This is a genomic window from Duganella sp. CF458, assembly GCF_900113115.1.
Taxonomy (GTDB): domain Bacteria; phylum Pseudomonadota; class Gammaproteobacteria; order Burkholderiales; family Burkholderiaceae_D; genus Rugamonas.
This window is the reverse complement of record NZ_FOOF01000005.1, coordinates 277,036-332,684: the sequence shown is the minus strand read 5'-3', so window position 1 is coordinate 332,684 and position 55,649 is coordinate 277,036. Positions and strand designations below refer to the sequence as shown.

Below are 55,649 nucleotides of genomic sequence, written 5' to 3'. Positions count from 1 at the left end.
CCGTAAAGCGCAGTTGGGGCGCCTGCGGGTTGTCGGTCAGCGCGGACTCGGGGCAGGCGCCAACGCAGGCCATGCACAGTGTGCATTTGCCGGTATCGATTTCGATCGCCCCGAACGGTGCGCCTTTTGGAAGGGCGATGCAGTCCTGCGGCGTTGGAGCATGACGGGCCAGATGCGTGATGGCGAAATCGAGTGTTTCGCGCTTTGCCGCCGCGACGTGGAACGTGGCGGCCGGCAGCACAGGCACTGCGTGAATGGAAACGGAGGCGGCGAAGCGTTGCAGCTCGCGGTCCAGCTCCGCAGCGTCTCGCGCGCGCAGCAAATGCAGCTTGACGCCGGCATAGCCCAGGCCATCGATGATCGCCTGCGCAAACGTCATCTGCTCTGCGAGCGCATCAAGGTATTGCGGCGCCTCACAGCCCGTCGCCAGCACGGCCACGTCAACCGCGCCATACGCAACCGCGGCAAGCCACAAATCCATCCCCACCGACGCCACGTGATGAACCGGCAGCGGCAGCACCCGCGCCGGGAGGCCACGCGCCGCGCCCGCCGCCGCAAGCTGCCCGAGTTCACGCACCAGCGCACTACCCTCCTCGTCGCTATGCATCAGCAGCGTAGGCCGCGCACCACCGGCACGTGCATAGGTCGCCAGGACGGTACGAAGGCGCTCTCCGAAATCGGGAGCGCGCGGCCACGCATATGTCAGCGCGCCGGACGGGCACACGGTCGTGCAAGCGCCGCACCCCGCACAAAGCTGCGGCGACACCTTGATATGGTCGCCAACACTGGAAATCGCCTCCGCCGAACAGATGTCGATACAGGCATTGCAGCCCGGCTGCATGCTGCGGCTATGCGCGCAAATGCTCTCCTTATACTGGAAGAAGCGCGGCTTGCTGAACGTGCCGACCAGCTCCAGCATCTGCATCGCGGCCAAGGCAGCCGAAGCCTCGTCGGTGCCGGGCCCGAAATACCCTTGCGGCAGTTGGTGCATGCGCAGCAGCGGCGCGTCGCCGAAGTCGAACACCAGGTCAAATTCAGCGCTGCGATCCCTTTCCACACGATCGAAATCGATCGCCGCCACCGCACCGCAAGCCGCGACGCAATCGCGATGCGAACGGCAAGCATCCAGGTCAACCTGATAGGCCAGGCTGATCGCACCTTCCGGGCACGCCTTCACGCAGGCGTTGCAGCGCGTGCATAACTCGAGATCGACAGGATTGGATTGCTGCCAGCTGACCTTGAACGCGCCGAGCCAGCCTTGCACGCGCGGCGCGCTGCCGCTGAAGGTCGGCCAGGAATGGCCGGCAATTGCCGCATCGTCGCCATCGGTGAGCAACACGCTCACCTGCAGTTGCCGCTCAAGCTTGCGCGCCCAAGACAGTACGCGCCGCGCCGGCCCAAGCAGCAGGACCCGGCCTTCCGATTGATATTCGACTTCCGGCACCGGCTCCGGATCGGGCAAGCTTGCAGCAGCCAGCAGGGCCGCCATCTTGGGCGTCGTTTGACGGGACTCCTCGCTCCAGCCACTTGTCTCGCGCAGGTTCACGAAACGCAGCGGAGACACGGCGGACTTCATCTCCGCCAGTTCACGGAACAGCGGCTCCTCCTGCGTGCAAGCGATAACGACGCGATCGGCGCCGTCCAACGTTTGCAGGTACTGGTTGACTTCTCGGCGGCATAGCTGGCTGGCAACCGGCAGGGGCCCCTCGCCCAAGGCCTTGCCGATCGCGATACCGTCCATTGGCATGGTGTTGTTGCAGTTACAGATCCTCGTCTTTTGGCTCATCGTTTTCTTCCGCCGCGAATTCGCGCGCGATCAGGTCCTTGGCGTGGTTGAGGGCTGCCACCATCAGGGGCGTCAGGGGTTCGAATTTGTTGTAGTCGTCGATGTAGGTGTCAAGGCCGTCCATCACGTTGAAGTGTGGATCTGAGAACAGCTTCTTCAGCGCGGCGCGGCGCACGGTTTCATCGACGCCTCGCGCGACGAAGGGAGTGAAGTCGGAATCGGGTGTCAGGCTTTCCACCTGCTCAAGCGTTGGAGCCGGTACCTCAGGGTCGACCGGCGCATCGGTGACGCCAGGTGTCCCGGCCACGGCCGGCGCCTGCTGCGCGTCCGCTTTGACGCGCGACCAGCGGGCGAAAAAAGTCTCAGCGGCCATGTCGCCCCTCCCTTTCCTCGCGCGCCATTTGCTGGACAGCCGCACCGCCTTCGAACGAAGGCCGGCGGCGCTTGCCCTTCGGCTCGGGACGATAATACTCCGCCACGAAAGCGCCAAGGCGCTCCACGATCGCCGGCGGCAACGGCAAGGTATCCACCTGCTCACCCCCATCCATCAGCCGCGCCGCCTCGTTATAAGACAAGGTCACAAACTGCGGCACAGCATGCTCGCCTTCCATCCGCCACATGATGAACCAGCACGGCGCCCCGGAATCGAGGTTGAGGAAATAGCCCTCCGCCTCATCGGAATACAAACGCATCGACAGGCCGGGATAAAGCCACAAGGCCTCGGAAGCATCATCCCGCAAACAGCGCGGCGCACCCGCAGGCAAAGGCGACAACACAACTTCCGCCGGCACCCACTGGAATGGCTGCCAAGTACTCTTCAATGGTTTGCGCCGCATGACGACAGCCAGGCTTAATTCGTCTGTTTCCATTGGCATTGTCCTTGCTTAGGAAGTACAGCCATACTGCACCAAATCTAGTAACATGCGCAACATTCTTAAAACTAACCATCGGAGAACTTATGCAACGCAACACAGCCAAGCACTTCCTTTTCGCCCTGTTTGCATTCTTGATTGCCTTCAGCGTTCATGCGGAGAAGCTGCCGAACATTATGATCCTTGCCACGGGCGGCACCATTGCCGGCTCGGGCGCTACTTCCACCACAACTGTCGGTTACACTGCCGCGACGGTCGGCGTCCAACAATTGATAAACGCAGTGCCGGAACTGGCCAAGATTTCGAACGTCACTGGCGAGCAAGTGTTCCAGATTGCTTCCGAAAGCATGACCAACGAGCACTGGCTGACTTTGGGCAAGCGCGTCAACGTCCTGCTGGCCCAGCCGAACGTGGACGGTATCGTGATCACTCACGGTACCGACACTCTGGAAGAGACTGCTTACTTCCTGAACCTGGTGGTCAAGTCGCGCAAGCCGGTCGTACTGGTTGGCGCCATGCGTCCCGGCACCGCCCTGTCGGCCGACGGACCGATCAACCTGTATAACGCAGTATTAATTGCCGGCAGCCAGGAGGCGATTGGCAAAGGCGTGCTGGTAGCCCTGGGCGATCAGATCCATGGCGCCCGCGACGTGACCAAGACCAATACCTCGACTCCGGATTCGTTCAAAACCCCGGAATTGGGCATGCTGGGTTATGTGCAGGGTCCGAAAGCTTTCTTCTACCACAGCACCACCCGCAAACATACCGTCGACAGCGAATTCGATATTTCGAACCTGAGCGCCTTGCCGCAAGTTGATATTGTTTATGGCTACGCGAATATGAATTCGGTGGCGCTGAATGCCTTTATCGCCGCTGGCGCCAAAGGCATTATTCACGCCGGCACCGGTGACGGCAGCGTAGCGGCAAAAGTAAAACCCGATCTGGCCGCAGCCCGTAAAAATGGCACCGTGATTGTTCGCGCCAGCCGCGTTGGCAATGGCATCCTGGCCCGCAATGGCGAAGCAAATGACGACGAATTGGATTTCGTTGTCGCGGATACCCTGAGCCCGCAAAAGGCCCGTATCCTGCTGATGCTGGGTATGACCAAGACCTCCAATACCAAAGAACTTCAGCGCATGTTCTACACGTATTAATCCCAGGCCCGCCGCGTGCGGGCTTTTTCATGCGCACAGCGCGCCAACTATTGGCGCGTTTGCGCCAAGTTCCAGTCTAGCGATCCAGCGCCCGCCCAGCGGCGGCAAGCACCTGCTCGGTGAGCATTTCCAGCTTCGGCGACTGGATGCGCCATGAGTGCCAATACAGCTGAATATCGAGATATTTGCCTGGAACTAAATCCACCAGTTCCCCGGCCTCCAGCAGCGATTTATATTGCTGGCGCGGCAGCATGCCATAACCCATTCCAAGCCGGATCGATTCAACAAATGGATCGCTGGAGGGAACGTAATGCACTGGATAAGCACCCGGCGGCAGGCCCAGTTCACGCTCGATAAATATCGATTGCAGCGAATCTTTGCGGTCGAAAAACATGACTGGCGCCTTGCGCGCCGCTTCGCGGGTAAATCCATCCGGGAACCAGCGCTTTACGAAATCCGGCTGGGCCAATAAGCGATAGCGCATAAAACCCAAATGCTGCGAACGACAGCCGCGCATCGGCTCCGGCTCGCTGGAAACGCCGGCCAGCACCAGCCCCTTTTCAAATAATGAATAAGTGTGATCCTGGTCGTCCAGGATGATCTCCAGCAGGATATTTTCGCGGTTCAGGAAGGAACTCAGCTCCGGCAAAAACCAGGTTCCCAGGGTGTCGTTATTTACCGCAACCGGAATGCGCGGCGGCATCGCCTCATCGGCTTTTAATTCGGCCAGAAATTCCTGCTCCATCAAGCGGCTGCGGCGTAAATATTGCACCAGGCGCTGCCCTGCGCTGGTCAGGCGAATCGGCCGGCTACGAATCAACAGCGGCGCGCCGACAGCCGATTCCAGCCCGCTGACCCGCTGCGATACGGCCGACGGCGTCAAATGCAGGGCCGCAGCGGCCTGCTCGAAACTGCCGGCATCGATCACGGCCAGCAAAGCCTCGCCCTGTCGCGCATCTGGAATCATCACTCCACTCCTTTAGCAAAATTAATGAATACTGAAACATCTTAATTCAGCTTCATTTTACGGGCTAGCAGCGGCAGAATTTCAGCTCCACAACAGGAGAATCGAAATGCAGAGTTATGTGAACGGTTTGGGGCTCGGCGCGAGCCTGATCATGGCCATCGGCGCCCAGAATGCGCACGTGCTACGGATGGGCATCAAACGCCAGCATGTGGCGCTGACGGTGGCCGCGTGCATCGTGATCGACGTGGTACTGATCGCGCTGGGCGTCGCCGGCGCCGGAGCGATGATCCAGGAATCGCCACTCTTGCTGGCCGCCGCGCGCTGGGGTGGCGCCGCCTTCCTGCTGTGGTACGGCCTGCGCAGTTGGCGCTCGATGCTGACGCCGAAATCGCTGGCGGTCGACGCTGCAGCTCCCGCGCCGGATGCCAGGCAGGCGCTGGCAAGCGTCGTCGCCCTTTCGTTGCTGAATCCCCACGTTTATCTCGACACAGTGGTGCTGCTCGGCTCGGTTGGCGGCAGTTATCCGGACGGCCAGCGCATCGGCTTTTCCGCAGGCGCCATGACCGCCTCCCTCCTATGGTTCACCGCGCTGGGCTTCGGCGCCACACGCCTGGCCGGTGTGTTTGGCCGCCCACTGGCCTGGAAATGCATCGAAGGATTGACCGGCGCCGTGATGCTGGCACTCGCTGCGGGACTCGTCATGGGTTAATATTTCTCATGCTCATCCTCTACGCCGGAACGATCGTCCTCAGCGCTTTCCTGCTATTCCAGGTGCAGCCCATTATCGGCAAAATGGTCCTGCCATGGTTCGGTGGCTCCGCGGCTGCGTGGACGATTTGCATGCTGTTCTTCCAGGTCACCCTTCTGCTGGGTTACCTTTACTCGCACCTCAGCAGCCGCTACCTGGCGCCGCGCCGCCAAGCCTGGCTGCATGCCGGCTTGTTGCTGATTGCGGCGCTGACGCTGCCAATCATCCCCAGTACTAGCTGGAAGCCTTCGGTCGGCGACGACCCGGCTTTCCTGCTGCTAGGCTTGCTGGCTGCAACCATCGGCCTGCCTTACTTCCTGCTTTCCACGACCGGTCCGTTGGTCCAGCACTGGTTCGCCCAGGAGCGTCCAGGCAGCGTGCCCTACCGCCTGTTTGCGCTGTCCAACTTCGCCTCCCTGCTCGGCTTGCTGAGCTATCCCCTGTTATTCGAGCCACGCTTTACGGTGAAGGAGATGTCCACCTTCTGGTCCGTGGGCTTTGCCTTGTTCGCCCTGTTTTGCGGCGCTCTCGCACTCAGTGGGCGCGGCCGCAGCACGGCGCCCCATACCTTGCGGGAGGATGCAATGGCCGGCCGGCCGACCTTGCACGACAGCCTGATGTGGTGTGCCCTCGCCGCCGTGCCAACCGTGGTCCTGATGGCGGCCACCAGCCACCTGACCGCCAACATCGCGCCGGTGCCAATGCTGTGGGTGCTGCCGCTGGTGATTTACCTGCTGACCTTCATTCTCTGCTTCGAAAGCGCGCGCTGGTATAAGCGCTGGATTTTCCTGCCGCTGATGGCGGTACTGACGCCGTTGCTGATTGCCTGCACCAGCTTCCCGAGCCTGATGCCGCGCGGGATAGTGTGGCCCACCCTGCTCTTCAGCGTCTGCATCTTCACCTATTGCATGGCATGCCACGGCGAGCTGGCGCGCCTCAAGCCGCCACCTGCCCAGTTAACCGCCTACTACCTGATGATTGCAACTGGTGGAGCAATTGGCGGCATATTCACCGGCTTGCTGGCACCGCGCGTCTTCAACGATGACTACGAACTGACACTATCGTGCATAGCAGCCGTATGCGTTGTTGGAGCGGCATTCCATCATCGCCCGTCAGCGCCCTTGCAGCGCGGGGGACGGGTCAAGGCAGCGGTGTTCTTCACAACGCTGGTCGGCGTGTTATGGGGCGCGAATGCGATCTGGCCGACGACACCCTCGATCAAGGCCCGCAATTTCTATGGAACGGTCAAGATCAAGGACTCCGAACCCGGCGCCGGCCAGGTGCGCCAGCTTACGCATGGCACGATCATGCACGGCCGCCAATTCCTCGAACCGCAAAAACGGCGCTGGCCAACAACCTATTACGGCAGCAATAGCGGCGCGGGCATTGCCATCGCGGCCAGCCGCAGCGGTTCGTCGCAGCACGTCGGCGTGATCGGCCTGGGCGCCGGCACCATGGCGGCCTATTGCAGGCCAGGCGATGTGTACCGTTTCTATGAAATCAATCCATTGGTGCTCGATTTCGCGGACCGTCATTTCAGCTTCCTACGCGATTGCCCCGCAACGAAGGAAGTTGCGCTGGGCGATGCGCGCCTGGTACTGGATACCGAGGCACCGCAACAGTTCGACGTGTTGGCTGTGGATGCCTTCTCAGGCGACTCGGTGCCGGTGCACCTGCTGACCACGGAAGCCTTCAACATCTACTTCCGCCACCTGAAGCCCGATGGCGTGCTGGCCATCCACATCTCCAACCGCTATCTCGATATGGCACCAGTCGTCAGGCGGGCTGCCGATAGCTTCCATCGCACCGCCTTCCTGTCGCAGAACATGTCCGACCCACAGCGCGGAACAAACGCGTCAACCTGGGTGCTGATAGGCCAGCGCGACCGGCTGGTACCCTATGCCGGCGTGCAGGAACTGCAGCCGGCGCCGGATGTACGGCCATGGACGGACGATTACAGCAGCCTTCTTGGAATCATGAAATAATCGTCTGGCAAAAAACCGACCGAAAGGAATTGAAGATGGACGCTGTGAAGATTGATATCGGCCTGTCCGACGACAGCCGTGCGCGCATTGCCGATGGGCTGTCCCGCCTGCTGGCCGACAGCTACTCGCTCTACCTGATGACCCACAACTTCCACTGGAACGTGAAGGGTCCCATGTTCAATTCCCTGCACCAGATGTTCATGACGCAGTACACCGAACAGTGGACCGCGCTGGACCTGATCGCGGAACGCATCCGCGCACTGGGCTATCCCGCGCCCGGCACCTACGCCGAATTCGGCAAGCTAAGCACGGTCAAGGAAGTGGCCGGCGTGCCGAAGGCCATGGAAATGGTGCGCCACCTGGTTTCCGCGCAGGAAACCACCGCTCGCACCGCCCGCTCGCTGCTGCCGGTGGTCGATGAAGCCAACGACCAGCCGACCGCGGACCTGCTGACCCAGCGCCTGGACGTGCACGAAAAGACCGCGTGGATGCTGCGCAGCCTGCTGGAAGAATAAGCCTCAGGCCATCCTGTCCGAAGTAATGATGTGCTCACCCGGTTGCGGGTGCATGGCCGCGTCAAACATGGCGCGCGCAATGCGCTCGGCCGGGTTGATGCGCCACGCACGTGGCAGCACCGGGCCAAGCACAGACAGGATCGGCACCAGGATTTTTTCGCCAAGGCGGAATTCCTCACGCGCACCGCCTATCAAACCGGGCCGCGCAATCACCAGCGTTTCAAACCCAAGCGAGCGCACGCCATGTTCCACTTCGCCCTTCACGCGGTTATAGAAAACGCTCGATCCCGCATCCGCACCCAGCGCTGAATTCAACACGAACGTTTGCGTGCCTTGCTGGCGCGCCAGCCGCGCTACGGCCATCGGATAGCTATAGTCCACTTTACGAAAGGCTTCCTGCGAACCCGCAACCTTGATGGTCGTACCCAAGGTACAGATCACGGCATCGGCCTGCCACCATGGCTCCAGCTCCGGCAAGCGCTCGAAGTCAACCAGCGGCGCCACCAGTTTCGCATGCGGCTCCAACCGCCGCCGCGTAGGCGCGACGACTTGAGCGACCTCCGGCGAGGCCAGCGCCAGCTTCAACACTTCGCGGCCGACCAGGCCGGTTGATCCCACCAAGAGTAAATTCTTCATGCACGGATGATATCAGTCCGCATTTCGGATCGCATTGGCGCGCCGCCGCAATTCCCTCTGCGAGGCAAACAGGCGATCCTCTTCCAGGCAGGGTTCACCTTTGAGCTCCTCGCGAAACGTCCAATGCAGATGGCTGGCACGCACCAGTAGCCCGCGCAGGCGCTTGACTTCCCACAGCACGGCCAGCATGTCGGCATTCTGGTTTCGAAGCCAGATTTCGCGTAGCTGTGCTGCTGTCAGCGGCTTTCGTGTAACTGTATGCATATACAGTAGTTTAGCAAGCTCAATCGGGTTAGCATAGCCCCCATGTGCACCAATTACCGCCCCACTTCACGCGACCTGCTGCAGCAAATGATGGACATCGACCTGTCCAATATCGCCGGCATGGAATGGCCCGACGAGACCTGGAAGGACTACGACGCCCCCATCATCCGCCTCGGACTCGATGGCCAGCCGGAATGCGTGGTCGCCTCCTTCGGCTTCGTCCCGCGCCGCCATGCGCCTGCCGCGATGCCATCGCTGACCACCATGAATGCCCGCAGCGAAACCATCGGCCAGTTGCGTTCCTACAGCAAGCACTGGCGCGCCAGCCAGCTTTGCCTGGTTCCAATGACCGGCTTTTATGAGCCGAATTACGAGTCCGGCAAGGCCGTGCGATGGCAGATCAGCATGGCCGACAAGAGTCCCTTCGCCGTGGCCGGCATGTGGCGCAGTTGGGAAGAGACCGACGGAAGCCTCCGTCACTCCTTCACCCAGCTGACCATCAACGCCGACGAACACCCTTTACTGAAGCGCTTCCACAAGCCGGACGAAGAAAAACGTACCCTGGTCGTGGTACCGCCGGACGCCTACCGCGACTGGCTGTCCTGCCGCGATCCCGAGTTTGCGCGTTCCTTCCTCACCCCCTATCCCCACCAACTGATGCATGCTTGGGTAGATCCACGCCCGCCAGCCAAGAAAAATCCGGCGTTGGAAAAGCAGCAATCTTTATTAGATTTTTGATGTCGAGAAACTTTACACCTGGCTTGCCTCGCAAATGCCGGGTTTCCGCATCTTCTTTATAAATCAATGATTTATAAATGCATGGCCTAGATATTGCTTGTAGTAATTTTTAATTACTATCAGCACATCCAAGATGCCAAATATGAAATTAAAAACCTTCGCCGCCGCAGCCATTCTTGCGGCCCCGATTTTCGCCAACGCCGCACCATTCACTCTTTTCGCAGGCGGCAACGTCAACCTGGAACAAGGCACTAAAGTGACCGGCGACGTTGGCGCCAAGGGAAATATCCACTCCAAGTACGATTCCCAAGTAAGCGGCAATGTCTCGGCTGGCGGCAACGTCACCCTCGAGCAGAAATCCCAGATCAGTGGAAACGCCACCGCAGGCAACAAGGTAGAAGTGAAATATCAAGCGAACGTCGCCGGCAACGTCGCCAACAAGACGAACTCGCCATCGCTGAGTACCTTGCCGGCCGCAACGGATTTCAAGTCCGGTGGTAAAGCATTTGGTCTCGGCGCCTATAAAACGGGCGAATTGGCGGAAGGCAGTTACGGCAAGATCAACCTCGGCTACGACTCCACGCTGAAATTGACCGCTGGCGACTACTACTTCGATTCCCTGACTGTCGGCTCCGAGAGCAAGCTCATCTTCGACCTGTCCGGCGGCGCGATCAACCTGTTCATCACCGGCAACGTGAACATTGACTCGAAATTCGATTTCGAAATGCTCAACGGCACGGCCAACGACATCTATACGGAAACCAAAGGCAACTGGACGCAAGGTGCATGGGGCGAATGGTTCGGCACCCTGTTCGCCTCCGGCGCCAATAGCAATATGCACTTCAACCAGGATTCCAAACTGGGCGGCACCTTCATCGCACGCAAGAATATCCAGCTGGATCTTGGAAGCAGCGTGACCGCCATGCCTGAGGAAACGGCTAAAATTCCTGCTCCTGGCTCTATGCCGCTGCTGGCAATCGGCTTGCTGTCATTGGCCTTGTTCCGTCGTCGCAAGGCCTGATGTGTCGATGCCGTGCGTAGGCACGGCATCATTCGATGTCGGCGCAAGTATCGCGCTATCGGTCTGAACGGAAAATTGGTGGTGGCCTGCCCTGCAGGAATCGAACCTGCGACCCTCGGCTTAGAAGGCCGATGCTCTATCCAACTGAGCTAAGGGCAGAGTCGCGGGCAATGCGATGAAAAGCCATGCCGCAAATGAAAAGCGGGTTGTCCGAAGACAACCCGCTCGAGAATTTCCTGGTCGGAGTACAAGGATTCGAACCTTGGACCCCCTGCTCCCAAAGCAGGTGCGCTACCGGGCTGCGCTACACTCCGATGAACGAATAATACCCCGGCGAGGCATAGTCCGTCAATGTCACGCGGGCAACTTTATGCAGCCAGCGCCGTTTCAACTTTATCGGCGATGCGGCGCGCCATGCTCTGGGCCTTGTCGGCATCGCGCGCTTCAACCATCACGCGGATCAGCGGCTCGGTGCCGGAGGCGCGGATCAGCACGCGGCCAGTGTCGCCCAGCTCGGCTTCCACCTTTTCTTTTTCCGCAACCATGGCGGGATTCTTCTGCCAGTCGAAACCGGCCGGAACGCGCACATTGATCAGGGTTTGCGGGAACAGCGTGACTTCGCCGGCGATCTGGGCCAGGGTCTTGCCATTGCGTTTGAGCGCGGACAGTACCTGCAGCGCGGAGATGATGCCGTCGCCGGTGCTGTGCTTGTCCAGCGCCAGCAGGTGGCCACTGCCCTCGCCGCCCAGGATCCAGCCTTTTTCCTGCATCACTTCCAGCACGTAGCGGTCGCCGACCTTGGCGCGTGCGAAGCCGATGCCCTTTTCTTTGAGCGCCACCTCGACCGCCATATTGGTCATCAAGGTGCCGACGGCGCCAGCCACGCCGCCGTTGGCGACGCGGTCCATCACCATCACGTACAGCAGTTCGTCGCCGTTATACAGGCGGCCGGTGGCGTCGCACATGATCAGGCGGTCGGCATCGCCGTCCAGCGCGATGCCGAGATCGGCTTTGTGCTCGAGCACAGCGGCAGCCATGGCTTTCGGTGCGGTGGCGCCAACGCCGTCATTGATATTCAGGCCATCCGGCTTGTTGCCGATCGCGACCACTTCCGCGCCCAGCTCGTGGAACACATGCGGGGCGATGTTGTAGGCGGCGCCGTGGGCACAGTCGACGACGACTTTCAGGCCGCGCAGGTCCAGCTCGTACGGGAAGGTGCTCTTGCAGAATTCGATGTAGCGGCCTTGGGCGTCATCCAGGCGGCGCGCGCGGCCCAGTTTTTCCGGCGACACGCATTCCATCGGCTGCTCCAGCATGGCTTCGATGTCCAGCTCGACCGAATCCGGCAGCTTGGTGCCCTGGTCGGAGAAGAACTTGATGCCGTTGTCCTGGAACGGGTTGTGCGAAGCCGAGATCACGACGCCGGCTTGGAGGCGCAGCGCGCGGGTCAGGTAGGCAATCGCCGGGGTCGGCATCGGGCCGGCCAGCTTGACGTCGACACCGGCCGCGGAGAAACCGGCTTCCAGCGCGGCTTCCAGCATATAGCCGGAGATGCGGGTGTCTTTGCCGATCAGGACAGCCGGGCGGGAAGTTCCCGTCGCGGCGCTCTTTGCCAGCACTTTGCCTGCGGCATAGCCGAGACGCATCACGAAGTCGGGGGTGATTGGAGCCTGGCCGACCAGTCCACGTACACCATCAGTACCGAAATATTTACGTGCCATATTGTGTTCTCTTCCTTTTCTTAATGCGCCGCCTGCCACACACGGAGTGCGTCGACGGTCTCCGCTACATCATGCACCCTGACGATCTGGGCACCGTGCGCGACTGCTGCCAGCGCGCCGCCGATACTGCCCGCCAGGCGCTGCTCAACAGGTTTGCCGGTGATGGCGCCGATCATCGACTTGCGCGACAGGCCCGCCAATAACGGCACACCCAGCTCGGCAACCATCTGCTTGCCTGCCTTCAGCAGTGCGTAATTGTGTTCTACCGTTTTGCCAAAACCAAAACCCGGGTCGATCCACAGGCGTTCCTTGTCGATGCCTGCCGCTGTCAGGACGGCAATGCGCTCAGCCAGGAAATCCGTCACTTCACGCACAACATTATTGTACTCGGGGTTGGCCTGCATTGTTGTCGGATTGTTAAGCATGTGCATTACGCACAACGCACAATCGCTATCTTTCACGGCTTCGATGGCGCCGGGGGCGCGGAAACCGTTTATATCGTTGATCATATCCACGCCGGCCAGTACCGCTTCGCGCATGACTTCCGGTTTATAGGTGTCGACGCTGACCGCCTTGCCGCAATCGCGCAGGGCAAAAATCAGGGGCATTACGCGGCGCAATTCTTCGTCCAGCGTCACGGCGGGGGCACCGGGACGGCTGCTCTCGCCGCCAATGTCGATGATGTCGACGCCGTCGCGGATCATCTGCTCGGCGTGCGTGATTGCGTAGTCGAGGCTGGCGAACTGGCCGCCATCGCTGAAGGAATCAGGCGTGGCGTTGAGGATGCCCATCACCAGCGCGCGGCTGGCGGGGAAATTGAAGCGGCCGAACTTGTGTTGGGGCATAGTAGCGGAAAAAGGGGACGTAACACATTTAAATGTGTTACGTCCCCTTTTTTAAAGGCGATTAAGCTGGGGCAGTGGCGTTCGGGTTCGGGCTGGAACCTGGGCCGTCGCTACCCGGCTGTTTGCGGATGGTGGTGCCGGCCTTCGGTGGGCGTGGCTCCTGGCCTGCCATGATGTCGTTCACCTGGTCTGCATCGATGGTCTCCCATTCCAGCAGGGCCTTGGTCATCACTTCGACCTTCTCGCGGTTCTCTTCCAGCAGCTTGCGCGCCAGGGCGTACTGGGTGTCGAGGATGGTGCGGATTTCCGCATCCACCTTCTGCTGCGTCGCTTCCGAGATGGTCTTGTTGGCGCCGCCCAGCCAGCCGTCGTTCTGGCTGTCTTCGTACACCATTACGCCCAATGCATCGGACATGCCGTACTTGGTAACCATGGCACGGGCCAGCTTGGTGGCGCGGGAGAAGTCATTGGACGCGCCGGTCGACATCTGTCCGACAAAGATCTCTTCCGCGATACGGCCGCCGAACAGGATGGAAATCTCTTCCAGCATCTTGTCCTTGTAGCCCGAAATATTATCGTGCTCAGGCAGCTGCCAGGTCAGGCCCAGGGCCCAGCCGCGCGGCATGATCGTCACTTTGTGGACCGGATCGGCCTTCGGCAGCAGCTTGGCCACCACGGCGTGGCCGGACTCGTGGTAAGCGGTATTGCGGCGCTCTTCTTCGCGGATCACCATGGACTTGCGTTCCGGGCCCATGTAGATCTTGTCTTTCGCATCTTCAAAGTCGCTCATGTCGACCAGGCGCTTGTTGCGGCGCGCGGCAAACAAGGCAGCTTCGTTGACCAGGTTGGCCAGGTCGGCGCCGGAGAAGCCCGGGGTACCGCGCGCCAGGATGTCGGCCTTCACGTCGGTGCTGATCGGCACCTTGCGCATGTGGACGTTCAGGATCTGTTCGCGGCCGCGGATATCCGGCAGGCCCACGGAAACCTGGCGGTCGAAACGGCCCGGACGCAGCAGCGCCTTGTCCAGCACGTCGGCACGGTTGGTCGCGGCAATCACGATCACGCCGGACGAGGCTTCAAAGCCGTCCATCTCAACCAGCAGCTGGTTCAGGGTCTGTTCGCGTTCATCGTTACCGCCGCCCATGCCGGCGCCACGATGACGGCCCACGGCGTCGATCTCGTCGATGAAGATGATGCAAGGCGAATGCTTCTTGGCGTTCTCGAACATGTCGCGCACGCGGGAGGCACCCACGCCGACGAACATTTCAACGAAGTCCGAACCGGAAATCGAGAAGAACGGCACCTTGGCTTCGCCCGCAATGGCACGTGCCAGCAGGGTTTTACCGGTACCTGGAGGACCAACCATCAGCACGCCGCGTGGAATACGGCCGCCCAGTTTCTGGAACTTGGTCGGGTCTTTCAGGAAGTCGACGATCTCGGTCACTTCCTCTTTGGCTTCATCGCAACCTGCCACGTCGGCGAAGGTCACGGTGTTATTGGTTTCGTCCAGCATGCGCGCCTTCGACTTGCCGAAGGAGAACGCGCCGCCCTTGCCGCCGCCCTGCATCTGGCGCATGAAGAACACCCACACGCCGATCAGCAGCAGCATCGGGAACCAGGACACGAAGACCTGTTGCAGGATGCCTGGCTCTTCCGGCGGTTTCACATCGAAGCGCACGCCATTGTCGCGCAGGTCGCCGATCAGGCCACGGTCGAGGAAGGTGGAGGTGGTGCGGACTTTGGAATCGTCAACGCGGGTGGCAGTAATAGTCTGCCCTTCAATCAGGACATCTTTGACGCGCTTCGCTTTGACCTCATCCAACAGATCGGAATAAGCGATAGGCTTTGCGCCGCCGGCGATGCTGTGGCTGTCGAATTGCTTAAACAGCATAAATAGCAGCAAGGCTACAACGACCCAGATAGCCGATTTAGAAAACATGTTATTCACGAAAACTCCTTGGATGCGCAAGGCGCACCAGTTACCTGTAGCAGAAATCCGATTTTACTCGTTAAACCCGGGCCGTGCTACAAACCGGCCCTATGGTGCACACTCCTGCGCCGGATATGTGGGTTTTTCCAGCTAAATCAAGGGGCAAAATGGCATTATTCCACTGGATTTTTGAGTCCGCGGCCCAATAAGAAGATTTCCGACGATTTATCGCGGCTGGCCTTCGGTTTTTTCTGCACCACGGTCTTGAATTCGCGCCGGAATTTTTCGACGATCTGGCTGAATCCCAGGTCCTTGAAACACTTTACCAATAAAGCGCCGCCTGGTTTCATATGGTGCTGGCTGAACTCGATGGCGATATCGATAAGGTCTTCCATACGGGCAGCATCGGCCACCGCGATACCGGATAAATTGGGCGCCATATCGGACAACACAAGGTCCGCTTTACGGCCTTGCAGCACTTCGGCCAATTGGTCGAGGATTTCCTGTTCGCGGAAGTCGCCCTGGATGAAGTGCATGTCGGCGATCGGCTCCATCGGCAGGATGTCCAGGCCGATCATGGTGCCGTTGATGCCGCCGCCCTCCTTGCCCGCCAGCTTGCGGCGCACGTATTGCCCCCATGAGCCGGGAGTGCAGCCCAGGTCGACGATCACCTGGCCGGGCTTGACCAGCTTGGCATCTTCGTCAATCTCTTTCAGCTTATAGGCTGCCCGGGCACGGTAGCCGTCGCGCTGGGCGGCCTTCACATACGGATCGTTAATATGGTCGTGCAACCAGTTTTTGTTTAATTTGTTCTTAGCCATTAGCGTAGAATACTGCCTTTAAGAGAACTATCCAAAAATAACTATGCTGAACCTTACCCCTGCCGAACGCAGTGTCCTGCGCGCCGAAGCCCATGGCCTGAAGCCTATCGTCCTGGTCGGCGAATCCGGCCTGACCCCATCCGTGATGAAGGAGATCGAGCTGGGCCTGGATTCCCACGGCTTGATCAAGGTGCGCGTTTTCGGTGATGACCGCGAAGCCCGCATCGAAATGTACGAAACCATCTGCGAGAAGACCGGCGCGGCGCCGGTGCAGCACATCGGCAAGCTGCTGGTGCTGTACCGCCCGAAAGTCGACGCCGAGAAGAGCTCTTCCGGCAAGGCCGGCAAAGGCATGCGCATGGTGACCATCGTCAAGCCAAGCGCCTCCGGCACCAAGAAGCCATCCGTGAGCAAGGTCCTGCTGAAAGGGAACGAACGCGTCACCGCCGGCGGCACCATCAAGCGCGTCAAGAAGAAAGTCGGCACCAAGAAAACCGTTGCTTAAAAAATGGGGACGTACCCCATTTATTGAGCAATTAGTTTCCTAAAAAATGGGGTACGTCCCCATTTTTTTTACGTCTGGCGCACCAGCAGCCAGGCGGCCAGCAGGCTTTGCACCAGGTAGATGGTGCTGGAAATGCCGTGCAGCTTGCCAAAGCTGCCGTCGCCTGAGGCTTTTGCCGCCGCCATCATCGGCTGGATGCCGAAATGGCTGGCCACCGTGCACATCACCATTGCCACCACGATCAGCAGCACCGAGCGGCGGCGCTTTGGCGTCCAGTCGCGGGTGCCGAAGAACAGCAGCACGCCCATGGCGGCGCCGCAGCCCAATGACAGCATCGCTTCGGCATGGAACATCAGGCCGGCAATCGAGCCGGCCAGCACCCGGTCCAGGGAGGCAAACAGCGTCGGCGCTACCAGGTAGCCGACCGTCCACAGGCTGCCGGCCCATATGGCGGCTACCAGCAGGCGTACTTTCGCCAGCAGCATCAAACGTAGCGTACGTCGATGATTTCGTATTCGCGCGGACCGGACGGGGCCTGCACTTCCACCACGTCGCCGGCGTATTTGCCGATCAGGGCGCGGGCGATCGGCGAGGTCACCGATACCTTGCTCATCTTCAGGTCGGCTTCGTCGGTGCCGACGATCTGGTAGCTCACCTTCTGACCCGATTCCAGGTCTTCCAGGTCGACGGTGGAGGCGAACACCACGCGGCCTTCGGCATCCAGGGTGGACGGGTCGATGACCTGGGCCGAGCTCAGCTTGCCTTCCAGTTCCGCGATACGGCCTTCGACGAAGGCTTGGCGCTCCTTGGCGGCATCGTATTCGGCGTTTTCGGACAGGTCGCCGTGCGAACGCGCTTCGGCGATGGCATCGATGACAATGCGGCGTTCCTTGGTCTTGAGCTGGTGCAGCTCTTCTTTCAGGAGTTCGGCGCCGAATTTAGTCAGTGGAACGGTATTCATGTCAGTCTCTGGTCAAATTGCTAAAAAGCACAGAGCCCGCGCCATGCTTCAGCGCGGGCTCTGTGGTTATATTGTCAAGCGTACTACTTACTTAGCCTTAGTTTAAAGACTTATGCAGGCCTTGTAAATCGTACACACGCAATTCGTCCAGGTGGCGGATACCGGCTACGGCCGCCTCGGCACCGGCGATGGTGGTGTAGGTGGTCACGCGCGCCGCCAGCGACGAGGTACGGATGTTGCGCGAGTCGTTGATCGCGGTCCGCTTCTCTTCCACGGTGTTGATCACCAGGACGATCTCGTGGTTCTTGATCATGTCGACCACGTGCGGGCGGCCTTCCGACATCTTGTTCACCGCAGTGACAGGAATGCCGGCGGCGGAGATCACGGCGGCGGTGCCCTTGGTGGCGCACAGGGTGAAGCCGGCGTCGACCAGGTCTTTCGCCACTTTCACGGCGCGCGGCTTGTCCGACGCTTTCACCGACAGGAACACCTTGCCCGACTTCGGCAGCTTGACGCCGGCGCCCAGCTGCGACTTGACGAAGGCTTCGGCGAAGGTGACGCCAACACCCATCACTTCACCGGTCGATTTCATTTCCGGGCCGAGGATGGTGTCCACGCCTGGGAATTTCACGAACGGGAACACGGCTTCCTTGACGCTGTAGTAAGGCGGCACGACTTCCTTGGTGATGCCCTGCTGCGCCAGCTTCTGGCCGACCATGCAGCGCGCGGCGATCTTGGCCAGCTGCAGGCCGGTCGCCTTGGACACGTAAGGCACGGTACGCGATGCGCGCGGGTTCACTTCCAGCACGAAGACGACGTCCCGCAGTTGTCCATCATCCTGTTCCTGCTTCTGAATCGCGAACTGCACGTTCATCAGGCCGACCACGTTCAGGCCCTTGGCCATCAGCGAGGTCTGGCGCTTCAGTTCATCGATGGTTTCCTGCGACAGCGAGTAAGGCGGCAGCGAGCAGGCGGAGTCGCCCGAGTGCACGCCGGCTTGTTCGATGTGTTCCATCACGCCGCCGATGAAGGTGGTGTCGCCGTCGGAGATGCAGTCGACGTCGCACTCGATGGCGTCGTTCAGGAAGCGGTCCAGCAGCACCGGGGAGTCGTTCGACACCTTGACCGCTTCGCGCATGTAGCGCTCCAGGTCGCGCTGCTCGTGCACGATTTCCATCGCACGGCCGCCCAGCACGTAGGAAGGACGCACCACCAGCGGGTAGCCGATTTCCTGTGCCAGCGCCAGCGCTTCTTCTTCAGTACGCGCGGTGCGGTTCGGCGGCTGGCGCAGGCCCAGGTCCTGCAGCAGCTTCTGGAAGCGCTCGCGGTCTTCCGCGGCGTCGATCATGTCTGGGCTGGTGCCGATGATCGGCACGCCGTTGGCTTCCAGGTCCAGCGCCAGCTTCAGCGGGGTCTGGCCGCCGTACTGCACGATCACGCCGACCGGTTTTTCCAGGTCGACGATCTCCAGCACGTCTTCCAGGGTCAGCGACTCGAAGTACAGGCGGTCGGAGGTGTCGTAGTCGGTCGAGACGGTTTCCGGGTTGCAGTTGACCATGATGGTCTCGTAGCCGTCTTCGCGCATGGCCAGCGCGGCGTGCACGCAGCAGTAGTCGAATTCGATGCCCTGGCCAATGCGGTTCGGGCCACCGCCCAGCACCATGATCTTCTTCTTGTCGGTCGGGTTGGACTCGCACTCTTCATCGTAGGTCGAGTACATGTACGCGGTATCGGTCGAGAACTCGGCGGCGCAGGTGTCGACGCGCTTGTACACCGGACGGATGCCCAGTTCGCGGCGCTTGTTGCGCACGGCGGTGTCGCCGCATTGCAGCAGGTAGCCCAGGCGACGGTCCGAGAAGCCCTTCTGTTTCAGCTTGTACAGGGTGTTCTTGTCCAGGTTTTCCAGCTTCTGGGTGTCGAGCCACAGTTCCAAGTCGATGATTTCCTTGATCTGGACCAGGAACCACATGTCGATCTTGGTCAGCTGGTACACCTCTTCCAGGGTGAAGCCCTGGGCGAAAGCGTCGCCCACGTACCAGATGCGGTCCGGCCCCGGCTCGCCCAGCTCCTCTTCCAGCTTCTCGCGGTCGGTGGTCTTCTGGTTCATGCCGTCCACGCCCACTTCCAGGCCGCGCAGGGCTTTCTGGAACGATTCCTGGAAGGTGCGGCCGATCGCCATCACTTCGCCCACCGATTTCATCTGGGTGGTCAGGTGGTGGTCGGCGGTCGGGAATTTTTCGAAGGTGAAGCGCGGTACCTTGGTCACAACGTAGTCGATCGAAGGCTCGAACGAGGCCGGGGTCGCGCCGCCGGTGATCTCGTTGCGCAGTTCATCCAGGGTGAAGCCCACGGCCAGTTTCGCCGCCACCTTGGCGATCGGGAAGCCGGTGGCTTTCGATGCCAGTGCCGAGGAACGGGACACGCGCGGGTTCATCTCGATGACGATCATGCGGCCGTCTTTCGGGTTGATCGAGAACTGCACGTTGGAGCCGCCGGTGTCCACGCCGATCTCGCGCAGCACTGCCAGCGAGGCATTGCGCATGATCTGGTATTCCTTGTCGGTCAGGGTCTGCGCCGGTGCGACGGTGATCGAGTCGCCGGTATGCACGCCCATCGGGTCCAGGTTTTCGATCGAGCACACGATGATGCAGTTGTCCGCCTTGTCGCGCACCACTTCCATCTCGTACTCTTTCCAGCCCAGCAGCGATTCTTCGATCAGCAGCTCATTGGTCGGCGAAGCTTCCAGGCCGCGCTTGCAGATCGCCTCGAATTCCTCTTCGTTGTAAGCGATGCCGCCGCCGCTGCCGCCCATGGTGAACGATGGACGGATGATGGTCGGGAAGCCAACCGTCTTCTGTACCGCCCACGACTCTTCCATCGAGTGCGCCACGCCGGAACGGGCCGAACCCAGGCCGATCTTGGTCATCGCGTCCTTGAACTTGGAACGGTCTTCGGCCTTGTCGATGGCTTCCGGGGTGGCACCGATCAGTTCGACCTTGTACTTGTCCAGCACGCCGTTGCGGTGCAGGTCCAGCGCGCAGTTCAGTGCGGTCTGGCCGCCCATGGTCGGCAGGATCGCGTCCGGGCGCTCCTTGTCGATGATGCGCTCCACGACTTGCCAGGTAATCGGCTCGATGTAGGTCACGTCGGCCATTTCCGGGTCGGTCATGATGGTCGCCGGGTTGGAGTTCACCAGGATGACCTTGTAGCCCTCTTCGCGCAGGGCCTTGCAGGCTTGCGCGCCGGAGTAGTCGAATTCGCAGGCCTGGCCGATGATGATCGGGCCGGCGCCAATAATCAGGATGCTTTTAATGTCAGAACGTTTTGGCATTTATTTCTTCTCCGCGGCATTCATCATGTTGATGAAGCGGTCAAACAGGTAGGCGACGTCGGTCGGGCCAGGCGATGCTTCAGGGTGGCCCTGGAAGCAGAATGCCGGCACGTCGGTGCGGGCGAAGCCTTGCAGCGAATTGTCGAACAGCGACACGTGGGTCACGCGGCAGTTGGCCGGCAGCGTGTCCGCATCGACGGCGAAACCGTGGTTCTGCGAGGTGATCATCACCTTCTTGCTGTCCAGGTCCTGCACCGGGTGGTTGGCGCCGTGGTGGCCGAACTTCATCTTCAGGGTCTTGGCGCCGGAGGCCAGCGCCATGATCTGGTGGCCCAGGCAGATGCCGAACACCGGGATCTTCTTCTCCATGAAGACCTTGGTCGCTTCGATCGCGTAGTCGCATGGCTCAGGATCGCCGGGACCGTTGGACAGGAACACGCCGTCCGGGTTCAGCGACAGCACGTAGGCGGCGGAAGTCTGCGCCGGCACCACGGTGACCTTGCAGCCGCGCGAAGCGAACATGCGCAGGATGTTGCGCTTGACGCCGAAGTCGTAAGCGACCACGTGGAACTTTGGATCGGCTACCTTGCCATAGCCTGTGCCCAGTTCCCACTCGGTCTCGGTCCACTCGTACACTTCCGGCACGGTCACGACTTTTGCCAGGTCCATGCCCGCCAGGCCAGGGAAGCTGCGCGCCAGTTCCAGTGCCTGCTGCACGGACGGCTCGTTGCCCTGCACGCCGGTCACGATGGCGCCGGCCTGGGCGCCCTTCTCGCGCAGCACGCGGGTCAGCTTGCGGGTGTCGATACCGGCGATGGCGACGATGTTCTCGGCCTTCAGGTAGTCGGTCAGCGATTGGCTGGAGCGGAAATTCGAGTGGATCAGCGGCAGGTCGCGGATGATCAGGCCTGCGGCGTGGACTTTGGATGCTTCGACGTCTTCGGTATTGATACCGTAGTTGCCGATATGCGGGTAAGTCAGGGTGACGATCTGGCGGGAATACGATGGATCGGTCAGGATTTCCTGATAACCCGTCATGGAGGTATTGAAAACGACTTCGCCCGTCGTGTGACCGGCAGCGCCAATGGAAATACCTTTAAAGATGGTTCCGTCGGCTAGTGCCAGGATGGCTGGAACGGCTGGGCCAGAAAAAAATGGCGGCAAGGGCAACTCCTGATTAAGTTACCGTAGCGACGCCACTCAGACAACCCACGGGTGTACGGGCGCAATGCCGGGCTCGCGGGTCAGATGATGATGGATGTGTGAGGTAGGCGCTACGGTCGAATGGTAATTGGCTAAACCTTTGAATTATAACCCAAAGTTCCATCGGCGGCAAGCCCGCCCTATTCTCGTTTCAGCTGTTTCAGGGCTTCGGCCAGGCGCGGCACCAGGGCCGCATGGCGCCGGTGCAGGAACAGGTAAAGCGGCACTTCTTCCAATGGCGGCAGCAATTGCAGCAAGTCCGGATCATGTTCGCGCAGCGCCATCACCTCCTTGTTGCTGCGGCCCATGACGGCGACATCGCAGCCGCCCGCCTTCAGCATGCGCAGCAGGGACGCGTCGTTATCCAGGCGCTGGCGCGGCACGCCGGCCGTGCGTTCTTCGGTAACGTTATAGCCGCGCCGAATGCATAGCGTATGGCCGCGCAGGGATTTCCAGCCGCGCGACACATCGATATTCTTGTAGGAATAGGCAGTCGGCGCGTACAGATAGACAGGTTCCGGCACCGCCACCAGTTGTCCATAGCCGCTCGCAGCCAGCATGGTGCGGCCGATGGCGCCGTCCAGCTTGCCCTCATTGGTCAGCACCATGCCGCGCTCGGCGGACAAGGCCTGCACCTGGACGCCAACGCCGGCGCGCCGCGCCGCTGCCGCCACGGTTTTCCAGGCTTCCATATGGGCCGGCGTATCCGGAATGACGAAGAGCTGCAAGTCCTGGCCCCGCAGCGGCGCCGAGACCAGCGCGCACAACAAGGCAGCCCGGACTTTCATGCCTACTCCCCTTCGCCGAGCAGCTTATGCATGGTGCCGTCGGCCCGCATCTGTTTCAGCGCCGCGCTGACCTTGGGTACCAGCGCCGCGTGGCTCTTGTGCAGGTAGATATACAACGGCATCACTTCCATCGGCGGCAGCAGGCGTTGTAGCGGCGGTTCCGCCGTCATCGCGGCGCGTGCCAAGGCGTTATTGCGCTCCATGACAGCGACGTCGCAGCCGCCGGCCGCCAGCATGCGCAGCATGGTCGCTTCATCAGCCAGCACCTGGCGCGTCAAGTCCTTGGTGCGCTGCTCGGTCTGGCGCAGGCCGCGCCGGATGCAGACCGTGTGCGAACGCAGCGACTCCCAGCCGCCCGTCACGTCGAAGCGCTTGTACGCGAAGGCCGTTGGCGCGTATTGGTAGATCGGTTCAGGTACCTGGACCAGGTTGGGAAAGGTTTTCTCGAGGCCGGAAGAGCGCCCCACGTCGCCATCCGTGCTGCCCTGGTTGGCCAGCACGGCGGAGCGCTCGGGCGATACTTCGCGCACCACCGCGGTGACGCCGGCGCGCTGGAAAGCGATTTCCGCCGCTTTCCACAGGTCGGCATGGGTGGTGCTGCGTGAAATGACGGACAGCTGCAGCTCTTCAGCATGCAGCGGCACCGACAGGATAACTGGGCAAAGCAGCAAGGCAACCGGCAGTCTCATAACTCCCCCCTGCTTGTATTCTAGGAAGTCATTGCCTCAATTGCAAGACTTACGCCAATGCGGCAATACCCGCCTTGGCGATTTGTGCATCTTCGCTGGACTTCACGCCCGACACGCCCACCGCGCCGATGGTATGGCCATCGACCACAATATTGACGCCGCCTTCCAGCGGGGCTTCCACCATCGGCACGCCGACGAAGGAAGTACGGCCGCCATTGATCATTTCTTCGTAAATCTTGGTTTCGCGGCGACCCAGGGCCGACAGGCGCGCCTTGGCCGGCGCGATGTGCGAGGACAGCGGCGCCGCGCCGTCCAGGCGCTGCAGCCACAGCAGGTGGCCGCCGTCATCGACGATGGCGATGGTGACGGCCCAGTTGTTCTTGATGGCTTCCGCTTCGGCGGCAGCGGCGATTTTCTTGATGTCGTCCAGGGACAGCACTTGCTTGGTGATCATTCTCTCGTTTCCTGATAATTATGGGGCCGGCGTCTCGCGGCGCGCCTTCAGCTTCTGCTTCAATTGCGCCATGACGGCCAAGGTTGCCCGCTCGCCCGCCTGCATGGCGCCCGAACGGTTGGTGAATTCGGCGGAACCCATCTTGCCCAGCGGCGGCTGGATCACGATATCGGCATCGCGCAGTTCGAGCTGGTTGATGCGCTGGCCCATGATGGAGAAGGTCTGCATGATGACCTCCAGCGAAGAATTGGTGGCCTGCGCTTCCGCCTGGGTCGAAATATTCACCGCGATGACGAATTCCGCGCCCATTTCTTTCGCAAAGCGCACCGGCACCGGCGCCACCAGGCCGCCGTCGACGTAGGTATGGTCGCCGATCTTCACCGGCTGGAACACGCCCGGCACGGCCGAACTGGCGCGCACCGCCATGCCGGTATTCCCGCGCTGGAACAAGATAGGTTCGCCGGTCTTCAGGTCCGACGCCACCGCGCCGAACGGCATTTTCAGTTTTTCGATGACCCGGTTGCCGACCGCCTTGTTGACGAAGGACTGCAGCGCCTCGCCTTTCAGCACGCCGGAAGACTTGCCGAACAGCGGCAGCGCCCAGTCGGAAATGGCCGACTCGTCCAGGTCGATCGCCATCTTCTGCAAGGTCTTGGCGTCATTGCCGGCGGCATACAGCGCCCCCACCACCGAACCGGCACTGGTGCCGACCACGATATCGGGCACGATGCCTTGCGCCTCCAGCGCCTTGATCACGCCGATGTGCGCGAAGCCGCGCGCCGCGCCGCCACCGAGGGCCAGACCGATCTTCACCTTGCGCAGGACAGGCGCAACCGGCTGTACCGGCGGTTGCGGCAGCGGTGGCTCAACGGAAACCAGCGGCACGTCGGTCGATTTGATCGGCGGCGGCAAGTCGGTGCTAACGGTAGTCGAAGGAGTCTGGCAGCCGGCCAGCGCAGCGGCGGCCAGGATGGCAAAAGCGAAACGTTTCAGTTGCATGTAGTGGTTAATCTGCTCGTTTTTTTAGGCGAGCAGATTTTACCTAATAAATGGGGACGTACCCCATTTATTCATAAAAATGGGGTACGTCCCCATTTTCTACGTCCCCATTTTCTAACTTTCTAATTTAAGCGGCTTGGGCGGGCTCGACGGTGGTGGAGACCAGCGATTTCGGCAGGCTGACCGTGAAGGTGCTGCCCTGCCCCGCTTCGGAGCTGATGTTCAGCTTGCCGCTGTGGCGCAGCAGCACGTGCTTGACGATGGCCAGGCCCAGGCCCGTGCCCTGGGTTTCGCGCGAGCGGCTCTTGTCGACGCGGTAGAAACGCTCGGTCAGGCGGGAGATGTGCTCGGGGTTGATGCCGATGCCGGTATCCTGTACCTGGAATTGCACGCCGGTCGGCGTGTCTTCCCAGCGCAGGCGGATGGCGCCGCCGGCCGGCGTGTAGCGCACCGCGTTCGAGGCCAGGTTGCCGAAGGCGCTATGCAATTCGTCCATATTGCCCATGACGTCGCCGCCGTGCACTTCCAGCGAGATCTCGTGCTTGCCGCCGGACAGCGCACGCGCTTCATGCAGCACCTGCTCCAGCAAGGCGCCGATGTGCACGTGCTCGGGGCGCATCGGGTGGTCGACCGATTCCAGCCGCGACAAGGTCAGCATGTCTTCGATCAGGTGCTGCATGCGGTGGCTTTGCTCGGTCATCAGCTTGAGATGGGCGGCACGGGTCTCGGGGTCCAGTTCCATCGAGGCGGCGATCTCGAGGAAGCCGGCAATCACGGTCAGCGGCGTGCGCAGCTCGTGCGAGGCGTTGGCGATGAAGTCGCGGCGCATCATCTCGGCGCGCTGGGTCTCGGTAATATCGTGCGTGACCAGGATCTGGCGGCGGTTTTCAAACGGGATGATGTGCACCACCAGCTTGCGGCCGCGGAAATTCAGCGTCAGCGGCTGGTCGTAGCGCCCCAGGATCAGGTAATCCATGAAGTCCGGGCTGCGTACCAGGTTGGTCACCCGCATGCCTTTGTCGCGGGCTTGCTGCAGTCCCAGGTGTTCTTCGGCCGCCGGGTTGCACCATTCGAGGAACAAGACGTCGTCCATGATCACCACGCCGTCCGGCAGCAGGTGCATGGCCTGGCGGAAGCGCGCCAGCCATTCGGTCAGCTCGGCCTGGTTTTTTTCGTCGTCGCGGCGCAGGCGGTACAGGCGCGAAAAGATATTGGTCCACTCGCCCCAGCCGTCCGGCAGGCGGCCCGATTCCGGCTTGTCCAGCCATTCGCTGAGCTGGTAAAGGTATTTGAGCTGGATGAACACCGCGGCCAGCACGCCGGCAAACGCCGTGACGATGCCGGCCGCCAGGCCGAACCACCACCACACGAGGCCTGCCCCGGCAAGCAGGAAGCCCAGCCTGATCGCGACCGGTACCCAGAACACGACTTTTGGATTCATGGCTTTTCAGTCAGCATATATCCCACGCTGCGCACCGTCTTGATCAGGTGCTCAGCATCTTTCAGCGCCTTGCGCAGGCGCAGTACATGGACGTCCACCGTGCGCTCCTCGATCACCACATGGTCGCCCCACACCTTGTCCAGCAACTGGCTGCGCGAGAACACGCGCTCCGGGTGGGCCATGAAGAACTTGAGCAGCTTGTATTCGGCGTGCCCGATGTCGATCTTATTATCGTGCATCGACACCGTGCAGCTGACCGGATCCAGCACCACCGGCCCGGCCTTGAGCTGGGTTTCGGCCAGCTCAGGGCTCTTGCGGCGCAACAGCGCGCGGGCGCGGGCCAGCAGTTCGCGCGGCGAAAACGGCTTGGTGATGTAGTCGTCGGCGCCGCCGTTCAAGCCGGCCAGCTTGTCCTCTTCCATGCTCTTGGCAGTCAGCATGATCACCGGCACGGCGGCGAAGTGGCGGTCGCCGCGGATGCGGGCCAGCAGGCGCAGGCCGCTCTGGTCCGGCAGCATCCAGTCCAGCAGCACCAGCTGCGGGGTGCGGGTCTGCATGACTTCCCATGCCTCTTGCGTCGATTGCGCCACCACGCAGTTCCAGCCCGCTTCCCGCAGCGAGAACCTCACCAGCTCAACGATGGCCGGCTCATCTTCAACAATCAGTACAGTCGTTTTGTCGGATGCCATTTATTTGCTTGCTTCTTGGGTCGCTCCGTGGGTATGGCGGATATCCCTGCCTTCCACCACGTAGATCACGTATTCGGCGATATTCTTGGCGTGGTCGCCGATGCGCTCGATGGCCTTGGCCACCCACATCGTGTCCAGCGCTGCCGAGATTGTACGCGGATCTTCCATCATGAAGGTAATCAGGTTGCGCATGATCGAACGGTATTCGTGGTCGATCACCGCGTCCTGGGCGATCAGTTCGAGCGCCTGCTTCTGGTCGCCGCGCGCGAAAGCGTCCAGCGCATCGTGCAGCAGGTCGCTGGTGGCGGTGGCGATGGTGCGCACCATTTCGTAGTGATTCAGGGTGACGGCGCCGCGCGCGTGCAGGGCCTTGGTAATGCGCGCGATCTTGGCCGCTTCGTCGCCGATGCGTTCCAGGTCGGTGATCACCTTCAGGGTGGCCATCACGGTGCGCAGGTCGTTGGCGGTCGGCTGGCGCTTGACGATCAGGTGGCTGCACTGGTCGTCCAGCTGCACTTCCAGCTGGTTGACGTTGGCGTCTTCGGCAATCACGCGTTCGGCGCGTTCCAGGTTGCCGATGCGGAAGCAGGTCATCGCATCGAGGAACATGGTCTCGACCATGCCGCCCATCAGCAGCACTTTGGAGCGGATGCCTTCGAGTTCGGTGTCGTAAGCCTTGGAGGAATGTTCGCCCATCATAATGTCTGTTCTCTCTTTTTCTGATTAGCCGGGATTAACCAAAACGGCCGGTGATGTAGTCCTGAGTCTCTTTGCGCACAGGATTCATGAAAATCTGGTCGGTTTCGCCGAATTCCACCAGTTCGCCCAGGTACATATAGGCGGTGTAGTCGGAGCAGCGTGCCGCCTGCTGCATATTGTGGGTCACGATGGCGATCGTGTAGTCCTCTTTCAGCTCGGAGATCAGCTCTTCGATCTTGGAGGTGGAAATCGGGTCCAGCGCGGAAGTCGGCTCGTCCAGCAGCAGCACGTCAGGCTTGACCGCCACGCCGCGCGCGATGCACAGGCGCTGCTGCTGGCCGCCGGACAGCGACAGGCCGCTCTTGGCCAGCTTGTCCTTCACCTCGCCCCACAGCGCGGCTTTTTTCAGCGCCCATTCGACGCGCTCGTCCATCTCGCCTTTCGACAGGTCTTCGTACAGGCGCACGCCGAAGGCGATATTGTCGTAGATCGACATCGGGAACGGGGTCGGCTTCTGGAACACCATGCCGACTTTGGCGCGCAGCATGTTCACGTCCAGGCCCGCGTCCAGGATATTGTGGCCGCGGTAGCGGATGGCGCCTTCCGCGCGCTGGCCCGGGTACAGGTCGTACATGCGGTTCAGGGTGCGCAGCAGGGTCGATTTTCCGCAGCCGGACGGGCCGATGAAGGCGGTCACCTTCTTCTCGTGGATGTCCAGGTTGACGTTGTGCAGGCTGCGCGTCTTGCCGTAGTAGAAGTTCAGGCCGGAGATTTCGATAATTTTGCTAGCTTGGGTCATGATCTGTACTCGTTATTTTGGTGCTTTTTGCGCAAACACAGTGCGCGACAGGATGTTCAGTGCCAGGACGCTGAAGGTCACGATCAGCGCGCCGCCCCATGCCAGCTCGCGCCAGTTGTCGTATGGGCTCATGGCGAACTGGTAGATCACGACCGGCAGGTTGGCCAGCGGCTGGTTCATGTCGGCGCTGAAGAACTGGTTGTTCAGTGCGGTGAACAGCAGCGGCGCGGTCTCGCCTGCCACGCGGGCCACGGCCAGCAGCACGCCGGTCATCACGCCGGCCTTGACGGCGCGCAGGCGCACCATCACCGACACCTTCCAGCGCGGCGCGCCGAGGGCGTAGGCCGCTTCCAGCAGCGAATTCGGCACCAGTTTCAGCATATTGTCGGTGGTGCGCACCACCACCGGCACCGCGATCAGCGACAGCGCGATGGAGCCGGCGTACCCGGAGAAGTGCTGTACCTTGGCCACGTACATGGCGTACACGAACAGGCCGATCACGATCGACGGCGCGGACAGCATGATGTCGGTCACGAAGCGGGTCAATTGCGCCACCTTGTTCTCTTCACCGTATTCGGCCAGGTAGATGCCGGCCAGGATGCCGATCGGGGTCGACACCGCCGTCGACAGGCCGACCATCATCAGCGAGCCGACGATGGCGTTGCGCAGGCCGCCGCCATCGCTGCCCGGCGCCGGGGTATCGGCGGTGAACATCTGCACGCTCAGGGCGGAGAAACCGTTGACCAGCAGGGTTGCCAGGATCCACAGCAGCGCGACCAGGCCGAGCGACATGGCGCCCACGGACAGGGCCATGCCGACGCGGTGGTAGAACAGGCGCTTACGGTAGACAGGATTCTTGGTCTGGATCATTTCACGCCCTCCTTGCGCGACAGGCCCATCAGCATCAGCTTGGCGCCGGACAGGACAATAAAGGTAATCATGAACAGGAGCAGGCCCAGCGCGAACAGCGAGGACACGTGCAGCGTGCTCGACGCTTCGGCAAATTCGTTGGCCAGGGTCGAGGCGATCGAGCTGCCCGGCGAGAACAGCGAGGTCGGCAGCTTGGCTGCGTTACCGATCACGAAGGTCACCGCCATGGTTTCACCCAATGCGCGGCCGAGGCCCAGCATGACGCCGCCCACCACACCGGTCTTGGTGTAAGGCAGCACCACCTTGCGCACCACTTCCCAGCGCGTGCAGCCCAGGCCATAGGCCGATTCCTTCAGCACGGCCGGCACGATCTCGAACACGTCGCGCATCACCGAAGCGATGAAAGGGATGATCATCACAGCCAGGATCAGGCCGGCGGTCAGGATGCCGATGCCCATGGTCGGGCCCTTGAACAGCGCACCGATCAACGGCACGGCGCCGAGGGTGGATTTCAGCAGCGGCTGCACATATTCGCTGAACATCGGCGCGAACACGAACAAGCCCCACATGCCGTAAATAATCGAGGGCACGCCGGCCAGCAGTTCGATCGCGGTACCCAGCGGGCGGCGCAGCCAGACCGGGCAGACCTCGGTCAGGAACAGCGCGATGCCGAAACTGACCGGGAAGGCGATCAGCAGGGCGATACCGGCGCTGGCCAGGGTGCCGACGATGGCAATTGCCGCGCCGAACTGGTCATTGACAGGATCCCATTCGACGGTGGTGACAAAGCCAGGCCCGAATTCTTTCAGGGCAGGCATGGCGCCGTTGATGAGGGAAATGATAATGCCGACCAGTACAAACAATACGGTCAGCGCGAATACCATCGTGATTTTGTGGAAGAACCAGTCCTGGATGCGCTGCTTGCGCACCACGGACTGCATGGCAGCTACGGAGACACTCATGGTGGCGGGTTCCGCTAACTGGAGGGGGGCTGGTGAGGTGATGTCTGCACTCATGATTTAGTTTTTTGGTTTAGCTAACCGGGGCGGCCTTTTGTTCAAGCTGCCCCGCTTAGCTTCCTCGTTCCACCGGTAACCCGGTGTCAGACCCTGCGGGTCTGACACCGAAGTGCCGGTTTTAGGAAGAATCAGTTCAGCGGCTTGCCCGAAGCATCTTTCAGGTTGGCTTTCCACGAACCCTGCACCAGCTTCACCACGGTGTCAGGCAGCGGCACGTAGTCCAGTTCGGTAGCTGCGGCGTCGCCGTTCTTGAACGCCCAGTCGAAGAACTTGATGACTTCCTTGCCCTTGTTCGCATCAGCCTGCTGCTTGTGCATCAGGATGTAGGACACGCCGGTGATCGGCCAGGAGGTTTTGCCGGCCTGGTCGGTCAGCACCACGCCAAAGCCTGGGGTCTTGGTCCATTCCGCGTTGGCGGCGGCGGCCTTGAAGTTGTCGTCGTCAGGCTGGATGTAGTTGCCATCCTTGTTCTTCAGCTGGGTGTGAGCGATCTTGTTCTTCTTGGCGTAAGCCCATTCCACGTAGCCGATGGCGCCCTTGATACGCTGCACGTTGGCGGCGACGCCGTCGTTGCCCTTGCCGCCTACGCCGGTTACCCACTTGACCGCGGTGCCGGCACCGATCTTGGTCTTGAATTCCGGGTTCACTTTCGACAGGTAGTCGGTGAACAGGAAGGAAGTGCCGGAGCCGTCGGCGCGGTGCACCACGGTGATTTCAGCGGCCGGCAGCTTCACGCCCGGGTTCAGGGCGGCGATGGCCGCATCGTTCCACTGGGTGATCTTGCCCAGGTAGATGTCCGCCACGACCTGGCCGGTCAGTTTCAGTTGGCCAGGGGCGATACCGTCCAGGTTCACCACGGTGACCACACCACCCATGATGGCCGGGAACTGCATCAGGCCGTCAGCGTCCAGCTCTTCAGCTTTCAGCGGCATGTCGGACGCGCCGAAATCGACGGTCTTGGCTTTGATTTGCTTGATACCTGCGCCGGAACCGACCGACTGGTAGTTCAGGCCGTTGCCGGTGGACGCTTTGTAGGCTTCAGCCCACTTGGCGTAGATCGGATAAGGGAAAGTTGCGCCTGCGCCGGTCATGTCCGCTGCAAAGGCGGTCGAGAACGTCATTGCCGCGGAAGCGCCAACAACGAAGGAGGTCAACAACTGTTTCATGCGCATATCAAAGGTCCTTTTCAGGGGTTGGGTTGAATGCTGCGCAGTGTATGACGTCAATATGACAGCTTTATGACACGTAAAAATTAGTTGTAGGACACTGTCACATACTTGTCATATTTCCAAAATACACTAATAGCTATGAAAACAGCATTCCTAGATCGGGAGCTGTCACAGCTGGCGTTCAACCGCCGCGTGATGGCCCAGGCGGAAGACGCCACCATCCCTGTGCTCGAGCGTTTGCGCTACTTGTGCATTGTCAGCAGCAACCTGGACGAGTTCTTTGAAGTCAGGGTGGCCAGCCTGCTGGCCGCCGCCAGCGTCGACGGCGACCTGGCCGCCCACCCTGCCCTGGCGGCCACGCTGGAACGGGTCGGCCATGAATGTCATGAACTGGTCAAGCGCCAGTACGAAATATTTAATACGGCAGTGCTGCCGGAAATGAAGGCCCAAGGCATCCACATCGTGCGCCACAGCCAGCGCAACGAAGCCCAGCGGGCCTGGGTCAAGGATTACTTCGACCGTGAAGTGCGTCCCTTGCTGACCCCGATCGGCCTCGACCCGGCCCACCCTTTCCCGCAAGTTGTTAACAAGAGCCTCAATTTCATCGTTGCGCTGAGCGGCAAGGATGCCTTCGGGCGCGGCACCGCCATCGCCATCGTCAAGGCGCCGCGCGTACTGCCGCGCGTGATCCGCTTGCCGGACCACCTGTCCAAAGAAGGCGGCGTGTCGTTCTGCCTGCTGTCCTCGGTCATCCACGCCCATATTTCCGAGCTGTTTGCCGGGCGCGACGTGATGGCCTATTCCCAGTTCCGGGTGACCCGCGACTCCGACCTGTGGGTCGATGAAGATGAAGTGAAAAACCTGCGCCAGGCGCTGAAGGGCGAGTTGCAAGGCCGCGCCTATGGCCGCTCGGTGCGCATCGAGGTGGCCAAGAACTGCCCGCCCGAGCTGTCGCAATTCCTGCTGGACCAGTTCAGCCTGGACCAGAGCCGCCTGTACCGCGTCGACGGCCCGGTAAACATGGTGCGCCTGAACGAGATCGTGGAACAGGCACGCCGCCCCGAGCTGCGCTTCCCGCCCTTCATCGCCGGCGTGCAGGCCAAGACCGTCAACAATGACATCTTCGCCACCATCCGCAAGCATGACATCCTGCTGCACCATCCGTATCAAAGCTTCCAGACGGTGATCGACTTCATCCGCAGCGCGGCGCTCGACCCGGCGGTGGTAGCGATCAAGCAGACCGTCTACCGCACCGGCATGAACTCCGACCTGATGGAAGCGCTGATTGCAGCGGCGCGCAGCGGCAAGGAAGTCACGGTGGTGGTGGAACTGATGGCGCGCTTCGACGAGGAAGCGAATATCAATTGGGCCGACAAGCTGGAGCAGGCCGGCGCCCAGGTGGTGTATGGCGTGGTGGGCCTGAAAACCCACGCCAAGATCGCCCTGGTGATCCGCCGCGACGAAGGCGGACTGGGCTACTACGCCCACCTCGGCACCGGCAACTACCACCCGACCACGACCAAGTTCTATACCGACTTCGGCATCCTGACCTGCGAGCCGCAACTGGGGCGCGACGTCAACGAAGTCTTCATGCACCTGACCAGCCTGACCAGGCCGCAGCGCATGAACCATATCTGGCTGGCGCCGTTCGCGTTGCAGGACCAGATCATCAAGGCGATCAGGAACGAGGCAAAAATAGCGAAAACCGGGCGACCGGGCCGGATTATCGCTAAAATCAATGCATTAACCGATGAACCGGTAATCCGGGCGTTGTATGCCGCCTCGAAGGACGGGGTCAAGATCGACCTGATCGTGCGCGGCGCCTGCACCCTGATGCCGGGCGTGCCGGGGCTGTCCGAGAATATCCGGGTGCGCTCCATCATCGGCCGCTTCCTTGAACATAGCCGCATCTATTATTTCCGCAACGACCTGGCCCACGACGTCATGCTGGCCAGCGCGGACTGGATGAACCGCAACCTGCTGCGCCGCATTGAAGTGGCGTTCCCGGTGCTGGACCGGGGCCTGAAACGGCGGGTGATTGCGGAAGGTTTGACGCCTTACCTGAAGGACAACTCCAACGCATGGGAGCTGGATTCGCACGGCCACTATCAGCGCCGCAAAGCACGCGGCAAGCAAAAGGCCTACAGCGCCCAACAGCACCTGATGGCGTTACTCGGTACGCCGGCCGATGCGCCGGCGGATTGAAGCCCAGTCACGGGAGGAAGCATGGACCTGATCTTGTGGCGCCACGCCGAAGCCGAACCAGCCCAGCCGGGGCTGGACGACCTGGAACGCACGCTGACGCCCAAAGGGCATAAACAGGCGCGCCGCATGGGCCAGTGGCTCGATTCCGTGCTGCCGGAAAATTGCCGCATCCTGGTCAGCCCGGCCACGCGGACGGTGCAAACCGTCGCCGGGCTGGGCCGCAAATACAAGATCCATCCCGACCTGGCGCCGGGCGCCGACGCCGGCGACATCCTGAAAGCGGCCAACTGGCCGTCGTCCAAGGAAGCGGTGCTGGTGGTTGGCCACCAGCCCACGCTGGGCCAGGCCGCCGCCTTGCTGATGACAGGCGACGATAGCGATTGGGAGATGAAAAAAGGCGCTGTCTGGTGGTTCGTACAGCGCGAGGCGGACGATCCATCGGGTTTCTATCTCAAGGCGGTAATGCAACCCGACCTGGTCACGAAATAGAACTTTCTGCTGGGCTTGTAATTGCCACATTGGATGCTAGAGTTTAGTTGTATCAACTCTAGGGAGCAGCCCCCGGAAACGTCGGCTGATTTGTTATGTGGGTATTGTTCACCATGGGCATATTCGGCGCCATGATCGCGTTAATCGCGTTCGAAGTGGTCTCTGAATATCGCGGCGGACATCATCGCTTGGTCGACCGCTACCACGAGTAGCATTGCGCTTCTGCAGAAGCGAGGCTCCGCAGCAGATCCTTACGGATTCTGGTGACGGGGCCTTCAGTTTTATTGGGGTCAGGCCAGGATGTCGAACAGCGACGAAGCGCCGCCCAGTTGCTCATCCTGCGAATAGAGCCGCGCCAGTGCCTGCGCCTGCACCGTCAGCATTTGCGCCATGGAGGACTTGCGGCTTTGCAGGGTGTCCACTTCGCGGTCGGCCTGGCTCAAGGCGCGCGACACGACGCTGCGTTCGCCGCCCAGGCTTTCCAGGCGCGAACCCAGGGCATCGGCAAGGCCCCTGCCCTCATTGGTGAATACTTTGGCCACCGCTTCCGGATTGGCGGTGATCGCGGCGTTCAATACGCCACTATCGAGCTTGAGACGGCCATTGCTATCGATCGACAGGCCGGCATTGGCAAGCGCCTCGCTGCTGCCGCCGGCCGAACGCACCAGCTGGTCCAGCTGGTTGCGCACCTGGCCCAGCGCGGGATTGCCGCGCAGCGCGCCTTTGCCCAAGGTATCCAGGCGGTCCTGCAGCGCATTGAAGCCTTTGACGAAAGCGTCCACATTTTTCGCGATCTGGCTGTTGTCGCGCGCAATCGTGACGGTCGCATCGCCTTTGTCGGTCAGGTTGAGCGTGACGCCCGCGATGGCCGACTCCACATTGTTATCGGCGCTCTTGATGGCCTTGCCGTCCACGGTCAGGATGGCGTCCTGCGCCGCCTGGGTCTGGGTCGCCTGGCTGAACAGGTTGCGGATCGTGGTGTCGCCGGCAACGGTAATATTCAGTTTGTTCGCCTCGCCGCTGGCACTGCGCAGTTGCAGCGCGGTGCCCGTGCTGGAGCGCACCAGGCTGGCGTCGAAGCCCGCCTCCTTGAGTGCATCGGCGATGCCCTGCAGGCTGTTGTTGCGGCTATCGATGGTGATGCTCTTGCTGCTGTCGCCCGTGCCGATCCGGATCACGGTCGGCGCACCGGTACCGAGCCGCGTATCGGCGGTCTGGACTTCGGGGCTGACGAGGATTTGCTGCTGGGCCAGCTGGCTGACCTTGACTTCGTGCGCGCCGATCGCTGCCGAGGCGTTGGTGGTCACGCCCAGCACGCTGCCGGCCGAACTGCTGCCACGCGTGCTGAGCCCGCTGCCTGCCAGGCTCTCTGCAATATCCTGGAACACCGACAGTGCGGATTGCAACTGTCCCAGGCCCGAGAAACGCGCCTGGGTGAGATTGATACTGGCATTCAGCTTGGCAGCGGCACTGCGCTGCGGCGCCAGCGTCTGCTCGACGCGGGCCAGTACGGCTTCCGATGGGGCGCCGACGACGCTGGCATTCCCCAAGCCCAGCGAAGTCCCGTACATTGTGCTTAGCAAGCTGCTCACATAGTCCATATGGCCAGTTTAGCGCATGAACTTGGTTATTGCACCGGCCGCTTCGTTATCGAGCGGCGCGAAGGTGAAACCGATCTTGAATTCGTCGCCGCTGAAGATGCAATTGTTGACTTTGCCACGCGTGTTGACGATTTGCGGCTTGCCATCGACCAGCATCTCGAACACGACCTGGCCATTGGCACCGACCTGTACCTTGTTGTCGGAGGTCAGGGAAATGCCTGCCAGGCCGAGGTCGAAGGTACGCGCGGCCATTGGCGCGCCGCCATCCATCACAATCATCGCCCGCACGCGCAGGATCTTGCGGGCGCCTTGCCTTGAGTCTAATAACAATTTCTTGTCCGGTTTCTGTTTGGAATCGAGCTTGTTATTGTAGCCAATATTTCGTAAAAATCTATATTACTGGAGCTCGCGCAAGCGGTTAAATGCGTCGTCGATGCGCTCGACCGCGATGATGGTCATTCCTTCAATGGGCTGCTTGGGTGCGTTGGCCTTGGGGATCATGGCAATCGAGAAACCGAGCTTGGCCGCTTCACGCAGGCGTTCCTGGCCGCGCGGCGCCGGGCGGATTTCACCGGCCAGGCCCACTTCGCCAAAGACCACGAATCCGTTCGGCAGCGCCTTGTTGCGCATCGAGGAGTTAATCGCCATCAGCACGGCCAGGTCGGCTGCCGGTTCGGTGATCTTCACGCCGCCCACCGCGTTGATGAACACGTCCTGGTCGAAGGCAGCGATGCCGGCGTGCCGGTGCAGCACCGCCAGCAGCATCGCCAGGCGGTTCTGCTCCAGGCCGACCGAGAGGCGGCGCGCGTTGGGCAGATGGCTGGTATCGACCAGGGCCTGTACTTCGACCAGCAGCGGGCGGGTGCCCTCCTGCGTCACCATGACGCAGGAACCGGGCACCTGGTTTTCATGCGAGGACAGGAACAGCGCCGAAGGATTCGAGACGCCTTTCAGGCCCTTCTCGGTCATCGCGAACACGCCCAGCTCATTGACTGCGCCAAAACGGTTCTTGATCGCGCGCACCAGGCGGAAGCTGGAGTGGTTGTCGCCTTCGAAATACAGCACGCAGTCCACGATGTGCTCCAGCACGCGCGGGCCGGCCAGCGCGCCCTCTTTCGTGACGTGGCCGACCAGGATAATGGTGGTGCCGCTGGTCTTGGCGACCCGGGTCAGCTGGGCCGCGCATTCGCGCACCTGCGCCACCGAGCCGGGGGCCGAAGCCAGCGCATCCGAATACAGGGTCTGGATCGAATCGATCACCGCCACCTGCGGCTTCAGGTCGGCCAGCGTGCCGAGGATTTTCTCGAGCTGGATTTCGGCCTGTAGCTTGAGGTCCTTGGCATCGACCGCCAGGCGCTTGGCGCGCAGCGCGATCTGGGCGCCGGATTCCTCGCCGCTGACATACAGCACGCTCTTGACCTTCGACATATTGGCCAGCGCCTGCAGCAGCAGGGTCGATTTGCCGATGCCGGGGTCGCCGCCGATCAGCACCACGCCGCCCGCCACCAGGCCGCCACCCAGCACGCGGTCGAATTCCTCAATGCCGGTGCCGAAGCGCGGCACGTCCAGCGCTTCGATGTCCTCGAGCGACAGCACGGGCGCGGTCTGCGCCAGCGACTGGTGCTGCGCCTGCGAGAAGCGGTTGCCGCCGGCGGCTTCGATCACGGTTTCCACCATGGTGTTCCACTGCTGGCAGGACGAACACTGGCCGGTCCACTTGCTGCTGATGCCGCCGCATTCGCTGCAGGTGTAATTGGTCTTTGCCTTGGCCATGTTAAGCCTCGACCACGTGCACGCGCGGCGCCAGGGCGCACATCAATTCATAGCCGATGGTGCCGGCGGCGGTTGCCACTTCGTCGATCGGCATGCCCTCGCCCCACAACACGACTTTGCTGCCGACGCGGGCGTCCGGCACATTGCCCAGGTCGACCGTCAGCATGTCCATCGACACGCGGCCGACCAGGCGGGTGCGCACGCCGTCCACCAGGATCGGGGTGTCGACCGGCGCGTGGCGCGGATAGCCATCGGCATAGCCGCAGGCCACCACGCCGATGCGCATGGTTTGCTCGGCCTTGAAGCGGCTGCCGTAGCCGACGTAGTCGCCGGGGCCGATCTCCTGTACGCCGATCAATTCGCTGGACAGGTTCATGGTCGGCTGCAGGCCGAACTCTTCCGCAGTCTTGCCGCCCGGGGTGCCGCCGTACAGCATGATGCCGGGGCGGATCCAGTCCGTCGCCAGGCCGGCGCCCAGTTCCGGCATATGCAGGATACCGGCCGAATTGCACAAGCTGCGCGGTCCAGGCAGGCCGGCCGTGCCCTGGTTAAAGCGGCGCACCTGCTCCGCCAGCGGCATGCATGGGTGGTGCAGTTCGTCGGCGTTGGCGAAGTGGGTCATCAGGGTGATGGTGCCGACGTGCGGGATGGCGCGCAGGCGGGCGTGGGCGGCAGCGTATTCGGCCGGCTTGAAACCGAGGCGGTTCATGCCGGTGTTCATTTTCAGGTGCACATTGACCGGGCGCGCCAGCGGCGTGCGCTCCAGCATTTCAAGCTGCTCGACGCAATGGACGGCGCCCTCGATACTATGTTCTGCCATCGACAGCAAGTCGGCGCAGTCGAACCATCCCTCTAAAAGCAGGATCGGCTTGGTCCAACCCAGTTCGCGCAGGCGCAGCGCATTGTCCGGCTCGATCAGCGCCAGGCCGTCTGCTGCGGCAAAACCGCGCATGCCGCGCTCCAGCCCATGCCCGTAAGCATTGGCCTTGACTACTCCCCAGGCCTTGGCGCCCGGCGCGCAGGCTTTCGCGCGCTGCAGGTTATGCTGCATTGCAGCGAGATGAATGTGCGCGACGATTGGCCTTGGCATGACGAAAACCGGTGAAAAAGAATGGCGCATTTTACCGTTTGTGCCAGCGGAATGCAGGGTGAAATCTTTGGAAACCAACCTTTCCATGGTATAAAGCATCCCGAGATAATTATCGGGCGTCCTGAATGAATCGTGGTTTTTATACCATCATGGCCGCGCAGTTCTTTTCGTCGCTGGCAGACAATGCTCTGCTCATCGTAGCGATTGACCTGCTGGTGTCCATGCAAGCTCCGGCCTGGGTAACTCCCCTGCTGAAGCTGACTTTTGTGCTGTTTTACGTGCTGTTGGCAGCATTTGTAGGTGCCTTCGCTGATGCCCTGCCTAAAGGCCGGGTCATGTTCATTTCCAACCTGATCAAGATCTTCGGCTGCGCGCTGATCTTCTATAACGTGCACCCGCTGGCCGCCTACGCGGTAGTCGGCTTTGGCGCGGCGGTCTACTCGCCAGCCAAGTACGGCATCCTGACCGAGCTGCTGCCGCCGGAAAAACTGGTGGTGGCCAATGGCTGGATCGAGGGCTTGACCGTCAGCTCCGTCATCCTCGGCTTCGCCCTCGGCGGCGCCCTGGTGGGCGGTCCGGTTTCGGCGGCCCTGAACAACTTCGATATGCCAGGCATTGCAACCGGTATCGACACGGTCAGCGAGACCGCGCTGGTGGTTGTCATGATCTGCTACCTGCTGGCGACCTTGTTCAACTGGCGCATTCCCGATACCGGTGCGCGCTACGCGCACCAGGAGCATTCGCCACTGCGCCTGATCAGCGAATTCGCCAACTGCTGCGGCATCCTCTGGCGCGACAAGCTGGGCCAGATCTCGCTGGCAGTGACCACGCTGTTCTGGGGCGCCGGCGCCACCCTGCAATTCATCGTCCTCGAGTGGGCCAAGCAATCGCTGGGCATGCCGCTGGATAAGGCAACCAGCACGATCGCCGTCTTTGCTGTCGGCGTTGCGCTTGGCGCAGGCCTCTCGGCACGCTTTATTACGCTGCGCAACTCGCTGCGGGTAATTCCGCTGGGGATTGCCATGGGCATCGTCGTCATGCTCATGGTCTTCGTCCATGATGTTCGGCTGGCGTATCCGCTGCTGGTCCTGGTCGGGCTGCTGGCGGGCTTTTTCGTGGTGCCGATGAATGCGCTGCTGCAGCACCGCGGCCACGTCCTGATGAGCGCAGGGCATTCGATTGCAGTGCAGAACTTCAACGAAAACCTGTCGATCCTGACCATGCTGGCCATGTATTCGCTGATGGTGAAAATGCATTTGGGCATTAACGCCATCATCGTGCTGTTCGGCCTGTTCGTGGCGGGTTCGATGTTTGCGATCCAGCAATTGCATCGCGCCAACCAGCGGCAGCACGATTCGCTCAGCCTGATCGGCGAGCAGAAACACTGATCTAGGCGGGCAACGCCCCGTCACTGCGGCGCGCCTGGGCACGGGCGCGCCAGCCATCCGGCACCACAAAGCCGCGCTCCACTTCTTCCAGCCAGCCTGTCTCGTCCCGCACCGTAGCGACCAGCACCGGGTTGGCGTCGGCGATGAATTTCTCCGCCAGCACATCCAGCAGTTCGGCCCGCGCCAGTGGCGCTGGGGTCGGTGCGTTTTCGCTGCGCGCCAGCGGCGTGCGCAGCGGCGCCAGCCATTGCAGGCGCGGCATCACGATGAATAGCTCGCCCGGTGCGGCGGCTTGCTCGCTGAGCGTGCGCCAATGGCCGCGGCAATGGTCGGGCGAGATGCCTTCGATCTGCGGCGCGGGTTCGGTGGCGTGGTAGAACAGCCAGCCCTTGACCAGGGCCTGTGCCTTGGTGACTGGCGCGGGGGCGATCGTTTGCGCGATGGGGTGCTGCGAGAGCTGCAACTGCGCATTGAAGATTTTGCGCATCTTCAGGCCGAGCGTGTCGGCCAGGTTGGGGCCGACCAGGCGGTTGTAGTTTCCACTATCCGGATCACCGTCCAGCAGGTAGAACTTGGTGGCGAACTCGATGTGGAGCAGGTTTTCGCTGCCCTCTTCGCGCAGCAGGAAGTCGAATTCGCCAATGGTACCGTTTTTGCCGTCGCGCACTTGCAGGCCATGGGCGGCCAGCGCGCCATGCTGGGCGAAATAGAAGGCCATCAGCTTTTCGGCGTACAGGCCAAGGCGCGAGTAGAAACGGGCACCGAGGGCCGCGTCCAGCGGCGAAGGGTCGGCATCGAGGTCGTCCAGCCAGTTGGCCACGGCGGGCGAGATCGGGCCCAGCGTGGCGATCCTGCCCTGCCAGTGCGGGCTGTTCGGGTCAAGCAGGTCGGGCGAATCGAGCAGCCAGGCCAGCGCGCGGACGTGGGGCCGCGCAAGGTGGCCCCATTTGCGATGGAATGTCCTAGCGTCGGCCGGCATGGGCGGCTTTGGCAAGGCACAAGTCCTGCCATGCCTTGGCCTTTTCTTCCGGCTTGTTGAGCAGGTCGGCCGGGTGATAGGTGGCGACCACCGGCACACTGCCGTGCAGCATGATGCGGCCGCGCGCGGCGCCACCCAGCAGGCCTTTGCCGGTGGTGTGGCCGAAGGCGACGATGACTTTCGCCTGCGTCAGTTCCAGCTCGCGCTGGAGGTATGGGCGGCAGGCCTGCAGTTCTTCGGCGCTTGGCGCGCCTGGGGCGTGGCATTTCACCAGGCTGGTGAGGTAGGCGCCCTGTTCCGTGGTCTGGCCGACGGCTTTCAGCATATTGTCGAGCAGGTAGCCGGGGTCGCCGGCGAACTGGTAGCCTGCCGCGTCTTCAGCCTGGCCCGGTGCGGTGTCGAGGGCGATCCAGGACGCCTGTTCATCGCCGCGCCCTGGGACCGCTTGCCGGCGGGTTTCGCAACGGCCGCAGCGCGTGCAGGCACTGATTGCCGCTTGCAGCGCGGGCCAGTCCATTTGCGCGATCTGTTCTTCGGTGGCCTGGCCTGGTTGCGGCACGCGGGCGACAGTGGCCGGCGCCATGCCCGCTGCGGCGGGTTGCTCATCGTCGAACCACGATGGCGGTTCGCCCATCGGGATATCGTCATTGGCCGGCATATCGTCAGCCCTGGCTGCGGGCGCAGGGCTGGCGGTGCGCGGCGGTGGCGCGGGCCGTGCCGCTGGGGCTGGGCGCTGTGCCGGCGCTTCGACGGGCTGTTCGGGGGCGGCCACTTTCTTGCGTTGCGGTTTGTATTCCGGCGTTGGGGCGTCGTCAAACCAGGACATGTCCTCGCCGGTCGAGGCGATGCTTGGCGCACCGGGCGTGCGCGCTGGTGCAGTCGGAGCTTCTGGCGCGGATGGCGGGGCTTGGCGCGCCTCTACTGGCGCTGATGGCGGCTGGGTGTTGCCGGGGGCACGTTGCGGCGCGGCGGGCGCGGATTGCTGGGCAACGGCTGCCGCGTGCGGAGCGGATGGCGCGGCGGACTGGACGGGTGGCAGCGGCGCCTGCGCAGGTTCAGCGCTGGCGGAGGCGGAGAGGGCCGCAGTATCGGCGGCAGCGGCAGCATCGGCCACATCGGCAGCAGCAGCCGTAGCCGCGCGAGAACGCAGGCGCCACTGCGGCCCCACGCCCATCTCTTCCAGGAACACTGCGGATCGACGATCACTCATAGCCCAAAACGCATCACGATAGCGTCCTCACGGGTTGAATCGGCAGCAGGATAATAGCCTTTGCGGCGCCCGATCTCGGCGAAGCCGTAACGCTGGTAGATCTCCAGTGCGCGTATATTGGACGGACGCACTTCCAGCAGAACCGACTCCATGCCCAGCCCGCGCGACAATGCGACCGCCTGGTTCACCAGCAAGCGGCCGACGCCGCGCCCCTGCCAGTTGCGCGACACCGCGACATTCAGCAGGTGCGCCTCGTCGACAATTCCCATCACCAGGAAGTACCCCATCAACTGCCGGTCCTGGGCGCGCAGCACCCAGGCGTGATAACCCTGCGACAGGGAATCGGAAAAATTGGCACGGCTCCACGGATAAGGATAAACCTCCTGCTCCAGCGCCACCACCTCTTCGAGGTCGCTTTCCTGCATCGGCTCGTAAATGAGCCGGGCCAGATCCCATAACTGATGCATCATGCCTGCGACGCCTTCATCTCTTCACGTTCTGCCTTGGTATAGGCGACCTTGTTGCGCAGGTAAAGCGGCTGCGCCTGCGCGGCGGGCACGGCGTGGCCGGCCGCGAAAGCGGCGCGTCCCAGCTGCGCAAGCTGCACCGCATGCGGCATGACCGCGCCGTCGGCGCCGTCGGCGAAAGCCTGGCCGGCGAACGCCTCGGCATAGGCGGCAAAGCCGTTGCCGCAAGCGCGGGCCGGGCCGGCCGGTGCCACTGCGCCTGGCGCCGACAAGGCCGGCGGCACGACCGCGACCGGCAGGCCGCCTTCAAAACGGTACTGGGCCCAATAGACTTCGTTCATGCGCGCGTCGAGCACCGCCAGGACTTCATCGGAACCATGGCGTTCGCGGCAAGCCAGGGCCATGGCGTCCAGTGTCACGATCGGCAGCAACGGCAAGCCGGCGCCAAATCCCAGGCCCTGGGCAATGCCGCAAGCGGTGCGCACGCCGGTAAAGGAGCCGGGACCGGCGCCGTAGGCGATGGCATCGCAATCACGCAGGACAATGCCTGCCTCGGCGAGCAGTTCCTGGATCATGGGCAGCACTGCCTGGGAATGGGTGCGCACGCCGGACGATTCGCGGAAAGTCACGCGCTCCCCGCGCAGCAAGGCGCAGGAAGCCATTTCAGAGGATGTTTCGATTGCAAGAATGGTAGCCATGGCCGGTATTTTACCCTGTGGGCATGTACAATAGCACCCCATGCACAGCACTACCCTACATGCCGACAACCGCGCCGAAGTAGCCTCCGCGCTGGCGCAGGACCGACTGGTCGTGGCCTGCCTGTGCGCCGCCTGGTGCGGCACCTGCGCTTCCTACCGCGCGGTTTTCGATGAACTGGCAAGCCGCCACCCGGACAAATACTTCCTCTGGGTCGATATCGAAGACCACGCCGACCTGGTCGGCGACCTGGATGTCGAGAACTTCCCTACCCTGCTGATCCAGCGTCACGAGCACGTGGCCTTCTTCGGCACCATGCTGCCCGATCCGAACGTGGCGCATCGCCTGATCGAAACCCAGGCTGAACTCTCCGACGAAGAACTGGCGCGCCAGGCGGCGTCCACTGCGGAACGCCGCCAGTGGCAGCAGGAATGCAACCTGCGCGCCTTGTTAGGCCAGCGCGATTAGGCCACCCTCAAGGGCAGGCTGCGCAAGCGCTGCCCCGTCAGCGCGAACACTGCGTTGGCCACGGCCGGCGCAACAGGCGGCGTGGCCGGCTCACCAACGCCTTCCGGCGGTTCGGCGCTCAGCACGATCACCGTCTCCACCAGCGGCACCTCATTCATGCGCAGCACCGGATAGTCGGCGAAATTGCTTTGCACGACCTTGCCGTCCTTGATGGTGATTTCGCCGCCCAGTGCCGCCGACAGGCCGTAGACCACACCCGATTCCACCTGCTGCGCGATGATGTTCGGATTGACGGCAATGCCGCAGTCGATCGCGCACACCACGCGGTGCACGCGGATCTGCTTGTCCTGCACCGATACCTCCGCCACCTGCGCGACGATGGCGCCGAACGACTGGTGCAGCGCCACGCCATGTGCGCGCCCCTCCGGCGCCTTGCCCGCCTTGGAGATGGCGGCATTCAGCACCGCCAGGTGGCGCGGATGGTTCAGCAGCATGGTGCGGCGGAATTCCACCGGGTCCTTGCCGGCCGCACTGGCCATTTCATCGACAAAGCTCTCCTTGAAGAAGGCGTTTTGCGAGTGTCCCACCGAGCGCCAGTTGCCCAGCGGGACCGGGCTGTCGACCACAACGTGGTTGATCTGCTGGTTGGCGATCTCGTACTGCATGTCGTACACGCCTTCGGCGGTCGAGCGGTCCGGCCCGGCGCCGGGCAAGCGCAGGTTGCGCTTGGTAAACTGGTGGGTCAGCGCCCCGCCGGCCGTCTTGGCTTCCCAGGCGATGATGTTGCCGGCCGCATCCAGGCCCGCCGTCATGCGCGCCACGGCTGCCGGACGGTAGACGTCGTGCGTGGTGTCGTCCTCGCGGCTCCAGATCACCTGCACCGGCAAGCCCTTGGCTTCGCGTGCAATGGCGACCGCCTGCGCCACCATGTCCATCTCCAGGCGGCGGCCAAAACCGCCCCCCAGCAGGTATTCATGCAGGATCACATTGGCTTCGCTGACACCGCCGACGCGGGCGGCAGCGGCGCGCGCAAAGGTTGGCGCCTGGGTGCCGACCCATACCGTGACCTTGCCGTCCTTGACCTGGGCCGTGCAGTTGATCGGCTCCATGCAGGCATGCGCCAGGTAAGGCACACGGTACACCGACTTGATGGTGCGCAGTGCGCTTGCTGCCTGCGCCATGTCGCCGCGCTGGTGATAATTGTCGCCATCCTCGGCTTCGAGGGCATTGGTCAACGAAGCGTAAATATCTTCACTCGAGAGCTTGGCGTTGGCGCCATCATCCCAGCGGATCGGCAGCGCGGCGGCGGCCTGCCTGGCCTGCCAGTAGCTGCCCGCGAGGACCGCAACGCCGGCACCGGCGCCGTAATTCTCTTCGATGGCATTGGAGAAATCGATCACGGACAGCACGCCCGGCATCTTCACCACTTCACCCGGCGTAACGCCCGCGACCTTGCCGCCCACCACCGGCGACATGCGCACCGCCGCATACACCATGCCTTCCGGGCGCACGTCGATGCCATACACCGCCGCGCCCTCTGACTTGATGCGCGAATCGCGGCGCGGCACGCTGGTGCCGATCAGGCGGAAGCTGTGCGGGTCTTTCAAGACGACCTTGCCCGGCTGGCCAAGCGCAGCGCGCGCAGCGACCACGCCATAGCCAACCGATTTCTTGCTGATGTCGTGATACAGCACGCCATTTTCGGCACGCACCTGCTCCGGCGGCACTTTCCATTGCTGCGCGACTTCGGCAACCAGCATGGCGCGCGCCGTGGCGCCGGCTTCCCGCATCGAGGTCCAGGCATCCTTCACGCTGGAGGATCCGCCGGTAATCACAATCCCCATCTCGCGCGCCACCTTGCCCAGCATCCAGCTCGACAGCTCCCGCGAGCGGCCGGTGTCGTCCGGATGGAATGGCAAGGTTTCGCGCATCACGGCCAGGTTGGCGTAGATCTTGTCGGCCGGCGCCTGGATCAACTTGATCGCGTCCAGGCTCACATCCAGCTCCTCGGCTACCAGCATGGACAGCGCCGTGTGGATACCCTGCCCCATTTCCGCGCGCGGCATGGCCAGCTGCACGCTGCCGTCCGGCGCGATAGCGATCCAGCCGTTCAAGGCCACAGCGCCGTTTTCCAGCGGCAGCGGCGCTTGGCCGCGCACGCGCTGGCGCGGCGGCATCACGCCCCAGCCGACCACCATGGCCCCGGCGACGGCGACGCCGCTCAGCAGGAAACGGCGGCGGGAAATTTTCTTTGGTGTGAGCATGGCCCCCTCTTTATGGCAGCCAGCGCTGCAGCAAATCGTCCGGCAGCACCGGACGGCTGTAATAGAAACCCTGCGCCTGGTTGCAACCGTGGCGCAGCAGGAAGGCCGCCTGCTGTTCCGTCTCCACGCCTTCGGCGATCACGGACAGGTTCATGCTGCGGCCCAACTGGATGATGGCAATGGCAATCGCTTCATCATTGACGTCGGTCGAGATGTCTTTGATGAAGGAGCGGTCGATCTTGAGCGTCTGCACCGGCATCTGCTTCAGGTAAGCCAGGGACGAATAGCCGGTGCCGAAATCGTCGATCGCCAGCGATACGCCAACTGCATGCAGGTCGTTGATGAAGCCCAGCGCGTCGCCGGTATTCATGATCACGGACTCGGTCACTTCGAGCTGCAGGCGATGCGGCTCCAGGCCCGTTTCGCGCAGGATGTCGGCCACCATGGTCACCATGCTGCCGCGCTCGAACTGCTTGGCGGACAGGTTGACCGCAATCTTCGGCACGTGCAGCCCGGCTTCCTGCCAGCGCACCATCTGGCGGCAGGCTTCGACCAGCACCCACTGGCCCAGCTGGCTGATAAAGCCCGTATCCTCGGCCAGGGGGATGAAGCGATTCGGCGGCACCAGGCCCAGTTCCGGGTGGTTCCAGCGCACCAGCGCTTCCACGCCCAGCAGCTTGCCGGAATCGATTTCAACCTGCGGCTGGAAGTTCAGGAACACTTCCTCTTTTTCGATGGCGCGGCGCAAATAGGTTTCCAGGCGCAGCCGCTCGACGCCCTCGCCCGACATGGACGCCTGGTAGAAGCGATAGCCGTTACGGCCGCGCGCCTTGGCCTGGTACATGGCCACGTCGGCGTTGCGGATCAGCATATTCAGGTCGCTGGCATCGCTCGGGAACACCGAGACGCCGATCGAGCAGGTCACGAACAATTCGTGACCCGCCACCATGAACGGATGCTCGAACATGGTCACAAGCTTTTCGGCGACCTGGCCGGCGCCATACTGGCCTTCCACATCCTCCAGCAGCACGATGAACTCGTCGCCGCCCAGGCGCGCCAGGGTGTCGCCCTCGCGCAGCTTTTCCGACAGCGCGTGCGCCACCTGCTTCAGCAGTTCGTCGCCGATATGGTGGCCCAGGGTGTCGTTGACGTTCTTGAAGCGGTCCAGGTCGATGAACAGCAGCGCCAACTGCTCGTTGCCGCGCGTGGCGCGCTGAATGGCGTGCTGCAGGCGGTCGTGGAACAGCAGGCGGTTCGGCAACTGGGTCAAGGCGTCGTGGTGGGCCAGGTGATCCAGCTTTTCCTGCGACTGCTTGACCAGGGTGATGTCGCTGAACACGCCGACATAGTGGGTCGTCACGCCGCGCGTATCGCGCACGGCGGTCAATGTCAGCCACTCCAGGAACAACTCGCCGCTCTTGCGCATGCTCCAGATTTCGCCGCGCCAGTAGCCGTGCTCAACCAACTCCTTCCACAAGCCGGCATGGAAGCCCTCGTCGTGGCGGCCGGAACGCGTCAGGCCGACGTCGTGGCCCAGCGCCTCGGATTCGGTGTAGCCGGTAATTTGCGTGAAGGCCGGGTTGACGGCGACGATGGTGCCTTTGTCGTCGATCACCATCACGCCGTCGGCAATATGTTCCAGCACGGTGGCCGACAGGCGCAGTTTTTCTTCCGCTTCCTTGCGGGCGCTGATGTCGGCATAAACCCAGATCGAGCCTTCGTTCGGGCGGTTCTGGTCGATGGCGCAACCGGACACCATGCACCAGAACAGCGAGCCGTCCTGGCGCCGGTAATTGCGCTCTTCGCTGAAGTACTCGCCGTTGCCCAGCGTGGAATACTGGCGTGCGCCGGCCGATTCGAAATCGAAGGTGGTCGGGAACACGATGGCGGTGGATGCGCCGATCATCTGGCCAGGCTGGTAGCCGAACAAGTCTTCGCAGCGGCGGTTGACCGAGACGATGGTCCGGTGGCGCACAAACATCACGCCGAACATCACGTTATCCAGGATCGCGCTCTGCTCCGCCAACAGGCCTTCGATGCGCATTTCATTGTGCTTGCGCTGGCTGATGTCGGAGATGATGCCATCCACCCAAGGCGCGCCACCCGCCTCCGCCGCCTGCGGCTGGCCATTCTCGGCCACCCAGCGCTCGATGCCGGCGGAATCCATGATGCGGTATTCGATTTCGTAAGGCTTGCCGTCCTGGATCGCCTGTACCACCACGCGGCGCTGGCGCTTGCGGTCCTCCGGGCAGATCAGGTTGGCCCAGGCATGGGTGGTGCTGCGCATGAACTGCGCGGCGGAGTAGCCGGAGATTTCCTCGATGGCATCCGATACGAAGTCGATCGGGCCATCGGGGCGGAAGCGGAACACGGCACCCGGCACCTGGGTCACGATGGTGCGGAAGCGTTCTTCGCGCTGGGCGATGTCTTCGAACAGGTGCTTGATCGCCACCCGCATCTGGTCCAACTGGCCGGCCAGGCGGCCCAGCTCATCGCTGCCGCTCAACTCCATGCGGGTTTCGAAATCGCCATGCGACAGGCGGTCGGAGAAGCGCATCAGCTTGCGCAAGGGCTTCAGCAGGCGCTGGTTCAGGAACAGCACGATCAGCAGCAGCGAGACGGTAAGCTGGGCCGCCAGCACGAACACATAGGACAACTGCTTCTCGCGCAATTCCTGCTGGCTGCGCGCGTCGTCCATCTCGACCATGATCTTGCCGATCTTTTCGCCGCGCACCATGATTTCGCGCTCGGCGCGCACCACATTGCCGATGGCGCGCTTGGGCGCTTCGACGTGCATGAACTGGGTGTCGGCCTGGCCGGTGACCTGCACCTGCAGCACCGAACGGTCGCGCATCACCGATTCGACCAGCGAATGGGCCGATTCCGCATTCATGTTCCACAGGGATTCCTGCATGCCGAGGGCCAGGATGTCGGCATTGCGTTGCAGCGATTCGTTCAGGGCGGTCTGGGCGGACTTTTGTTCGTGCACCCCGATCAGCAGGTAGGAGCCGATAATAGCCGGTATCACCAGGCCGCCAAATACCACCAGTAACAAGGCGCCATAAATCGACAGCCCATACAGAGCGCTCAGGCGGGACCTTAATTTGTTATAAAAATTCCGAGCCATTCAGCAGGTCTGGTGGAAAAGATTATCCAGCAGCAATTATGCACGTAACGCGCTATCATCGCCACTCTATATCAGAGGAGTTTACCCATGTCGTTTTCCATGTATTCCGCTTCGATTCCGGTGTTCCGCCAGATCCTCGGCAGCCTGTTGTCCATCCTTGACAAGGCCGAGGCGCACATCGACGAAAAGAAGATTGATCCGAATGCCCTGCTGCAGTTCCGTTTATTCCCGGACATGCTGCCGTTTACCCGTCAAATCCAGATCGCGGCCGACTTCGCCAAGGGCGCAGGCGCGCGCCTGGCTGGGGCGGATGTGCCGGCTTACGAAGACACTGAAAAGACCATTGGTGAACTAAAGCTGCGCATCCAGCGCACGCTGGCTTTCCTGGATTCGCTGCCGCGCCAGGCGATTGAGGATTCTGCGCAACGTTCGGTAACTACCGGTAGCGGCGAAAAGGCGAAACAGTGGGTCGGGCAGGAGTATCTGATGCATTATGCGCTGCCGCATTTCACCTTCCATGCGACCACGGCGTACAACATCCTGCGCCATAACGGGCTGGAGATCGGGAAGAAGGACTTTATCGGGGCGTGGAAGGCTGAATAAAACCGGTAACCTGTGTCTGACCCGCAGGGTCAGGCACAGTCTGCAGCGCCGGTTCTAGGAATTCCGCCGCGGATACCCCTGCGCCAGAATCCGCTGCCAAACCTTCTCCTTCTCTTCCTCGCTCATGGCCACCCAGTGCGCCACCTCGATATAAGTCCGCCCGCAGCCGCGGCAGATTTCATCAAAAGTAGTCGAGCAGACTGCCACGCAAGGCGTATCCGGCCGCTCCGGTGCTTTATCATCCGCCATCACTTCACCTGCAAGCCCAGCTTGTCCCAGCCCTCGTGGCCGAGTTGTTCCATGGTGTCGATATTCTTGTCGAAGATATCGGCCGCCTCCGGGAATGCCTCCACCGCACGGTCGATCGACGCCTCGCGCAGCAAGTGCAAGGTCGGGTAAGGCGAACGGTTGGTGTAGTTCGAGATATCGTTCTTGTTCGTGTCCGCAAACTGGTACTCAGGGTGGAAACTCGCCACCTGCAGCTCGCCTTCCAGCTTCAGCTCTTCCAACGCCGCATCCGCCACGTCCAGGAACTCGTTGTAATCTTCAAAATCCTGCAGCACCAGCGGATGGATCAGCAAGGTCGTATCGACCACGTCCGGGTCTTCCCCAGCCAGGAATTCCAGCTCCTTGATCAGGTCTTCCAGCAATTCCTCAGGCGAGGAAGCCTCCGACACCACATAGCGCACCTGCTGCTTCACATGCACGGCCTTGGCGAACGGGCACAGGTTCAGGCCGATCACGGCCTTTTCCAGCCATTGCTCGGTTGCCGCGACAACGGCTTCGTAATCCACTCGGGTGTTGCTCATTTATACATCCAAAAATCGTTATCCAAGACGCCAATTATATAGCCTGCTCGACATAATTATCCAAGAAAATCAGGCACATAGCGAATTTTTCCTTGACTCGACAGGGTTTCAACCCTACACTCCGGCCTTAGATAGTCCGCCCATTGTTTCTTTACGACAACCGCGAAGCTCTATGCAAGAACGAATCAAATTTGCTGTCCTGATCGCCCTGGCGCTGAGCGCCGCGCTCCCTGCAGCATCGTCCCTGGCATCCACCGACACCGCGAAATCCGTGGTGTTGCAGCCTGCCGTGGAAGAATACAAGGAAACCGACGTCTGGGGCCGCATCCGCTCCGGCTACGCCATTCCCGACGTGAACAACGCCCTGGTCGCCAAGCATGTGAAGTGGTATGCCGACCGCCAGGACTACCTCGACCGCACCACCGCACGCGCCTCCCTTTACCTGTTCCACGTGGTGGAAGAGCTGGAAAAGCGCAACATGCCAACCGAACTGGCCCTGCTGCCCTTCATCGAATCGGCCTTCAACCCGCAAGCCCTGTCGACCGCCAACGCGGCCGGCCTGTGGCAATTCGTGCCGGGCACCGGCCGCGACTATGACTTGAAGCAGAACGCATTCAAGGATGACCGCCGCTCCGTGCTGGCCTCGACCGACGCCGCCCTGAGCTACCTGCAACGCCTGTACACCATGTTCGGCGACTGGCACCTGGCCCTGGCCGCCTACAACTGGGGCGAAGGCAATGTGCAGAAAGCCATCAAGCGCAACCAGGCCGCCGGCAAGCCGATCGATTTCGACAGCCTGGCCGAACTGATGCCGGCCGAGACCCGCAACTACGTACCGAAGCTGCAGGCGGTAAAGAATATCGTTGCCAACCCGTCGCAATACGCCGTGCACCTGCCGGTGATCGACAACGAGCCGTATTTCACCGCGATCGACAAGACCCGCGACATCGACATGGCCCTGGCCGCCAAGCTGGCCGAGATCTCGGTCGACGAATTCAAGGCCCTGAACCCGCAGTTCAAGAAGCCCGTCATTACCGGCAACGAGCAGACCAAGATCCTGCTGCCGACCGAGAATGCTGCCAAGTTCGCCACCAACCTGGCCTCGTGGACCCACGCCCTGTCGAGCTGGACCACCCATAAGATCTCCAGTGCCCGTGAAAGCATCGCCTCCCTGGCGCGCAAGTTCGGCACCACCCCGGATGCCATCCGCCAGGCCAACAACATGCCTCAGCGATCGGTGCTGAAGGCCGGCTCGACCATCCTGGTGCCGAATATCTCCGCCTCGGCAGCCGGCAAGGACATTTCGGCCGACGTGATCGAAAACGCCGTCATGGCCGTGGAAACCGAGCGCGCGGGCCCAAAACGCAGCAACTACCGCCAAGCCTCCTCCACTCGCGGCGAATCCAAGCCAGCAGTCAGCATGGTCAAGGCGCGCGTCAAGCGTGACGAAGCCGGCAAATCGAAGACCCGCCGCAGCAACTAATTGCGCTGTTAAGCGGATTACCAAGCGCGTTATCAACACGCCCCCCTTGCCTGACCGGCAGGGGCACCCGGGACCGGTGTCAAGAAAATCACTTCTTGCAGTCCCGGACTCGGCGCGTTTACAATCCCGTTCTTGCGGTATAACCCCATTGGAGTAGATATGGCTTTCTTGCAAGGCAAAAAAATCCTGATTACTGGCGTCCTGTCCAACCGTTCCATCGCTTACGGCATTGCTAAGGCAGCCCACCGCGAAGGCGCCGAACTGGCTTTCACCTACGTTGGCGAGCGCTTCAAAGACCGCATCACTGAATTCGCTGCCGAATTCGGCAGCAAACTGGTCTTCGACTGCGACGTCAGCAGCGACGAACAAATCGCCAACCTGTTCACCGACCTGGCCAAGAGCTGGGACAGCCTGGACGGTTTCGTGCACGCCATCGGCTTCGCCCCACGCGAAGCGATCGCCGGCGAATTCCTGGACGGCCTGACCCGCGAAAACTTCCGCGTGGCCCACGACATTTCGGCGTACAGCTTCCCGGCAATGGTGAAAGCCGCCCTGCCGCTGCTGAAGCCAGGCTCCTCCGTGCTGACCCTGTCCTACCTGGGCGCGGTGCGCGCGATCCCTTACTACAACACCATGGGCCTGGCCAAGGCATCGCTGGAAGCCTCCGTACGTTACCTGGCAGAGAACCTGGGCCAGCACGGCATCCGTTCCAACGGCATTTCCGCCGGCCCGATCAAGACCCTGGCCGCTTCCGGCATCAAGGACTTCGGCAAGCTGCTCGGCTTCGCCGCCGGCCACGCCCCACTGCGCCGCAACGTGACCATTGAAGAAGTGGGCAACGCCGCAGCGTTCCTGCTGTCCGACCTGTCCTCCGGCATCACCGGCGACATCATGTACGTCGACGGCGGCTTCTCGCACGTGATGGGCCTGAACTCGAGCGATTACGAGTAATCGTCCCCGCCTCGACAGACAAGCCGCCCCCGGGGCGGCTTTTGCTTTTCAATCTTAAGCGACTTGCGCGGAGCAGGCCAATTGTCTAAAGTGGGCGCCTTGATTTCGCTTACCTGGAAGCCCCACGCCCCGCATGTCCATCGAGCTTTCCGACGACGAATTGATGTTGCGTTACCGCGATGGCGAATTGAGCGCCTTCCAGGAACTGTATCGCCGCCACAGTCGCGGCCTGTATCGTTTCCTGGCATGGCGCAGCGGGCGCACGGAGTGGGCCGATGAGGTGGCGCAGGAAACCTGGCTGGCGGTGCATCACGCCCGCACGCGCTATGCTGCACAAGGCAGCTTTCGCAGCTATCTGTTCCAGATCGGCCGCAATCGCCTGGCCGACATGCAGCGCCAGCCCGATGTCGACGATTGCGGTGACGCGAGCCTGGTGCAGGATTCGGCCGAGGCCACCGCGCTGGAACGCCAGCAGAACCTGGCACTGCACGCCGCCATCCGCCTGCTTCCGTCGGAACAGAAGGAAGCACTGGTGCTGCAGCACTTCAGCGGCTTGAGCATCGATGAAATTGCACTGGTGGTTGCGGCGCCAGCGGAAACAGTGAAGAGCCGCCTGCGCTATGCCATGCGTAAGCTGCGCGAGCAATTCAAGCAGGAGGAGACAGTATGACGCCGGTCGACAAGGACAATTTCGAAGACGCGGACCTGGTGCGCCGCCTGGCCTCCTTGCCGCAACCGGAACCGTCGGCGGAGCTCGACGCGGCCATCTTCGCGCACATCCAGAAGGACCTGGCGGCCGGTCCTGCCGCAGCCAACGATCCGGCTGTCGAAGCCCCGCGCCCGAAACCGAAGCACCGTTATCGCGCGCCGCTGGCGTTTGCAGCCAGCCTGGCCGGCATCGCAATCCTGTTCCCGGTCTGGCGCAGCTACCAGCACCAGGAATTGCAGCCGCTCGAAGTGCGAATCGTACCGGAAGAACTGCCTGCAGCCATGCCCGCTCCGATGATCGGCGATGAGGAAGCCGCTGCGCCTGCGGAAAAAAAACGCGAGTCCGCCATCGTTGCCGCAAAGCCTGCGCCGGCCATTCCACAAATGGACATGCCACTACCAGCTGCGGAGCCGGCCGAGTCAGTGGCGCCCCCCCCGCCTCCGCCTCCCCCTGCACCGGCCCCGGCACCGGCGGCCGCACCGCCTGCACCGAAAATGGAGGTGGATGAACTTGATTCGCCACGCAAGGCAGCCGCGCGCTCGCTGGAAGCCGAAAGTCCGAAAGAGTGGCTGCAGTCAATCGAGCGCTTGCTTGATGCGGGCGACACCGGGTCGGCCACTGCACAATGGAAGCGCTTCCGCAAAGCCCACCCGGACTATCCAGTACCGGATACCCTGGCGGGCCGCCTCAAAGCGCTGGAATAGCCCTACTTCGGCTTCACTTCAAACTCGCCGACCAGGATCGAGCTACCCTGCTCTTTCAGGCGCAGCGTCACCATCTTGTCGTCCGCCTTCTGCGTGCCGAAACCGGTCGTGAAGTGCAGCTGCAGCGTGGTCGCACCAGTGACGATCTGCTGCGCGCTGCCGAAGTAATTGACCTCGACGCGATAGATGCCTGGCTTTGCATTGCGCAGCATGAACTCTTCCGGGCCATAGCCGCCCGTGAAGTCGCGCGACATGCGCCCGCCCTGGTAGGTCAGCTGGTGGCCGTAGTAGGCGCGCTCGCCGTCGGGATCAATCACATGCAAATCCATATCGCTGTTATCCGCATCCCAGCTCAACACCACGCGCAAGTCCACCGGCAGGTTGCGCAGCAAGCGTGAATCCATTCCACGCGTATCGAGCGTGCGTCCGCCGGACCTGGCATGCGCCACGATCGAATTCAGCTCGGACAGCGCAATCAACTCCACATCAGCAAAGCGCCCGTCCCATGGCCGCAGCACCACTTGGTATAGTTGTTCGATGGCCAGTTGTTCCTGGCCACTCGCCGCAAGGGCCAGCCCGAGGTCGCGGAAGGATTGCGGCTCCTCTTCCGCCATATCCTGCACACGCTCCAGCAACGGCACGGCCAGCCGCGGAGCACCAGCCTCCATCAAGCGGTAGGACAGCACCCGCAGCACGTGGCGGTTCTCCAGTTCCATCTCGGCCAGGTTGGACAGCACACGCAAGCCCAGGTCGCGCTGGCCTCGCTCCAGCATCAGGCCCGCCACGTCCAGCAAAAAGGCGCTGCTGCCGGCGTGCGACGGGCGCTCGTCCAGATAGATGCGGTACATGTCGCCAACTGCAGCTTTGCGCATGCGCGCGGTGTACGGCGCATCGGGCTGCCACGCCTTCAGGCGGACACTTGCACCGCCGTTGATGCGCTTCTCAGCCGGCATGTCCAACTCGTCGACCGCCATTGGAGCAGCTGCAGGAGCGGCGCGCGAAGCCATCGCCGGT

At 62.0% G+C, this 55,649-nt stretch carries 54 protein-coding genes and 2 tRNA genes (2 of these 56 only partly in view); 16 read left to right on the top strand and 40 right to left on the bottom strand.

Translation table 11 applies throughout. The features are described from left to right. The 3 genes in view from BM269_RS10325 to BM269_RS10315 are tightly spaced (each overlapping or abutting the next) and all read right to left on the bottom strand, a layout consistent with a single transcriptional unit that may run on beyond the window. Positions 1-1,786: the 5' portion of a 4Fe-4S binding protein gene (locus tag BM269_RS10325; RefSeq protein ID WP_090436925.1), read on the bottom strand. Its footprint begins 314 nt before the window's first position; only the first 1,786 of its 2,100 coding nucleotides appear in the window; its start codon is at positions 1,784-1,786; its stop codon lies beyond the left edge, outside the window. Next, the gene (locus BM269_RS10320) at positions 1,761-2,159 is read right to left on the bottom strand and encodes a DUF3306 domain-containing protein (protein WP_090436924.1); all 399 of its coding nucleotides are present in this window, start codon (positions 2,157-2,159) and stop codon (positions 1,761-1,763) included. The genes BM269_RS10325 and BM269_RS10320 overlap by 26 nt, the downstream gene beginning before the upstream one ends. Next, positions 2,149-2,655, bottom strand: a complete 507-nt coding sequence (locus BM269_RS10315) for a DUF3305 domain-containing protein (RefSeq protein ID WP_090436923.1) — start codon at positions 2,653-2,655, stop codon at positions 2,149-2,151. The genes BM269_RS10320 and BM269_RS10315 overlap by 11 nt, the downstream gene beginning before the upstream one ends. A gap of 89 nt (positions 2,656-2,744) precedes the next feature. On the opposite strand from BM269_RS10315, the gene BM269_RS10310 reads away from it, so the two are divergent. After that, the gene (locus tag BM269_RS10310; protein ID WP_090436922.1) at positions 2,745-3,812 is read left to right on the top strand and encodes a type II asparaginase; all 1,068 of its coding nucleotides are present in this window, start codon (positions 2,745-2,747) and stop codon (positions 3,810-3,812) included. A gap of 76 nt (positions 3,813-3,888) precedes the next feature. Here the strand turns inward: BM269_RS10310 and BM269_RS10305 are convergent, their stop codons facing one another. Then, positions 3,889-4,779 carry a LysR family transcriptional regulator ArgP gene (locus tag BM269_RS10305; RefSeq protein WP_090436921.1) on the bottom strand — a complete coding sequence of 297 codons (891 nt, stop codon included), beginning with the start codon at positions 4,777-4,779 and terminating at the stop codon, positions 3,889-3,891. Between the two features lie 106 nt (positions 4,780-4,885). Here BM269_RS10305 and BM269_RS10300 point away from each other — a divergent pair, with 106 nt between their 5' ends. From BM269_RS10300 to BM269_RS10290, 3 genes are read left to right on the top strand one after another with little or no spacing between them, the layout of a single operon-like run. Further along, the gene (locus BM269_RS10300) at positions 4,886-5,488 is read left to right on the top strand and encodes a LysE/ArgO family amino acid transporter (RefSeq protein ID WP_229204578.1); all 603 of its coding nucleotides are present in this window, start codon (positions 4,886-4,888) and stop codon (positions 5,486-5,488) included. A gap of 8 nt (positions 5,489-5,496) precedes the next feature. Further along, positions 5,497-7,512: a spermidine synthase gene (locus tag BM269_RS10295; RefSeq protein WP_090436920.1), complete on the top strand. Its 2,016-nt coding sequence runs from the start codon at positions 5,497-5,499 to the stop codon at positions 7,510-7,512. A gap of 35 nt (positions 7,513-7,547) precedes the next feature. Further along, positions 7,548-8,027 (top strand): Dps family protein, encoded by a 480-nt coding sequence (locus tag BM269_RS10290; RefSeq protein WP_090436919.1) that lies wholly within the window; start codon positions 7,548-7,550, stop codon positions 8,025-8,027. Positions 8,028-8,030: 3 nt separating this feature from the next. On the opposite strand, the gene BM269_RS10285 is transcribed toward BM269_RS10290, so the two are convergent. After that, positions 8,031-8,663, bottom strand: a complete 633-nt coding sequence (locus BM269_RS10285) for a Rossmann-fold NAD(P)-binding domain-containing protein (protein WP_090436918.1) — start codon at positions 8,661-8,663, stop codon at positions 8,031-8,033. A 12-nt stretch (positions 8,664-8,675) separates the two neighbouring features. After that, on the bottom strand, positions 8,676-8,852 hold the full coding sequence (locus BM269_RS29405; protein WP_170860336.1) for a hypothetical protein: 177 nt from the start codon (positions 8,850-8,852) through the stop codon (positions 8,676-8,678). A 117-nt stretch (positions 8,853-8,969) separates the two neighbouring features. Between BM269_RS29405 and BM269_RS10280 the strand changes: the two genes are divergently transcribed. Both BM269_RS10280 and BM269_RS10275 read left to right on the top strand, forming a co-directional pair. After that, a complete protein-coding gene (locus tag BM269_RS10280; RefSeq protein WP_090436917.1) occupies positions 8,970-9,665 on the top strand; it encodes an SOS response-associated peptidase in 696 nt (231 codons plus the stop codon). Positions 9,666-9,807: 142 nt separating this feature from the next. After that, on the top strand, positions 9,808-10,686 hold the full coding sequence (locus tag BM269_RS10275) for a DUF7305 domain-containing protein (protein WP_090436916.1): 879 nt from the start codon (positions 9,808-9,810) through the stop codon (positions 10,684-10,686). Between the two features lie 82 nt (positions 10,687-10,768). Here the strand turns inward: BM269_RS10275 and BM269_RS10270 are convergent. The 6 genes from BM269_RS10270 to BM269_RS10245 form a co-directional block, all read right to left on the bottom strand. Then, positions 10,769-10,845, bottom strand: a tRNA-Arg gene (locus BM269_RS10270). 78 nt (positions 10,846-10,923) lie between these two features. Next, positions 10,924-11,000: transfer RNA gene (locus BM269_RS10265), tRNA-Pro, on the bottom strand. Between the two features lie 54 nt (positions 11,001-11,054). Then, positions 11,055-12,407 carry a phosphoglucosamine mutase gene (gene glmM, locus BM269_RS10260; RefSeq protein ID WP_090436915.1) on the bottom strand — a complete coding sequence of 451 codons (1,353 nt, stop codon included), beginning with the start codon at positions 12,405-12,407 and terminating at the stop codon, positions 11,055-11,057. 20 nt (positions 12,408-12,427) lie between these two features. Further along, on the bottom strand, positions 12,428-13,252 hold the full coding sequence (gene folP / locus BM269_RS10255) for a dihydropteroate synthase (RefSeq protein WP_139232705.1): 825 nt from the start codon (positions 13,250-13,252) through the stop codon (positions 12,428-12,430). Positions 13,253-13,313: 61 nt separating this feature from the next. Further along, positions 13,314-15,200: an ATP-dependent zinc metalloprotease FtsH gene (gene ftsH, locus BM269_RS10250; RefSeq protein WP_090436914.1), complete on the bottom strand. Its 1,887-nt coding sequence runs from the start codon at positions 15,198-15,200 to the stop codon at positions 13,314-13,316. A gap of 155 nt (positions 15,201-15,355) precedes the next feature. After that, positions 15,356-16,003 carry an RlmE family RNA methyltransferase gene (locus BM269_RS10245; RefSeq protein WP_090436913.1) on the bottom strand — a complete coding sequence of 216 codons (648 nt, stop codon included), beginning with the start codon at positions 16,001-16,003 and terminating at the stop codon, positions 15,356-15,358. A 43-nt stretch (positions 16,004-16,046) separates the two neighbouring features. Between BM269_RS10245 and yhbY the strand changes: the two genes are divergently transcribed. Further along, complete coding sequence (yhbY, locus tag BM269_RS10240; protein ID WP_090436912.1) at positions 16,047-16,508, top strand: ribosome assembly RNA-binding protein YhbY; 462 nt, start codon at positions 16,047-16,049, stop codon at positions 16,506-16,508. Between the two features lie 68 nt (positions 16,509-16,576). Here the strand turns inward: yhbY and BM269_RS10235 are convergent, their stop codons facing one another. The 15 genes from BM269_RS10235 to pstS form a co-directional block, all read right to left on the bottom strand. After that, entirely contained in the window at positions 16,577-16,993 is a 417-nt protein-coding gene (locus tag BM269_RS10235; protein ID WP_090436911.1) for a DUF4149 domain-containing protein, read from the bottom strand. Further along, positions 16,993-17,469 carry a transcription elongation factor GreA gene (gene greA, locus BM269_RS10230; protein ID WP_090436910.1) on the bottom strand — a complete coding sequence of 159 codons (477 nt, stop codon included), beginning with the start codon at positions 17,467-17,469 and terminating at the stop codon, positions 16,993-16,995. The genes BM269_RS10235 and greA overlap by 1 nt, the downstream gene beginning before the upstream one ends. Positions 17,470-17,566: 97 nt before the next feature. Next, entirely contained in the window at positions 17,567-20,800 is a 3,234-nt protein-coding gene (carB, locus tag BM269_RS10225) for a carbamoyl-phosphate synthase large subunit (protein WP_090436909.1), read from the bottom strand. Next, entirely contained in the window at positions 20,801-21,964 is a 1,164-nt protein-coding gene (gene carA / locus BM269_RS10220) for a glutamine-hydrolyzing carbamoyl-phosphate synthase small subunit (protein ID WP_090436908.1), read from the bottom strand. A 179-nt stretch (positions 21,965-22,143) separates the two neighbouring features. Then, positions 22,144-22,791, bottom strand: a complete 648-nt coding sequence (locus BM269_RS10215; protein ID WP_090436907.1) for a type 2 periplasmic-binding domain-containing protein — start codon at positions 22,789-22,791, stop codon at positions 22,144-22,146. Between the two features lie 2 nt (positions 22,792-22,793). Then, positions 22,794-23,480, bottom strand: a complete 687-nt coding sequence (locus BM269_RS10210; protein ID WP_090436906.1) for a substrate-binding periplasmic protein — start codon at positions 23,478-23,480, stop codon at positions 22,794-22,796. A 49-nt stretch (positions 23,481-23,529) separates the two neighbouring features. Continuing rightward, entirely contained in the window at positions 23,530-23,934 is a 405-nt protein-coding gene (locus BM269_RS10205) for a heme-binding protein (protein ID WP_090436905.1), read from the bottom strand. Between the two features lie 18 nt (positions 23,935-23,952). Next, positions 23,953-24,933, bottom strand: a complete 981-nt coding sequence (locus BM269_RS10200; RefSeq protein ID WP_090436904.1) for a patatin-like phospholipase family protein — start codon at positions 24,931-24,933, stop codon at positions 23,953-23,955. Positions 24,934-25,060: 127 nt separating this feature from the next. Beyond that, a complete protein-coding gene (gene phoR / locus BM269_RS10195; RefSeq protein ID WP_090436903.1) occupies positions 25,061-26,374 on the bottom strand; it encodes a phosphate regulon sensor histidine kinase PhoR in 1,314 nt (437 codons plus the stop codon). Beyond that, complete coding sequence (gene phoB, locus BM269_RS10190) at positions 26,371-27,063, bottom strand: phosphate regulon transcriptional regulator PhoB (RefSeq protein ID WP_090436902.1); 693 nt, start codon at positions 27,061-27,063, stop codon at positions 26,371-26,373. The genes phoR and phoB overlap by 4 nt, the downstream gene beginning before the upstream one ends. Continuing rightward, positions 27,064-27,762, bottom strand: coding sequence for a phosphate signaling complex protein PhoU (gene phoU / locus BM269_RS10185; RefSeq protein ID WP_090436901.1), 699 nt, complete (start codon positions 27,760-27,762; stop codon positions 27,064-27,066). A 34-nt stretch (positions 27,763-27,796) separates the two neighbouring features. Further along, positions 27,797-28,561, bottom strand: a complete 765-nt coding sequence (gene pstB, locus BM269_RS10180; RefSeq protein WP_090436900.1) for a phosphate ABC transporter ATP-binding protein PstB — start codon at positions 28,559-28,561, stop codon at positions 27,797-27,799. A gap of 12 nt (positions 28,562-28,573) precedes the next feature. Further along, positions 28,574-29,431, bottom strand: coding sequence for a phosphate ABC transporter permease PstA (gene pstA / locus BM269_RS10175; RefSeq protein WP_090436899.1), 858 nt, complete (start codon positions 29,429-29,431; stop codon positions 28,574-28,576). Further along, entirely contained in the window at positions 29,428-30,393 is a 966-nt protein-coding gene (gene pstC / locus BM269_RS10170) for a phosphate ABC transporter permease subunit PstC (RefSeq protein ID WP_229204577.1), read from the bottom strand. Before pstC ends, pstA begins: the two co-directional genes overlap by 4 nt. A 185-nt stretch (positions 30,394-30,578) precedes the next feature. Then, entirely contained in the window at positions 30,579-31,622 is a 1,044-nt protein-coding gene (gene pstS / locus BM269_RS10165) for a phosphate ABC transporter substrate-binding protein PstS (protein ID WP_090436897.1), read from the bottom strand. Between the two features lie 135 nt (positions 31,623-31,757). Here pstS and ppk1 point away from each other — a divergent pair, with 135 nt between their 5' ends. Beyond that, positions 31,758-33,824 carry a polyphosphate kinase 1 gene (gene ppk1 / locus BM269_RS10160; protein WP_090436896.1) on the top strand — a complete coding sequence of 689 codons (2,067 nt, stop codon included), beginning with the start codon at positions 31,758-31,760 and terminating at the stop codon, positions 33,822-33,824. 21 nt (positions 33,825-33,845) lie between these two features. Beyond that, positions 33,846-34,313 (top strand): phosphohistidine phosphatase SixA, encoded by a 468-nt coding sequence (gene sixA / locus BM269_RS10155; protein ID WP_090436895.1) that lies wholly within the window; start codon positions 33,846-33,848, stop codon positions 34,311-34,313. A 290-nt stretch (positions 34,314-34,603) separates the two neighbouring features. Here sixA and fliD read toward each other — a convergent pair whose 3' ends face one another. From fliD to alr, 4 genes are all read right to left on the bottom strand, one after another. Beyond that, the gene (gene fliD, locus BM269_RS10150) at positions 34,604-35,896 is read right to left on the bottom strand and encodes a flagellar filament capping protein FliD (protein ID WP_170860335.1); all 1,293 of its coding nucleotides are present in this window, start codon (positions 35,894-35,896) and stop codon (positions 34,604-34,606) included. Positions 35,897-35,923: 27 nt separating this feature from the next. Next, complete coding sequence (locus BM269_RS10145) at positions 35,924-36,244, bottom strand: PilZ domain-containing protein (RefSeq protein WP_229204576.1); 321 nt, start codon at positions 36,242-36,244, stop codon at positions 35,924-35,926. 66 nt (positions 36,245-36,310) lie between these two features. Beyond that, positions 36,311-37,687, bottom strand: coding sequence for a DNA repair protein RadA (gene radA, locus BM269_RS10140; RefSeq protein WP_090436893.1), 1,377 nt, complete (start codon positions 37,685-37,687; stop codon positions 36,311-36,313). 1 nt (position 37,688) lies between these two features. Beyond that, the gene (alr, locus tag BM269_RS10135; RefSeq protein WP_090436961.1) at positions 37,689-38,777 is read right to left on the bottom strand and encodes an alanine racemase; all 1,089 of its coding nucleotides are present in this window, start codon (positions 38,775-38,777) and stop codon (positions 37,689-37,691) included. A gap of 125 nt (positions 38,778-38,902) precedes the next feature. Here alr and lplT point away from each other — a divergent pair, with 125 nt between their 5' ends. Further along, a complete protein-coding gene (gene lplT / locus BM269_RS10130) occupies positions 38,903-40,165 on the top strand; it encodes a lysophospholipid transporter LplT (protein WP_090436892.1) in 1,263 nt (420 codons plus the stop codon). A gap of 1 nt (position 40,166) precedes the next feature. On the opposite strand, the gene BM269_RS10125 is transcribed toward lplT, so the two are convergent. The 4 genes from BM269_RS10125 to tsaB are packed head-to-tail and all read right to left on the bottom strand — an operon-like array spanning position 40,167 to position 43,519. Then, positions 40,167-41,159, bottom strand: a complete 993-nt coding sequence (locus BM269_RS10125) for a DUF1853 family protein (RefSeq protein WP_307152851.1) — start codon at positions 41,157-41,159, stop codon at positions 40,167-40,169. Beyond that, positions 41,128-42,354: a uracil-DNA glycosylase gene (locus BM269_RS10120; RefSeq protein WP_139232704.1), complete on the bottom strand. Its 1,227-nt coding sequence runs from the start codon at positions 42,352-42,354 to the stop codon at positions 41,128-41,130. The genes BM269_RS10125 and BM269_RS10120 overlap by 32 nt, the downstream gene beginning before the upstream one ends. Next, positions 42,351-42,821 carry a ribosomal protein S18-alanine N-acetyltransferase gene (gene rimI / locus BM269_RS10115; RefSeq protein WP_090436960.1) on the bottom strand — a complete coding sequence of 157 codons (471 nt, stop codon included), beginning with the start codon at positions 42,819-42,821 and terminating at the stop codon, positions 42,351-42,353. Before rimI ends, BM269_RS10120 begins: the two co-directional genes overlap by 4 nt. Beyond that, positions 42,821-43,519, bottom strand: a complete 699-nt coding sequence (gene tsaB, locus BM269_RS10110) for a tRNA (adenosine(37)-N6)-threonylcarbamoyltransferase complex dimerization subunit type 1 TsaB (protein WP_090436889.1) — start codon at positions 43,517-43,519, stop codon at positions 42,821-42,823. The genes rimI and tsaB overlap by 1 nt, the downstream gene beginning before the upstream one ends. 40 nt (positions 43,520-43,559) lie before the next feature. On the opposite strand from tsaB, the gene BM269_RS10105 reads away from it, so the two are divergent. Then, positions 43,560-43,985, top strand: a complete 426-nt coding sequence (locus tag BM269_RS10105; protein WP_090436888.1) for a thioredoxin family protein — start codon at positions 43,560-43,562, stop codon at positions 43,983-43,985. On the opposite strand, the gene BM269_RS10100 is transcribed toward BM269_RS10105, so the two are convergent. Both BM269_RS10100 and BM269_RS10095 read right to left on the bottom strand, forming a co-directional pair. After that, complete coding sequence (locus tag BM269_RS10100) at positions 43,982-46,249, bottom strand: xanthine dehydrogenase family protein molybdopterin-binding subunit (RefSeq protein ID WP_090436887.1); 2,268 nt, start codon at positions 46,247-46,249, stop codon at positions 43,982-43,984. The two genes, BM269_RS10105 and BM269_RS10100, sit on opposite strands and share 4 nt — an antisense overlap. A 10-nt stretch (positions 46,250-46,259) precedes the next feature. Then, positions 46,260-49,376 carry an EAL domain-containing protein gene (locus BM269_RS10095; protein ID WP_090436886.1) on the bottom strand — a complete coding sequence of 1,039 codons (3,117 nt, stop codon included), beginning with the start codon at positions 49,374-49,376 and terminating at the stop codon, positions 46,260-46,262. Between the two features lie 87 nt (positions 49,377-49,463). Here BM269_RS10095 and BM269_RS10090 point away from each other — a divergent pair, with 87 nt between their 5' ends. After that, positions 49,464-49,979, top strand: a complete 516-nt coding sequence (locus tag BM269_RS10090) for a DUF1993 domain-containing protein (protein ID WP_090436885.1) — start codon at positions 49,464-49,466, stop codon at positions 49,977-49,979. A gap of 54 nt (positions 49,980-50,033) precedes the next feature. On the opposite strand, the gene BM269_RS10085 is transcribed toward BM269_RS10090, so the two are convergent. Together BM269_RS10085 and BM269_RS10080 are read right to left on the bottom strand one after the other, a co-directional pair. Continuing rightward, the gene (locus BM269_RS10085) at positions 50,034-50,228 is read right to left on the bottom strand and encodes a DUF1289 domain-containing protein (protein ID WP_090436884.1); all 195 of its coding nucleotides are present in this window, start codon (positions 50,226-50,228) and stop codon (positions 50,034-50,036) included. Further along, a complete protein-coding gene (locus BM269_RS10080) occupies positions 50,228-50,788 on the bottom strand; it encodes a DUF1415 domain-containing protein (protein ID WP_090436883.1) in 561 nt (186 codons plus the stop codon). The genes BM269_RS10085 and BM269_RS10080 overlap by 1 nt, the downstream gene beginning before the upstream one ends. A gap of 172 nt (positions 50,789-50,960) precedes the next feature. Between BM269_RS10080 and BM269_RS10075 the strand changes: the two genes are divergently transcribed. The 4 genes from BM269_RS10075 to BM269_RS10060 all read left to right on the top strand — a co-directional run bounded on the left by BM269_RS10075 (position 50,961) and on the right by BM269_RS10060 (position 54,635). Continuing rightward, positions 50,961-52,271, top strand: a complete 1,311-nt coding sequence (locus tag BM269_RS10075) for a transglycosylase SLT domain-containing protein (RefSeq protein ID WP_090436882.1) — start codon at positions 50,961-50,963, stop codon at positions 52,269-52,271. Between the two features lie 159 nt (positions 52,272-52,430). Further along, entirely contained in the window at positions 52,431-53,222 is a 792-nt protein-coding gene (gene fabI, locus BM269_RS10070; protein WP_090436881.1) for an enoyl-ACP reductase FabI, read from the top strand. 133 nt (positions 53,223-53,355) lie between these two features. Then, on the top strand, positions 53,356-53,892 hold the full coding sequence (locus BM269_RS10065) for a sigma-70 family RNA polymerase sigma factor (protein ID WP_229204575.1): 537 nt from the start codon (positions 53,356-53,358) through the stop codon (positions 53,890-53,892). Further along, positions 53,889-54,635 carry a hypothetical protein gene (locus tag BM269_RS10060; RefSeq protein ID WP_090436880.1) on the top strand — a complete coding sequence of 249 codons (747 nt, stop codon included), beginning with the start codon at positions 53,889-53,891 and terminating at the stop codon, positions 54,633-54,635. The genes BM269_RS10065 and BM269_RS10060 overlap by 4 nt, the downstream gene beginning before the upstream one ends. Before the next feature lie 2 nt (positions 54,636-54,637). Here BM269_RS10060 and BM269_RS10055 read toward each other — a convergent pair whose 3' ends face one another. Then, positions 54,638-55,649 carry the 3' end of a VIT domain-containing protein gene (locus BM269_RS10055; protein ID WP_090436879.1) on the bottom strand. The gene runs 1,829 nt beyond the window's last position, so 1,012 of the gene's 2,841 nt are visible here — the last part of the coding sequence; its start codon lies beyond the right edge, outside the window; its stop codon occupies positions 54,638-54,640.

Excerpts from the sequence above, each read along its gene's own strand:
- BM269_RS10320 (WP_090436924.1), bottom strand. The coding sequence starts at position 2,159 with ATGGCCGCTGAGACTTTTTTCGCCCGCTGGTCGCGCGTCAAAGCGGAC.
- BM269_RS10315 (WP_090436923.1), bottom strand. The coding sequence starts at position 2,655 with ATGGAAACAGACGAATTAAGCCTGGCTGTCGTCATGCGGCGCAAACCA.
- BM269_RS10310 (WP_090436922.1), top strand. The coding sequence starts at position 2,745 with ATGCAACGCAACACAGCCAAGCACTTCCTTTTCGCCCTGTTTGCATTC.
- BM269_RS10305 (WP_090436921.1), bottom strand. The coding sequence starts at position 4,779 with ATGATTCCAGATGCGCGACAGGGCGAGGCTTTGCTGGCCGTGATCGAT.
- BM269_RS10300 (WP_229204578.1), top strand. The coding sequence starts at position 4,886 with ATGCAGAGTTATGTGAACGGTTTGGGGCTCGGCGCGAGCCTGATCATG.
- BM269_RS10295 (WP_090436920.1), top strand. The coding sequence starts at position 5,497 with ATGCTCATCCTCTACGCCGGAACGATCGTCCTCAGCGCTTTCCTGCTA.
- BM269_RS10290 (WP_090436919.1), top strand. The coding sequence starts at position 7,548 with ATGGACGCTGTGAAGATTGATATCGGCCTGTCCGACGACAGCCGTGCG.
- BM269_RS10285 (WP_090436918.1), bottom strand. The coding sequence starts at position 8,663 with ATGAAGAATTTACTCTTGGTGGGATCAACCGGCCTGGTCGGCCGCGAA.
- BM269_RS29405 (WP_170860336.1), bottom strand. The coding sequence starts at position 8,852 with ATGCTGGCCGTGCTGTGGGAAGTCAAGCGCCTGCGCGGGCTACTGGTG.
- BM269_RS10280 (WP_090436917.1), top strand. The coding sequence starts at position 8,970 with ATGTGCACCAATTACCGCCCCACTTCACGCGACCTGCTGCAGCAAATG.
- BM269_RS10275 (WP_090436916.1), top strand. The coding sequence starts at position 9,808 with ATGAAATTAAAAACCTTCGCCGCCGCAGCCATTCTTGCGGCCCCGATT.
- glmM (WP_090436915.1), bottom strand. The coding sequence starts at position 12,407 with ATGGCACGTAAATATTTCGGTACTGATGGTGTACGTGGACTGGTCGGC.
- folP (WP_139232705.1), bottom strand. The coding sequence starts at position 13,252 with ATGCCCCAACACAAGTTCGGCCGCTTCAATTTCCCCGCCAGCCGCGCG.
- BM269_RS10245 (WP_090436913.1), bottom strand. The coding sequence starts at position 16,003 with ATGGCTAAGAACAAATTAAACAAAAACTGGTTGCACGACCATATTAAC.
- yhbY (WP_090436912.1), top strand. The coding sequence starts at position 16,047 with ATGCTGAACCTTACCCCTGCCGAACGCAGTGTCCTGCGCGCCGAAGCC.
- BM269_RS10235 (WP_090436911.1), bottom strand. The coding sequence starts at position 16,993 with ATGCTGCTGGCGAAAGTACGCCTGCTGGTAGCCGCCATATGGGCCGGC.
- greA (WP_090436910.1), bottom strand. The coding sequence starts at position 17,469 with ATGAATACCGTTCCACTGACTAAATTCGGCGCCGAACTCCTGAAAGAA.
- carB (WP_090436909.1), bottom strand. The coding sequence starts at position 20,800 with ATGCCAAAACGTTCTGACATTAAAAGCATCCTGATTATTGGCGCCGGC.
- BM269_RS10215 (WP_090436907.1), bottom strand. The coding sequence starts at position 22,791 with ATGAAAGTCCGGGCTGCCTTGTTGTGCGCGCTGGTCTCGGCGCCGCTG.
- BM269_RS10210 (WP_090436906.1), bottom strand. The coding sequence starts at position 23,480 with ATGAGACTGCCGGTTGCCTTGCTGCTTTGCCCAGTTATCCTGTCGGTG.
- BM269_RS10205 (WP_090436905.1), bottom strand. The coding sequence starts at position 23,934 with ATGATCACCAAGCAAGTGCTGTCCCTGGACGACATCAAGAAAATCGCC.
- BM269_RS10200 (WP_090436904.1), bottom strand. The coding sequence starts at position 24,933 with ATGCAACTGAAACGTTTCGCTTTTGCCATCCTGGCCGCCGCTGCGCTG.
- phoR (WP_090436903.1), bottom strand. The coding sequence starts at position 26,374 with ATGAATCCAAAAGTCGTGTTCTGGGTACCGGTCGCGATCAGGCTGGGC.
- phoB (WP_090436902.1), bottom strand. The coding sequence starts at position 27,063 with ATGGCATCCGACAAAACGACTGTACTGATTGTTGAAGATGAGCCGGCC.
- phoU (WP_090436901.1), bottom strand. The coding sequence starts at position 27,762 with ATGATGGGCGAACATTCCTCCAAGGCTTACGACACCGAACTCGAAGGC.
- pstB (WP_090436900.1), bottom strand. The coding sequence starts at position 28,561 with ATGACCCAAGCTAGCAAAATTATCGAAATCTCCGGCCTGAACTTCTAC.
- pstA (WP_090436899.1), bottom strand. The coding sequence starts at position 29,431 with ATGATCCAGACCAAGAATCCTGTCTACCGTAAGCGCCTGTTCTACCAC.
- pstC (WP_229204577.1), bottom strand. The coding sequence starts at position 30,393 with ATGAGTGTCTCCGTAGCTGCCATGCAGTCCGTGGTGCGCAAGCAGCGC.
- pstS (WP_090436897.1), bottom strand. The coding sequence starts at position 31,622 with ATGCGCATGAAACAGTTGTTGACCTCCTTCGTTGTTGGCGCTTCCGCG.
- ppk1 (WP_090436896.1), top strand. The coding sequence starts at position 31,758 with ATGAAAACAGCATTCCTAGATCGGGAGCTGTCACAGCTGGCGTTCAAC.
- sixA (WP_090436895.1), top strand. The coding sequence starts at position 33,846 with ATGGACCTGATCTTGTGGCGCCACGCCGAAGCCGAACCAGCCCAGCCG.
- radA (WP_090436893.1), bottom strand. The coding sequence starts at position 37,687 with ATGGCCAAGGCAAAGACCAATTACACCTGCAGCGAATGCGGCGGCATC.
- alr (WP_090436961.1), bottom strand. The coding sequence starts at position 38,777 with ATGCCAAGGCCAATCGTCGCGCACATTCATCTCGCTGCAATGCAGCAT.
- lplT (WP_090436892.1), top strand. The coding sequence starts at position 38,903 with ATGAATCGTGGTTTTTATACCATCATGGCCGCGCAGTTCTTTTCGTCG.
- BM269_RS10120 (WP_139232704.1), bottom strand. The coding sequence starts at position 42,354 with ATGAGTGATCGTCGATCCGCAGTGTTCCTGGAAGAGATGGGCGTGGGG.
- rimI (WP_090436960.1), bottom strand. The coding sequence starts at position 42,821 with ATGCATCAGTTATGGGATCTGGCCCGGCTCATTTACGAGCCGATGCAG.
- tsaB (WP_090436889.1), bottom strand. The coding sequence starts at position 43,519 with ATGGCTACCATTCTTGCAATCGAAACATCCTCTGAAATGGCTTCCTGC.
- BM269_RS10105 (WP_090436888.1), top strand. The coding sequence starts at position 43,560 with ATGCACAGCACTACCCTACATGCCGACAACCGCGCCGAAGTAGCCTCC.
- BM269_RS10100 (WP_090436887.1), bottom strand. The coding sequence starts at position 46,249 with ATGCTCACACCAAAGAAAATTTCCCGCCGCCGTTTCCTGCTGAGCGGC.
- BM269_RS10095 (WP_090436886.1), bottom strand. The coding sequence starts at position 49,376 with ATGGCTCGGAATTTTTATAACAAATTAAGGTCCCGCCTGAGCGCTCTG.
- BM269_RS10090 (WP_090436885.1), top strand. The coding sequence starts at position 49,464 with ATGTCGTTTTCCATGTATTCCGCTTCGATTCCGGTGTTCCGCCAGATC.
- BM269_RS10085 (WP_090436884.1), bottom strand. The coding sequence starts at position 50,228 with ATGGCGGATGATAAAGCACCGGAGCGGCCGGATACGCCTTGCGTGGCA.
- BM269_RS10080 (WP_090436883.1), bottom strand. The coding sequence starts at position 50,788 with ATGAGCAACACCCGAGTGGATTACGAAGCCGTTGTCGCGGCAACCGAG.
- BM269_RS10075 (WP_090436882.1), top strand. The coding sequence starts at position 50,961 with ATGCAAGAACGAATCAAATTTGCTGTCCTGATCGCCCTGGCGCTGAGC.
- fabI (WP_090436881.1), top strand. The coding sequence starts at position 52,431 with ATGGCTTTCTTGCAAGGCAAAAAAATCCTGATTACTGGCGTCCTGTCC.
- BM269_RS10065 (WP_229204575.1), top strand. The coding sequence starts at position 53,356 with ATGTCCATCGAGCTTTCCGACGACGAATTGATGTTGCGTTACCGCGAT.
- BM269_RS10060 (WP_090436880.1), top strand. The coding sequence starts at position 53,889 with ATGACGCCGGTCGACAAGGACAATTTCGAAGACGCGGACCTGGTGCGC.